General features: G+C 69.7%; 60 protein-coding genes and 1 pseudogene (2 of these 61 running past the window's edge). 33 read left to right on the forward strand and 28 right to left on the reverse strand.

Annotation, left to right across the window (positions count from 1 at the left end):
- The 4 genes from VF584_14540 to VF584_14555 form a co-directional block, all read right to left on the reverse strand.
- On the reverse strand, positions 1-740 hold the beginning of the coding sequence (locus VF584_14540; protein ID HEX8211387.1) for a vitamin B12-dependent ribonucleotide reductase. 1,807 nt of this gene lie to the left of the window's left edge; only the first 740 of its 2,547 coding nucleotides appear in the window; its start codon is at positions 738-740; the stop codon falls past the left edge of the window.
- A gap of 579 nt (positions 741-1,319) precedes the next feature.
- Positions 1,320-1,622, reverse strand: a complete 303-nt coding sequence (locus tag VF584_14545; protein HEX8211388.1) for a hypothetical protein — start codon at positions 1,620-1,622, stop codon at positions 1,320-1,322.
- On the reverse strand, positions 1,619-1,960 hold the full coding sequence (locus VF584_14550; GenBank protein HEX8211389.1) for a hypothetical protein: 342 nt from the start codon (positions 1,958-1,960) through the stop codon (positions 1,619-1,621). The genes VF584_14545 and VF584_14550 overlap by 4 nt, the downstream gene beginning before the upstream one ends.
- A 144-nt stretch (positions 1,961-2,104) precedes the next feature.
- Positions 2,105-2,428 carry an endonuclease domain-containing protein gene (locus VF584_14555; GenBank protein ID HEX8211390.1) on the reverse strand — a complete coding sequence of 108 codons (324 nt, stop codon included), beginning with the start codon at positions 2,426-2,428 and terminating at the stop codon, positions 2,105-2,107.
- Positions 2,429-2,851: 423 nt separating this feature from the next.
- Between VF584_14555 and VF584_14560 the strand changes: the two genes are divergently transcribed.
- Positions 2,852-3,334: an Hsp20/alpha crystallin family protein gene (locus tag VF584_14560; GenBank protein HEX8211391.1), complete on the forward strand. Its 483-nt coding sequence runs from the start codon at positions 2,852-2,854 to the stop codon at positions 3,332-3,334.
- A gap of 108 nt (positions 3,335-3,442) precedes the next feature.
- Here the strand turns inward: VF584_14560 and VF584_14565 are convergent, their stop codons facing one another.
- The 5 genes from VF584_14565 to VF584_14585 all read right to left on the reverse strand — a co-directional run bounded on the left by VF584_14565 (position 3,443) and on the right by VF584_14585 (position 9,302).
- On the reverse strand, positions 3,443-4,303 hold the full coding sequence (locus tag VF584_14565) for a MerR family transcriptional regulator (protein HEX8211392.1): 861 nt from the start codon (positions 4,301-4,303) through the stop codon (positions 3,443-3,445).
- A gap of 39 nt (positions 4,304-4,342) precedes the next feature.
- The gene (locus tag VF584_14570; GenBank protein HEX8211393.1) at positions 4,343-5,263 is read right to left on the reverse strand and encodes a phytoene/squalene synthase family protein; all 921 of its coding nucleotides are present in this window, start codon (positions 5,261-5,263) and stop codon (positions 4,343-4,345) included.
- Entirely contained in the window at positions 5,260-6,780 is a 1,521-nt protein-coding gene (locus tag VF584_14575) for a phytoene desaturase (protein HEX8211394.1), read from the reverse strand. Before VF584_14575 ends, VF584_14570 begins: the two co-directional genes overlap by 4 nt.
- A gap of 193 nt (positions 6,781-6,973) precedes the next feature.
- Entirely contained in the window at positions 6,974-8,026 is a 1,053-nt protein-coding gene (locus tag VF584_14580) for a polyprenyl synthetase family protein (protein ID HEX8211395.1), read from the reverse strand.
- 25 nt (positions 8,027-8,051) lie between these two features.
- A complete protein-coding gene (locus VF584_14585) occupies positions 8,052-9,302 on the reverse strand; it encodes a lycopene cyclase family protein (GenBank protein ID HEX8211396.1) in 1,251 nt (416 codons plus the stop codon).
- Between the two features lie 91 nt (positions 9,303-9,393).
- Between VF584_14585 and VF584_14590 the strand changes: the two genes are divergently transcribed.
- From VF584_14590 to VF584_14620, 7 genes are all read left to right on the forward strand, one after another.
- Positions 9,394-10,500 (forward strand): hypothetical protein, encoded by a 1,107-nt coding sequence (locus VF584_14590; GenBank protein HEX8211397.1) that lies wholly within the window; start codon positions 9,394-9,396, stop codon positions 10,498-10,500.
- Positions 10,497-11,630: a glycosyltransferase family 2 protein gene (locus VF584_14595; GenBank protein ID HEX8211398.1), complete on the forward strand. Its 1,134-nt coding sequence runs from the start codon at positions 10,497-10,499 to the stop codon at positions 11,628-11,630. Before VF584_14590 ends, VF584_14595 begins: the two co-directional genes overlap by 4 nt.
- A 154-nt stretch (positions 11,631-11,784) precedes the next feature.
- Positions 11,785-12,498 carry a lysophospholipid acyltransferase family protein gene (locus VF584_14600; GenBank protein HEX8211399.1) on the forward strand — a complete coding sequence of 238 codons (714 nt, stop codon included), beginning with the start codon at positions 11,785-11,787 and terminating at the stop codon, positions 12,496-12,498.
- Entirely contained in the window at positions 12,491-13,975 is a 1,485-nt protein-coding gene (gene crtI, locus VF584_14605) for a phytoene desaturase family protein (protein ID HEX8211400.1), read from the forward strand. The genes VF584_14600 and crtI overlap by 8 nt, the downstream gene beginning before the upstream one ends.
- Before the next feature lie 10 nt (positions 13,976-13,985).
- A complete protein-coding gene (locus VF584_14610; protein HEX8211401.1) occupies positions 13,986-14,735 on the forward strand; it encodes a hypothetical protein in 750 nt (249 codons plus the stop codon).
- A gap of 20 nt (positions 14,736-14,755) precedes the next feature.
- Entirely contained in the window at positions 14,756-15,520 is a 765-nt protein-coding gene (locus tag VF584_14615) for a creatininase family protein (GenBank protein HEX8211402.1), read from the forward strand.
- A 201-nt stretch (positions 15,521-15,721) separates the two neighbouring features.
- Entirely contained in the window at positions 15,722-15,997 is a 276-nt protein-coding gene (locus tag VF584_14620) for a hypothetical protein (GenBank protein ID HEX8211403.1), read from the forward strand.
- A gap of 566 nt (positions 15,998-16,563) precedes the next feature.
- Here VF584_14620 and ligD read toward each other — a convergent pair.
- Complete coding sequence (ligD, locus tag VF584_14625; GenBank protein ID HEX8211404.1) at positions 16,564-17,535, reverse strand: non-homologous end-joining DNA ligase; 972 nt, start codon at positions 17,533-17,535, stop codon at positions 16,564-16,566.
- 104 nt (positions 17,536-17,639) lie between these two features.
- Between ligD and VF584_14630 the strand changes: the two genes are divergently transcribed.
- On the forward strand, positions 17,640-18,437 hold the full coding sequence (locus VF584_14630; GenBank protein HEX8211405.1) for a Rad52/Rad22 family DNA repair protein: 798 nt from the start codon (positions 17,640-17,642) through the stop codon (positions 18,435-18,437).
- Between the two features lie 175 nt (positions 18,438-18,612).
- Here VF584_14630 and VF584_14635 read toward each other — a convergent pair whose 3' ends face one another.
- Positions 18,613-19,059: an EVE domain-containing protein gene (locus VF584_14635; GenBank protein ID HEX8211406.1), complete on the reverse strand. Its 447-nt coding sequence runs from the start codon at positions 19,057-19,059 to the stop codon at positions 18,613-18,615.
- A gap of 605 nt (positions 19,060-19,664) precedes the next feature.
- Complete coding sequence (locus VF584_14640) at positions 19,665-20,480, reverse strand: hypothetical protein (GenBank protein ID HEX8211407.1); 816 nt, start codon at positions 20,478-20,480, stop codon at positions 19,665-19,667.
- A 190-nt stretch (positions 20,481-20,670) separates the two neighbouring features.
- On the opposite strand from VF584_14640, the gene cysK reads away from it, so the two are divergent.
- Both cysK and VF584_14650 read left to right on the forward strand, forming a co-directional pair.
- Positions 20,671-21,669 (forward strand): cysteine synthase A, encoded by a 999-nt coding sequence (gene cysK / locus VF584_14645; protein HEX8211408.1) that lies wholly within the window; start codon positions 20,671-20,673, stop codon positions 21,667-21,669.
- Between the two features lie 140 nt (positions 21,670-21,809).
- Positions 21,810-22,370 (forward strand): hypothetical protein, encoded by a 561-nt coding sequence (locus VF584_14650; GenBank protein ID HEX8211409.1) that lies wholly within the window; start codon positions 21,810-21,812, stop codon positions 22,368-22,370.
- A 98-nt stretch (positions 22,371-22,468) separates the two neighbouring features.
- Here VF584_14650 and VF584_14655 read toward each other — a convergent pair whose 3' ends face one another.
- Positions 22,469-23,086 carry an NUDIX hydrolase gene (locus VF584_14655; protein HEX8211410.1) on the reverse strand — a complete coding sequence of 206 codons (618 nt, stop codon included), beginning with the start codon at positions 23,084-23,086 and terminating at the stop codon, positions 22,469-22,471.
- A gap of 198 nt (positions 23,087-23,284) precedes the next feature.
- On the opposite strand from VF584_14655, the gene fusA reads away from it, so the two are divergent.
- From fusA to VF584_14705, 10 genes are all read left to right on the forward strand, one after another.
- The gene (fusA, locus tag VF584_14660; GenBank protein ID HEX8211411.1) at positions 23,285-25,393 is read left to right on the forward strand and encodes an elongation factor G; all 2,109 of its coding nucleotides are present in this window, start codon (positions 23,285-23,287) and stop codon (positions 25,391-25,393) included.
- Between the two features lie 306 nt (positions 25,394-25,699).
- Positions 25,700-26,287 (forward strand): hypothetical protein, encoded by a 588-nt coding sequence (locus VF584_14665; protein ID HEX8211412.1) that lies wholly within the window; start codon positions 25,700-25,702, stop codon positions 26,285-26,287.
- Between the two features lie 192 nt (positions 26,288-26,479).
- Entirely contained in the window at positions 26,480-27,292 is an 813-nt protein-coding gene (locus VF584_14670; protein ID HEX8211413.1) for a hypothetical protein, read from the forward strand.
- A gap of 32 nt (positions 27,293-27,324) precedes the next feature.
- Complete coding sequence (locus tag VF584_14675; GenBank protein ID HEX8211414.1) at positions 27,325-27,957, forward strand: hypothetical protein; 633 nt, start codon at positions 27,325-27,327, stop codon at positions 27,955-27,957.
- A 212-nt stretch (positions 27,958-28,169) separates the two neighbouring features.
- Positions 28,170-28,397 carry a hypothetical protein gene (locus tag VF584_14680; GenBank protein HEX8211415.1) on the forward strand — a complete coding sequence of 76 codons (228 nt, stop codon included), beginning with the start codon at positions 28,170-28,172 and terminating at the stop codon, positions 28,395-28,397.
- Between the two features lie 96 nt (positions 28,398-28,493).
- Positions 28,494-29,045, forward strand: coding sequence for a metal-dependent hydrolase (locus VF584_14685; GenBank protein ID HEX8211416.1), 552 nt, complete (start codon positions 28,494-28,496; stop codon positions 29,043-29,045).
- A gap of 47 nt (positions 29,046-29,092) precedes the next feature.
- Positions 29,093-29,425 (forward strand): hypothetical protein, encoded by a 333-nt coding sequence (locus VF584_14690; GenBank protein HEX8211417.1) that lies wholly within the window; start codon positions 29,093-29,095, stop codon positions 29,423-29,425.
- Positions 29,426-29,608: 183 nt separating this feature from the next.
- The gene (locus tag VF584_14695; protein ID HEX8211418.1) at positions 29,609-31,780 is read left to right on the forward strand and encodes a DNA/RNA non-specific endonuclease; all 2,172 of its coding nucleotides are present in this window, start codon (positions 29,609-29,611) and stop codon (positions 31,778-31,780) included.
- Between the two features lie 45 nt (positions 31,781-31,825).
- Positions 31,826-32,359, forward strand: a complete 534-nt coding sequence (locus VF584_14700; protein ID HEX8211419.1) for a GNAT family N-acetyltransferase — start codon at positions 31,826-31,828, stop codon at positions 32,357-32,359.
- A 106-nt stretch (positions 32,360-32,465) separates the two neighbouring features.
- Positions 32,466-33,539: a glycosyltransferase family 2 protein gene (locus VF584_14705; protein ID HEX8211420.1), complete on the forward strand. Its 1,074-nt coding sequence runs from the start codon at positions 32,466-32,468 to the stop codon at positions 33,537-33,539.
- Positions 33,540-33,565: 26 nt separating this feature from the next.
- Here VF584_14705 and VF584_14710 read toward each other — a convergent pair.
- A pseudogene (locus VF584_14710) lies at positions 33,566-34,057 on the reverse strand (urea carboxylase-associated family protein).
- Entirely contained in the window at positions 34,054-34,761 is a 708-nt protein-coding gene (gntA, locus tag VF584_14715) for a guanitoxin biosynthesis heme-dependent pre-guanitoxin N-hydroxylase GntA (GenBank protein ID HEX8211421.1), read from the reverse strand. Before gntA ends, VF584_14710 begins: the two are co-directional and overlap by 4 nt.
- 262 nt (positions 34,762-35,023) lie before the next feature.
- Between gntA and VF584_14720 the strand changes: the two genes are divergently transcribed.
- The 9 genes from VF584_14720 (at position 35,024) to VF584_14760 (ending at position 40,137) form a co-directional block, all read left to right on the forward strand.
- The gene (locus VF584_14720) at positions 35,024-35,599 is read left to right on the forward strand and encodes a hypothetical protein (protein HEX8211422.1); all 576 of its coding nucleotides are present in this window, start codon (positions 35,024-35,026) and stop codon (positions 35,597-35,599) included.
- A 144-nt stretch (positions 35,600-35,743) separates the two neighbouring features.
- A complete protein-coding gene (locus VF584_14725) occupies positions 35,744-36,292 on the forward strand; it encodes a DUF1572 family protein (protein ID HEX8211423.1) in 549 nt (182 codons plus the stop codon).
- A gap of 58 nt (positions 36,293-36,350) precedes the next feature.
- A complete protein-coding gene (locus VF584_14730; GenBank protein ID HEX8211424.1) occupies positions 36,351-36,809 on the forward strand; it encodes a hypothetical protein in 459 nt (152 codons plus the stop codon).
- A gap of 53 nt (positions 36,810-36,862) precedes the next feature.
- On the forward strand, positions 36,863-37,480 hold the full coding sequence (locus tag VF584_14735; protein HEX8211425.1) for a hypothetical protein: 618 nt from the start codon (positions 36,863-36,865) through the stop codon (positions 37,478-37,480).
- 47 nt (positions 37,481-37,527) lie between these two features.
- Positions 37,528-37,764, forward strand: a complete 237-nt coding sequence (locus VF584_14740; protein ID HEX8211426.1) for a hypothetical protein — start codon at positions 37,528-37,530, stop codon at positions 37,762-37,764.
- Positions 37,761-38,105 (forward strand): hypothetical protein, encoded by a 345-nt coding sequence (locus tag VF584_14745; protein ID HEX8211427.1) that lies wholly within the window; start codon positions 37,761-37,763, stop codon positions 38,103-38,105. Before VF584_14740 ends, VF584_14745 begins: the two co-directional genes overlap by 4 nt.
- A 66-nt stretch (positions 38,106-38,171) precedes the next feature.
- Entirely contained in the window at positions 38,172-38,453 is a 282-nt protein-coding gene (locus tag VF584_14750) for a hypothetical protein (GenBank protein ID HEX8211428.1), read from the forward strand.
- A gap of 122 nt (positions 38,454-38,575) precedes the next feature.
- Positions 38,576-39,211: a DUF4142 domain-containing protein gene (locus VF584_14755; GenBank protein HEX8211429.1), complete on the forward strand. Its 636-nt coding sequence runs from the start codon at positions 38,576-38,578 to the stop codon at positions 39,209-39,211.
- Positions 39,212-39,276: 65 nt separating this feature from the next.
- Positions 39,277-40,137, forward strand: a complete 861-nt coding sequence (locus VF584_14760) for an alpha/beta hydrolase (protein ID HEX8211430.1) — start codon at positions 39,277-39,279, stop codon at positions 40,135-40,137.
- 105 nt (positions 40,138-40,242) lie between these two features.
- On the opposite strand, the gene VF584_14765 is transcribed toward VF584_14760, so the two are convergent.
- From VF584_14765 to VF584_14800, 8 genes are all read right to left on the reverse strand, one after another.
- The gene (locus VF584_14765) at positions 40,243-41,454 is read right to left on the reverse strand and encodes an AI-2E family transporter (GenBank protein ID HEX8211431.1); all 1,212 of its coding nucleotides are present in this window, start codon (positions 41,452-41,454) and stop codon (positions 40,243-40,245) included.
- Between the two features lie 93 nt (positions 41,455-41,547).
- The gene (locus VF584_14770; protein ID HEX8211432.1) at positions 41,548-41,940 is read right to left on the reverse strand and encodes a type II toxin-antitoxin system VapC family toxin; all 393 of its coding nucleotides are present in this window, start codon (positions 41,938-41,940) and stop codon (positions 41,548-41,550) included.
- Positions 41,941-42,155: 215 nt separating this feature from the next.
- Positions 42,156-44,387, reverse strand: a complete 2,232-nt coding sequence (locus VF584_14775; protein ID HEX8211433.1) for a M20/M25/M40 family metallo-hydrolase — start codon at positions 44,385-44,387, stop codon at positions 42,156-42,158.
- Positions 44,388-44,710: 323 nt separating this feature from the next.
- Positions 44,711-46,273 (reverse strand): serine/threonine-protein kinase, encoded by a 1,563-nt coding sequence (locus VF584_14780; protein HEX8211434.1) that lies wholly within the window; start codon positions 46,271-46,273, stop codon positions 44,711-44,713.
- An 87-nt stretch (positions 46,274-46,360) separates the two neighbouring features.
- On the reverse strand, positions 46,361-46,921 hold the full coding sequence (locus VF584_14785; protein HEX8211435.1) for a hypothetical protein: 561 nt from the start codon (positions 46,919-46,921) through the stop codon (positions 46,361-46,363).
- Positions 46,922-46,943: 22 nt separating this feature from the next.
- Positions 46,944-47,348 carry a PIN domain-containing protein gene (locus VF584_14790; protein ID HEX8211436.1) on the reverse strand — a complete coding sequence of 135 codons (405 nt, stop codon included), beginning with the start codon at positions 47,346-47,348 and terminating at the stop codon, positions 46,944-46,946.
- Between the two features lie 2 nt (positions 47,349-47,350).
- Complete coding sequence (locus tag VF584_14795; GenBank protein ID HEX8211437.1) at positions 47,351-47,659, reverse strand: type II toxin-antitoxin system Phd/YefM family antitoxin; 309 nt, start codon at positions 47,657-47,659, stop codon at positions 47,351-47,353.
- Between the two features lie 97 nt (positions 47,660-47,756).
- Positions 47,757-49,208, reverse strand: a complete 1,452-nt coding sequence (locus VF584_14800) for a DEAD/DEAH box helicase (GenBank protein ID HEX8211438.1) — start codon at positions 49,206-49,208, stop codon at positions 47,757-47,759.
- A 156-nt stretch (positions 49,209-49,364) separates the two neighbouring features.
- On the opposite strand from VF584_14800, the gene VF584_14805 reads away from it, so the two are divergent.
- Together VF584_14805 and VF584_14810 are read left to right on the forward strand one after the other, a co-directional pair.
- Entirely contained in the window at positions 49,365-49,829 is a 465-nt protein-coding gene (locus tag VF584_14805; GenBank protein ID HEX8211439.1) for a hypothetical protein, read from the forward strand.
- Positions 49,830-50,028: 199 nt separating this feature from the next.
- The gene (locus VF584_14810) at positions 50,029-50,526 is read left to right on the forward strand and encodes a ferritin-like domain-containing protein (GenBank protein HEX8211440.1); all 498 of its coding nucleotides are present in this window, start codon (positions 50,029-50,031) and stop codon (positions 50,524-50,526) included.
- Positions 50,527-50,783: 257 nt separating this feature from the next.
- On the opposite strand, the gene VF584_14815 is transcribed toward VF584_14810, so the two are convergent.
- Positions 50,784-51,245, reverse strand: a complete 462-nt coding sequence (locus VF584_14815) for a hypothetical protein (GenBank protein ID HEX8211441.1) — start codon at positions 51,243-51,245, stop codon at positions 50,784-50,786.
- Positions 51,246-51,407: 162 nt separating this feature from the next.
- Here VF584_14815 and VF584_14820 point away from each other — a divergent pair, with 162 nt between their 5' ends.
- Positions 51,408-51,698, forward strand: a complete 291-nt coding sequence (locus tag VF584_14820; protein HEX8211442.1) for a hypothetical protein — start codon at positions 51,408-51,410, stop codon at positions 51,696-51,698.
- A gap of 74 nt (positions 51,699-51,772) precedes the next feature.
- Here VF584_14820 and VF584_14825 read toward each other — a convergent pair whose 3' ends face one another.
- The 4 genes from VF584_14825 to VF584_14840 form a co-directional block, all read right to left on the reverse strand.
- Complete coding sequence (locus VF584_14825) at positions 51,773-52,558, reverse strand: carboxypeptidase regulatory-like domain-containing protein (protein HEX8211443.1); 786 nt, start codon at positions 52,556-52,558, stop codon at positions 51,773-51,775.
- Positions 52,559-52,644: 86 nt separating this feature from the next.
- Positions 52,645-53,082 carry a hypothetical protein gene (locus VF584_14830; protein ID HEX8211444.1) on the reverse strand — a complete coding sequence of 146 codons (438 nt, stop codon included), beginning with the start codon at positions 53,080-53,082 and terminating at the stop codon, positions 52,645-52,647.
- A gap of 275 nt (positions 53,083-53,357) precedes the next feature.
- Complete coding sequence (locus VF584_14835; GenBank protein HEX8211445.1) at positions 53,358-54,377, reverse strand: MBL fold metallo-hydrolase; 1,020 nt, start codon at positions 54,375-54,377, stop codon at positions 53,358-53,360.
- Positions 54,378-54,550: 173 nt separating this feature from the next.
- On the reverse strand, positions 54,551-55,266 hold the final stretch of the coding sequence (locus tag VF584_14840; protein ID HEX8211446.1) for a zinc-dependent metalloprotease. Its footprint extends 1,945 nt past the window's final position; the window shows 716 of its 2,661 coding nt (coding positions 1,946-2,661); its start codon lies off the right edge, out of view; the stop codon is at positions 54,551-54,553.

Below are 55,266 nucleotides of genomic sequence, written 5' to 3' on the forward strand. Positions count from 1 at the left end.
ACCACCTCTTTGTTGCGCGGATTGATGATGTCGTACTGCTCGCCTCGCTCCACCGCGTTCATGAACGCGTCGGTAACGGCGACGGAGATGTTGAAGTTGGTGATCTTGGTGATGTCCTGCTTGCAGTCGATGAAGTCCAGGATGTCCGGATGGTCGACGCGCAGGATCCCCATGTTGGCGCCGCGGCGCGTGCCGCCCTGCTTCACCACTTCGGTGGAAGAGTCGTAGAGCGACATGAAGCTCACCGGCCCGCTCGCCACGCCCGTCGTGCTGCGCACCAGGTCGCCCGAGGGACGGATGCGGCTGAACGAGAAGCCGGTGCCGCCGCCCGACTGGTGCACCATCGCCATGGAGCGCAGGGTGTCGTAGACCCCGCTCTTGTCGTTGCTGAGCGCGTCGTCCACCGGCAGGACGAAGCAGGCCGAGAGCTGTCCCAGCGGCCGCCCGGCGTTCATGAGCGTGGGCGAGTTGGGCTCGAAGAGGCGCTTGGTCATCAGCGCGTAGAACTCGCGCGCGGCGGTCTCCACCTCCTCGTCCGTGGCGCCGTACTTACGATCCGCCGAGGCGATGGTGTAGGCGACGCGCCAGAACATATCCTCCGGCACTTCCACCGGCTGACCGGCCGCATCCTTTTTCAGGTAGCGCTTGGCGAGGACGATCCGCGCGTTGTCGGAGAGCTCTGCGCGGGGGAGGTCCACCTGCGGGGGGGCGGCGGCTTCGGTCGGCGTGGTGGGGGTCATTCGGCGATCCTCGGGTGCTGGAGTTGAGCGCAAACAGTGGAACGATGGGCGTTTACATTCGCCCGGCGAGCAGACCACACGATGTGCAGGCAAGCACAAGCTGTAGCGGGAAGCAAAGAGTACACGCCCAACAGGTTGTGGTCAAGGGTCGCGCAAGGGGCGCAAACGTTGTGCCTGTTGTACCCCGCGGAACAGTCCCGGTGCGGCCCGCGATGCCCAAATACCCCTCCTGCCGAGCGTTGCGAGAATGTGACTTTTTGCTGACCGACAGTCGCGGTACGTGGTGCGGCCCGGGAGGGGCCGGAAGCGCTCGAAAGAGGCCGTGGCGCGCGGGCCCCCTCCCCCGCTCGTGAACTCGCGGCCCCTCCCCCAATAACTACCTGGGGGAGGGGCGTGGAGGCCGGTTCCGCGAGCCACTCTCCCCGCTGGTTCCTCGCTGCCCCTCTCTCAAACTGCTGGGAGAGGGGCGTATGCACGGGCCTGTGCCGGGGGGGCGGGGATCGGGGCAGGGGTATAAAGGAGCGGAGGCACGGAGAGATGGTCTCCGTGCCTCCGTTTGTTCGCGTGAACGGCAGCTAGTCAGGGCATGTCGGTCGGCTTGCGGTCCTTGTCCTCGCCGGGGCGGCCGCCGTACATGCTCTCGTCGTCCTGGGTGCCGGTGGTGGTGCCGCCGTGGTCGGTGCCGTGCGCGTTGGCGGGGAGCACCGGGACGTCGACGGGAGAGGTGTTGGACTCCTGCGCGGCCGCGTCGGTCGCGTTGACGTCCACGTGCGGCGGGTGGAGCTGCGAGCTCGCGGCGTTCCCCACCTCCTTACGCGGGCCAGGCTGGCTGGCGCGCGAGGGCCCGGCCCCGTCTGCCCCGGCGTTCCCCGTCTCGCTCACGCCCCCACCCCTTCTTCGCGCGGGTCGGTGTTGCCGCGGGCCTCGCGCTCGCGGCCCTCGTCCTGCGCGTTCGAAGTGCCGCCCTCGTTCAGCGGGTTGCCGTCGATGTCCACCGGCGTGCCGGCGCGGGCGTGCACCGAGGGCGCGGGCTTGCCCATGTTCGCGGGCCCCGCCTCCATCTCCACCTGGTGCTCGGACTGGCCCATGCGCTGCTTGTCGAGTTCGATCGTGTCGTCCAGGTCCGAGTTCCCGTGCCCGTTTTGCGGGAGGTTCTTGTAGTCCGTGGCGCCGCCTTCGCGCGGATCGATTCGGTACTGGTCGGGTCGTTTGCCGCCCATGATGTCCCTCCGTGTGTCCGTGTTGCCTGCCGCGGGCACGTGCCCGCGCTGGGACGGGGCGGTACTTCACGATCTGTGCCCGACCAGCCCCCACCCCCCGGCCCCCTCCCCTGCACGCGGGGGAGCGTGGGGGGAGGGGGAGAACTAACGTTCTCCCGTAGCGCCTGCTTCGATCGCGGCGCGGATGCTGGAGAGGACCATGGGTAGGGCGTGCAGTACTTCTTCGTTTCGAAAGCGGAGCACGCGGATTCCGCGCGCCTCCAGGTGCTCCGTCCGCACCGCGTCCTGCTGCTGCTGATGGTCGTGGATCTCCCCGTCTACTTCGATCGCCAGCTTGTGTGCCGTGGAGTAGAAGTCGAGCACGAAACGGTCAATCGCGTGCTGGCGCCGAAAGCGTACTCCGCACAGCTTCCGCTCGCGCAGCACCTCCCACAGCACCGCCTCCGCCCTCGTTGGCGCGCAGCGCATGCGCCGCGTTGCTCCCTGTACGCTGCTCGACGCAGCCCTCATCCGCTTCCACATACCGAAATTCTCCGCGCGCGAGAAGTTCTCCCCCCCCCCCCCACGCTCCCCCGCGTGCGGGGGAGGGGGTCGGGGGGTGGGGGCCCTAGTCTCGCGCCACCGCCGTCCCCGCTCAACCCCCGCCCCCAAACCGGTCCGCCCGCTGTCCCCAACATCCCTCCAGCGCTCCCTCCCGCCTTTCGGAGCGCTCCCCGCCCACGTCCTCCATCCCTCTGCCAGCATTGCAGATGAGTCTGCCGGGAAGTGCCGGAGCCTTGCCATTTTGGTCGTTTCAAATGGGCCCGCGGGTTGCCTAACGCGAGGGCAACCGCGGAGGAGCCGCGGGAGACATCATGTTCAACCGGGAGAAGAACAGAAGAGGAGGCAATCATGGCACTCTACCCGACGCGCTACAGCGACCCCATCGACCAGCTCTTCGGCACCGTGTTTGGCGGCAACGGCAGCCGCAACGGGAACGGGGGCAACCTGATGCGCGCGCCCGACACCGACGTGATCGAGACGGAGCGCGAGATCCGCGTGGTGGCCGAGATGCCCGGGCTGACGAGGGAGAACATCGAGGTGGACGTGGAGAACAACGTCCTCACCATCCGCGGCGAGAAGCGCGAGGAGCGCACCGAGGGTGAGGCTGGCCGCTTCCACCTCGCCGAGCGCCGCTACGGGACCTTCACCCGCTCCTTCGTCCTGCCGCGCGACGTGGACGCGGAGCAGATCCAGGCCGACTTCCAAGACGGCGTCCTCACCGTCGCCATCCCCAAGAGCGAGCGGGTGCGCCGGCGCCGCATCCAGCTGGGCGGGATGCAGAACACCGGCGACCAGCGCGCCGAGCAGCCCGCCGAGGCGATGAACGCCTGACGGAACAACGAGGAGGGGCGGGCACCGCGAGGTGCCCGCCCCTTTTGGACAATCGAAAATCCTCCAGCTGTTCTTGCAGTCCCCTCTGTGTCTCTGTGTGAGGCTGTTTCACGCCGTCGCCAGCAGCTCTCGCAGCTCTGCGACGACGCGCACGCGATCGGGCGGAGGTTCGAAGCTGTCGGGAATGCCGCTGCCGCCGATCACGATCTCGGTGCCGTCCGGAAGCACGCGGCGCAGCTCGGCGGCGAGGACGGCGAACTCTTCGGCGCTCATGGGGCGCATCACGGAGGTGCACACCATGGTGGCGCGGCGCTCCCCGGCCACGCGGCCGATCTCCTCCAGCGGCACGGCGAGCCCCAGGTAGATCACGCGCCACCCCGCGTCCAGCAGGTGCAGCGCGGCGCCCATCAGCCCCAGCTCGTGGTACTCGCCGGGAAGGCCGGCGCACACGGCGAGCGGCCCGCCCGCGATGCCGCCCTCCAGCTCGCCGAAGATGGCGGCCAGCTTCTCGCGCGCGAAGGCGGTGGCGTAGTGCTCGTCCGCCACGCCGATCTCGCCGCACGCCCAGCGCTCGCCCACCAGGCGCAGCACGGGCATCAGCACCTCGTCCACCCGGCGCAGCGAGGGGATGGAGGAGAGGCGCTCCCACGCGGACTGTGCGCGGGGACGGTCCATGGAGAGGAGCGCGGCCGCGATCTCGTCTCGCACCGCGTCCAGCAGGGCGGCGTCGGCGTGCGGGGAGAGGGGGACGGAGGTCTGCCGCACCCGCTCCAGCGCCTCGCCGATGGAGAGGCCTTCGTCGATCAGGCGCTTGATTCGCGCCAGGATGGCGACGTCCTCGTCGGTGTACAGCCGGTACCCCGCGGGGGAGCGGCGGGGGGTGAGGAGCTGATAGCGCCGCTCCCAGGCGCGAAGCGTTGCCGGATTGATCCCGGTGAGGTGCGCCACCCGTTTGATCCGGTACGTCATCGGTGTTGGACCCTCCCGAGCCCGGCGGATACGTTCAGGTCATGCATTTGCTCCCGGCAGCCCCCGCAGGGCCTGGTGGAGAGCACGGTCGTGCGCCCAGCGTGGCGTAATCCCCAGGATCGCGGGCCGCAGCGACGCGGCCACGGCGGTCGCGCTCCAGGCCAGCTTCTCCGGCCAGGGCACCACCGCGCGCCCCGACGTCCCCGGCGGGCGCCCGCGAAGCTTTACGCCGATGGCGCGATAGGTGCGGCTCGCGACCAGAATCGCCGGACGGAAGCGCCAGGGGATGTCGCGCATCCCGCCGTCGGCGCTCCGGTAATAGCGGTCCGCGAGCGCCAGCACACTCCGGACCACAATCGCCATCCGCTCCGGATCCGCCGTCCCGCGCACCACCTCTTCCGGATCGATCCCCGCGGCGCGCAGGCGTGCGGCGGGTAGATACACGCGCCCGCGCTCCGCGTCCTCCGCGACGTCGCGGCAGATGTTGGTGAGTTGCATGGCGATCCCCAGGTCGATGGCGTGGGGGAGCGCCTCGCGGCAATGGACGCCAAGCACCCCGCACATCATGAGCCCGACGGTGGAGGCTACGCGGTAGCAGTAGCGCACCAGCTCCGCGTCATCCACCATCCGCACGACCCCCAGGTCGCTGCGCACCCCCGCGATCAACTCGGCGGCGGCTTCCATGGGCAGGCCCAGGCGCGCGGCGGCGGCGCGGAGCTCTGCTACGATCGGACGTGGGTGTTGGCGTCCTGCAACTTCATTAGACAAAGCCTGCAGCGCAAGCTCCGCGACCGAAGGATCGTCGGCTTCGTCCCCCATGTCGTCCACCATGCGACAGAACGCGTACACGGTGGCCGCGTCGTCGCGCACCGTACGCGGCAGCAGGCGGCTCGCCCACCAGAAGGTGCGCGCCTTTCGCCGGAAGACGTCGTGGCTCTCCGCCAGTAGCTGCGCGTTCACGCGAAGGCGGCGGCGCGCGCGGGCGCCGCGGGGAGGGGAAGGGGATCTGCCGGGGCGGGCATCACCCGCTCCAGCACTTTCGCCGTCGAAAGCACCCCCGGGACGCCCGCGCCGGGGTGCGTGCCCGCGCCCACGAGGTAGAGCCCGCCCACGTGCGGCGACTGGTTGTGGTAGCGGAAGTACGCCGACTGCGTCAGCCGCGGCTCGATGCCGAACCCCGCGCCGTGCGTGGAGCGCAGCGTGTCGCGGAAGTAGGTCGGGGTCAGGTGGAACGACGTCGCCAGCGAGTCGCGCAGCCCCGGCAGAAGGGTGCGCTCCAGGTGCGCCAGGATGCGCTCGAAGTACTCGGGCCCCGCCTCGTCCCAATCGATCCCGCTCTGCAGGTTGGGGACGGGGGAGAGAACGTAGAACGTCTCGCATCCCGGAGGCGCCAGCGAGGGATCGGTGCGCGTGGGGGCGTGCAGGTAGAGCGAGAAGTCCTTTGCGAGCACCTTGCGATCGAAGATGTCGTCGAGCAGTCCCTTGTAGCGCGGCCCCATCAGGATGGTGTGGTGCGCCAGCTCCGGGTACTGCTTCCGTGTGCCGAAGTAGCCCACGAAGAGCCCCATCGAGTACTGCCGCGTCTTCAGCGCCGCGCGCGTGCGCCAGTTGCGCTCCTCAGGCGCCAGCAGCGAGCCGTACACCTGCGTGGGATCGGCATTGGCGACGACCATCGAGGCCGCGATCCTGCGCCCGCCGGCGTGCACCGCCACCGCCCGCCCGCCGCGTGTCTCGATCCGCTCGGCCGGTGTCCCGAAGTGCATCTCCACTCCCATCTCGTCCAGCAGCTTCACCAGCCCGTGCACGATGGAGGTGGTGCCGCCCTTTGCGAACCAGACGCCCCACTTCCGCTCCAGCCAGTGGATCAGCAGGTATATGGAGGTGATGCGGAACGGGTTGCCGCCCACCAGGAGCGGCTCAAAGGTGAAGACCTGCCGCAGCCGCTCGTCCTGGATGTACTTCGCCACCTGCGCGTAGACCGAGCGGTGGTTGCCCAGGCGGAGCATGGCGGGAAGGGCGCGCAGCATGTCTGCCGCGCGCCCGAACGGCACGTCCGAAAGCTGCGTGTAGCCCACGTCAAAGATCTTTTCCGCGTGGGCCGCCAGCCTGCGGTAGCCGTCCACGTCCCGCGGCGACAGGGCGGCGATCTGGGCGATGAGGCGCTCTTCGTCGCCTACGTAGTCGAAGCGGGAGCCGTCCGGAAATTCCACGCGATAGAACGGGTCGACGGGGACCAGCTCGAAGTAGTCGCGCGAGTCGCGCCCCGCCAGCTGGAACAGCTCGTGGAGCAGGTAGGGCGCGGTGATGACGGTGGGGCCGGCGTCGAAGGTGAAGCCGTCGCGGCGGAAGACGGCCGCGCGCCCGCCGGGCTGGTCCATCGCCTCCAGCAGCACCACGCGGTGGCCACGCGCGCGCAGGCGGATGGCCGCCGCGAGTCCCCCGAATCCCGACCCGATGACGACAGCCGGATCGCTCATGCGGGCTTCCCTGAACAGCGGCGGGGAAAAACAGCAAATGCCTCACACAGAGAACACAGAAGGAACAGAAAGCCACAGAGAAAACTTTTTGGCTGTTCTCTCTGTGTCTCTGTGTCTCTGTGTGAGCCACGCGGTTGCGGTTCTCCGCGTCTCCGCGTCTCCGCGTGAGCCCTGTTTTCTTTGAAGCGGCGCATCATCCCGTCGCGTCCAGGTGGGCGATTGGCTCGAGGGCGACGCGCGCGAGCTCCCAGGCGAGGTCGCGGAGCGCGGGCGCTCGCTTGAGGCCGGGCGCGGAGACGACGGCGAGCGCCTCGTGGCGGATTCGGCCCAGCACCGCGCGCAGGGCGCCCGCCGTGCGGAAGCGCTCGGTGGCGCGGCGCACGTCGTCGTCCGGGGTAAGGTCGCGCGGCAGGGCGAGGAGGGTGCGGAGCCAGGAGGCGTCGCCGGGGTGCAGCGCCACGTGCTCCACCACTAGCGCGCTGACCTTTCCCTCGCGCAGGTCGCTGCCGGGGGCGCCGCGGCCCTTTTCTCCGTATAGATCCAGCACGTCGTCCTGGAGCTGGAAGAGCACGCCGAGGCCGCGGAACCCACCGGCGAGCGCGCGCGCCTCGTCCGGCGTGTGGCCGGCCAGGATCGCGGCGCCCTCGACCGGAAGCTGAAAGAGGGCGCCGGTCTTCCCCTCCACGGCGGCTCGGTACGAATCCCAGCCGATGTCGGCGGCGGTGGCGAGGGCGATCTCCGCCGTCTGGCCGCGCGCGGTGACGGTGGCGTGGCGCGCGACGGCGGTGGTCAGCGCCAGGCGTTGCTCGGCCGGGGCGGGGATGCGCTCCACCGCCAGGAAGGGGAGCATCAGGAGGAGGTCGCCCGCGTTCACCGCCTGCGCCGCGCCGAAGCGCTGCCAGGTGGTGGGGCGGCCCCGGCGCGTGGTGTCGCCGTCCTGCAGGTCGTCGTGGATCAGGGTGGCGTTGTGCAGGAGCTCGCACGCGGCGGCCCATCCCGCGCCCCGGCCGCGCTCGCCGCCCAGCACCTCCAGCGCCGCAAGCGCCAGCCGTGCGCGCAGGCGTTTCCCCCCTGTCGCCAGGTGCTCGCTCACCATGAGCGCCGCGAGGTCCGTGCGCGGATCGCCGGCCAGGTCGAGCATCATCTGCTCCACCTCCCTCAGCCCCTCCTCCGAGCTGAGCGCGCGGCTCAGCGGGAGCGGGCGGGGTCGGCGCGCGGGGCGCTCCAGTATGGCGCGGGCGCTCATGCGGCTCCTCTGGTTTTCCGGTGCATCATCCCGCCCTCACCGCCGTCTGCAGGAGCGACGCGGCCAGCTCTCGCCCGCCAGGACCCAGCGTTCCGAGCGCCAGGCGGCGGCGCGTGCCGCCGGTGGCGTGCGTGAACAGGCGCGCCATCACCCCGCTCACCTCGCGCGCCGTCAGCGTGTCGCCCAGGTAGCCGCGCCAGTCCGCGGCGGGGAGGGCGAAGAAGGTGTCAAAGAACTCGCGCGCCGCGGTGCCGTTCATCCTCACGAGCTGCTCCATTCCGAAGCGGAAAAGGGCGAAGCGCCGCCGCCGGTCCGCGGGCCAGATCGCGTCCCACGCCGCCGCCGTCGCGGATTCCGGGGTGGAGCCAGGCACGTCCAGCGCGGCTGCGACCGCGTCCGCCAGCACAGGCGCGGCGGCAAGAGAGCGCGCGAGCGAGTAGCCGGTCGCGGGGTGCACGAAGCCGCCCGCCGCGCCGAAGCCCACCACCCGCGCGTGCCGGCTCGGTGGGGCGCCGCCCATCGGGATCCACACCTCCTCGCGATCCACCACGCGCCGCACGCGCACGCCCAGCCCTTCCAGCCGCCGCCAGAGGCGCGCTTCCAGCAGCGCCAGCGGGAGCGCGGGGCGGGCCGCCAGCGCCGTCTCCTCCACGAAGATGCGTCCGTCGCCGAGCGGGAAGGCGTACAGGAAGGTGGGGAAGCCGCCCTGCTCCTCGCCGGGCAGATGGCCGTCGCGCCAGTCCATCAGCACCGCTTCGTCCGATGCAAAGGGGTGCACGTCGGCCTCGACCGTGAACCCCACGGCCGTCTGGTACGCCGGCGCGGGGCGCTCCTGGCGCGGAAGGAGCGCGGGCCGGTGGCCGGTGGCATCCACGACGATCCGCGCCTCCACCGTCCCTCCCTCGCGGAGCCGGACCGCCGTCGCCGAGCTCCGCGCGCCGATCCCCGCCGCCGAGCCGTCGATCGTCCGCACGCCCGCGCGCTCGCAGCGCCCGGCCAGCCAGGCGGCCATGCGCGCGTTGTCCACCCGCGCGTAGCTGCGCTCCAGCCGGTGCGGGCGCCCGGCGTGCACCACCGCGCGCGCCCAGACGTGGTCGAAGAGCGACGGGATTCCGGCGTCCTCCATCTCGTCCGCCCAGACGCCGTACTTCGCGGGCCAGTGCACCTCGCCCGCGGGACCCAGCAGCCCCGTGGATACTCCACGCTCCGCCAGGGCGGCCGCGCATGCCAGCGCGGCCGGGCCCTTTCCAACGACGAGCGCATCCAGCATCGTCATGTCTGGCGGGGTAGAAGGTTGCACAAAGCTTATACGTGCTGTACAACGTATCAGGACGAGCGTCACACGCCAAGAGGAGCGGAGCGAGCCGTTGATCGACATCGGGAGTACGAACGCCGTGGTATCACCGGATCTACTGAGCGCGCCCGGAGGGTTCGCCTGGTGGTACGCGGACCTCGTGGCGCCCGGCGGCGACGGCGCCGTGCTGATCTGGTCGTACGGCCTCCCCTTCCTCCCCGGCTACGGGGACGCGGCCCGGCGCGGCGTTCCGCAGCTTCCGTTTCAGCGCCCGTCGCTGAACCTCGTTGTGTATCGCCGGGGCGCGCCCGTCTTCTACCTCCTCCAGGAGTACCGGGCGGAGGCACCGCCTGCGCGCGCACTTACGGACCAGCAGCGCATCGGCCGCAGCACCTTTTGGCGCAGTGCGGACGGTGGCCGTTGCACACTGGGTGCCGCGCTCGACTGCGACCTTCCTGGGACGGGTGCGCGCGTGACCGGCACGCTTCACGTCGAAGGCACGGCCCGCCTCCCGGGTTCGGCGCCCGATTCGGCCGCGCCGCACCTGTGGACGCCGCTGACCGGCCCCGCCACCGGCACCCTGCGCCTGGAGCTGGACGGCCGCCCCTTTGCGCAGGTCGAAGGGCGCGCGTACCACGACCGCAACGTCGGCCGCGTTCCGCTCCATGACCTGGGAATCGACCGCTGGATGTGGGGGCGCGTCCCCCTCGCGGACCGTGAGCTGGTCTACTATCTCACCTGGCCGAAGGGCGGCGGCCGCCCGATCCACTTCGGCGTCGAGATCGGCGCGGATGGATGGATGACGCGCACCGACCTGGGGGTGGAGCTGGGGCGCGAGCGGCGCGCCTTTGGGGGCCTGTCGCGACCCGAGCGCCTCGTCCTGCGCGCCGCGGATCGTCCCTGGATGGAAGTGGTGCACACACGCGTGGTCGACGCTGGCCCCTTCTACCTGCGCATGCTCTCCGAAGCGCGCACTGCATCCGGCGAGACGGCGACGGGGTGGAGCGAGCTGTGCCGCCCGGACCGGGTGGACCTGGCGCCGCACCGCCCCTTCGTCCGCATGCGCGTGCACCGGGTGGATGGGCCGAACTCCATCTGGCTCCCCCTCTTCACCGGTCCGCGCTCCGGGCGCGTGGCTCGACTCCTTCGCTCCATGCTGGCCGGCCGGAGGGCGGTGTGATTCTCGCCTGGCTCCTTCTGGCCGCGGCGCCGCTGTTCGTGCTCGCGCTCGTACTCTTCAACCTCGCCGTCTGGCCGCGTGGACGTGCGGATGGACGCATCGCCGGCCGCGTCTCCGTCCTCATCCCCGCGCGCGACGAGGCGGAGACGATCGAGCGCTGCGCCCGCGCCGTCCTCGCCTGCACGCAACCCCCCGACGAGATCATCGTGTACGACGACGATTCCTCCGACGGCACGGCCGGCATCGTCGCGCGCCTGGCGGCGGAGGATGCGCGCGTGCGGCTGGTGCGCGGCATTCCGCTGCCGCCCGGATGGGTGGGGAAGCCGCACGCCTGCCACCGCCTGGCGGAAGCCGCGTCGGGCGAGGTGCTCGTCTTCCTCGACGCCGACACCGAGCCTTCGCCCGAGTGCCTGGCGCGGATCGGCTCCATCTTCGGCGACTTCCGCGCCGACGTGGTGACCGCCGCCACGCGCCAGGTGACGGGATCGTGGGCGGAGCGCTGGATCATCCCGCTCCTCCACCTCACCTACGTCGCGTGGCTCCCGCTCCCGCTCATCTGGCGCTCGCGCGATCCGCGCTTCCTGGTGGCGAACGGCCAGCTTCTCGCCATCCGCCGCGCCGCCCTCGATGCCGCCGGCGGCTGGCGCTCCGTGCGCGCCGAAGTGGTCGACGACATGGCGCTCTGCCGGCGCGTCAAGGCGACGGGCGGCCGCGTCGTCTTCGGGGACGGCCACCTCATGGCACGATGCCGAATGTATCGCGGCGCGGGGGAGGTTTGGCGCGGATTCTCCAAGAACCTGGCGGAGGGGGTGGGCGGCACGGCGGCCGGCGTGCTGGGCGTGATCGCGTTGTACGGGATGGTGTTCGTGGCGCCGTACGTCGGATTGGCGGCGGCGCTGCTGGGGGGGCGCTCGCTCCTGGCACCGTCGCTCGCCGGCATCGCGGGGAACGCGCTGATTCGCCTCACCCTCGCGTTACGTCTACGGCAGCCGATCGAAGGCATAGTGCTGCATCCGCTGGCGGTGCTGGGGGCGATGGGGATCGCGGTGAACTCCTTCCGCTGGCGCCGCCGCGGCGACATCCGTTGGCGCGGGCGGCGGTACGCGTCCCGCGAGGCGAGGCTGGGGTGATGCGACCACGCGCGGCACGGAGCCGGGGAGAGCACGGGCAGCCACGCGGGGCTGCCCCTACGAGGCATCGGCGCAACATGCGGCGTTCTCCCCCTCCTCCGCCCTGCGCCCCCGCAGGCGGGGGAGGGGGCCGGGGGGAGGGGGCCCTCCGCGCATGAGCCGCTCCCCCTGGTTCCTCGCCCTCACGCGCCCGTACGTGCGGCGGCGCCTCGCGCGCGGCCTCGACGGGTTCTACGTGGATGGTCTCGATCAAGCACGTGACGCCGCGCGCCAGGGCCCCGTCATCCTGGCCGCGAACCACGTGGGATGGTGGGACTCGTTCCTGGTCGTGGCGCTCGATGAGGAGCTCGGTACCGAAGGGTACGCGCTGATGGACGCGGAAAGCGTACGCCGCCTCCCCTTCTTTGCACGGTTGGGAGCGCTCCCTCTGGACCGCGGGGGTGCGGCCACGTCGCGCGCGGGGCTCAGGGATGCGGCGGCGAAGCTGAATCGGCCGGGGCGCGCGCTCTGGATCTTCCCGCAGGGCCACCATCGGCCGGCGCACCTCCGCCCGCTCGGCTTCCAGGGAGGCGTCGCGCTCCTCGCGCGGATGGTGCCGGAGGCATCCATCATCCCCATCGCCATCCAGTACGCCTGGGGCGAAAGGCCCGCCCCCGCCGCATGGGCCCACCTCGGCGCGCCTATCCCGGCCGCTGGAGCGGACGTGGCGCACGTGGAGCGCGCCGTCGAGGACGGCCTGGCGCGCATCGATGCGGCGCTCGCCGGAAACGCGCGCCCCTTTCCCGCGCTGGTGGCGCCGCGGGTGAAGTCGCCGGAGCAGGGGATCGGAGCGCGATTGCTGGGCGGGCGCGGGGGTGGCGATGGCTGACGTCGTGGTGATCGGCGCCGGCGTCGGCGGCCTGGCGGCGGCGACGCGGCTGGCGGCGCGCGGGCTCTCGGTCGACGTGCTGGAGGCCGGCCCGGGCGTCGGCGGGAAGCTGAACGTGCGCGTGGTGGAGGGCGTCGAGGTGGACACGGGGCCCAGCGTCCTCACCCTGCCGCGCGCGCTGGACGCCGTATTTCGGGTTGCCGGAAGCTCGCTCCGGGAGGAGATCTCGCTGCGCGAGCCCGATCCCGCCTTCCGCTACCTGTACCCGGACGGCGTGGAGCTGGACGTGTTCGTGCGGCCGGAGGAGACGGTCGAGTCGGTGCGCTCCACGCTCGGCACGCAGGCGGCGGACGACTTCGCGGAATTCCTGCGCTACGCCGCGCGCATCTGGGACGCGGCGGCGCCGCACTTCGTCTACGGGCCTGCGCCCACGCCCGCGACGCTGGCCCGTGGCGGGCTGGCGTCGCTCGCGCTGCTTCCGCGCATCGATCCGCTGCGCAGGATGTGGGGCGCGATCCGCGCGCGCGTCCGCTCGCCGCACCTGCGCTGGCTGCTGGCGCGCTACGCGACGTACAACGGCTCGGACCCGCGCCGCGCGCCGGCCACCCTCAACTGCATCGCCCACGTGGAGCTGGCGATGGGCGGCTACGGCGTGGAGGGCGGGATGTACGAGGTCGCGCGCGCCCTGGCCCGCGCGGCCGAGCGCACCGGAGCCCGCATCCACACGGGCGCGCGCGTGGAGCACATACGCATGAGCGGCGGGCGCGTGCAGGGGGTGGATACGGCGGACGGGCGGCACTGGCCCGCCGGCGCCATCGTCGGGAATGCGGACGCCGCCCACGTGCTGGACGACCTTCTCCCCCGCGGTACCATCCGGCGCGCTCCGGCGGAGCCATCGATGTCCGGCTGGGTCGGCATCGTGCGTGCCCGCCGGCGCTTGGGAGCGGAGGCGCGGGTCGCGCACACCGTGCTCTTCCCAGGCACCTACATGGACGAGTTCGCGGACGTCTTCGACCGCGGCATCCCTCCCGCCGAGCCGACGGTCTACCTGTGCGCGCAGGAGGCGTGTCACGGCCGCACCGGATGGGCCGATGACGAACCGCTCTTCGTCATGGCCAACGCCCCCGCCGAGCCCGCCGCCGGCCCCCGCGCCGCCGAAGCGTGGCTCCGCCTGCGCGAAACGGTGATGCAGCGGCTGCGCCCCGCCGGCCTCGTGGCAGAGCACGACGTTCTGGCGTGGGAGCGCACACCGACCGACCTCGCGACGGAGTTCCCGGGGAGCCGGGGAAGCATCTACGGCGCGGCATCCAACTCGCCGCTGGCCGCCTTTCGCAGGCCGCCCAACCGGGTCGCGGGGGTGCGCGGGCTCTACCTTGCATCCGGGAGCGCGCACCCGGGCGGCGGGGTGCCGCTGTGCGTCCTATCGGGCGAAGCGGCCGCGCGCGCGCTCCTCGCCGACCGCGGGATGGAACCGTAGCACCTGGAAGATGATGGAACCACTGCGAAAACTCCGCGCGCTCGGCGTGCTGGCCGCGCTCCCCCTCTGTGCCTCCGCCCGCGGCGCGGACGTGTGGGAGGGACGCTACGCCATGGAGCTGCGCGTGGGGAGCATCGCGCGCGTGCCGGTGATCGGCGCCCAGAGGAGCGTCACCCGCTCCCTTCTGCTGGTCGAGGTGGAGCGCCGCGCGGGCCGTCTGGTGCAGCGCCAGCGCGTCTGCGACGTCGACATCAACAGCCCGCGCCTGAGGATGACGGTACCGACGGCCTTCGTGCGCGCCCTCGCCCCACGCGAGTATCCGGCCGACGTACGCGGCGACGCGCCGGACCGCAGCTACACGGCGGACTCCGGAGTGGACCACGTGGGCTACGACCCGCGTCTCACCGGCGGCGCGCTCCCGCGGGATGCGCGCTCCCCCGGCGTGGTGGACAGCGACGGCGACGGCGCGCCCGGCGCCACGGTCATCGCCCACTTTCCGGTAGTCGGCCGCGTGCGCTTCTTCGTCGCCCAGCGCGCGCACGTGGTCTTGCACGGCCGCCGCACGTCGGACGACCGCGTGGAGGGGGACGTGGAAGTGCGCCTGCTGGAGCAGCGCACGCTGGGCGCATCGAACCGGATGTTCGCCCGCACCCTCCCGTTGCGCCCCGATCCGGGCACCAGCGGCTTCACCATGGTGCGGACCGACGCCGCCGGCTGCGACGCGCTGATCAAGGATGCGCGCACGATCTTCGCGCGCTGAACCCCCGCATACAACGACGCATGCCCGGCCGCCCCTACGTCCTCGCCGAAGCCACCTGGAAGACGGTGGAGCACACGCCGTACACGGTGGCGGTGCTCCCCTGGGGCGCCACCGAGCCCCACAACTATCACCTCCCGTACGCCACCGACATCATCCAGTGCGACCACGTCGCCGCCGAGGCCGCGCGCCGCGCCTGGGAGCGGGGGACGCGCGCGGTGGTGCTCCCCACCGTGCCCTTTGGCGTGCAGACGGGGCAGCTCGACCTCAAGCTCGCGCTCAACCTGAACCCCAGCACCCAGGCCGCCGTCCTGGCCGACCTGGTGAATGCGCTGGCCGGGCAGGGAATCCACCGTCTGGTGCTGCTGAACGGCCACGGCGGCAACGACTTCCGGCAGATGATCCGCGAGCTGCAGCCGCGCAGCCGCGTCTTCATCTGCACCGTCAACTGGTGGAACTGCGTGGACCCGAAGCCCTTCTTCGCCGACCCCGGCGACCACGCGGGCGAGCTGGAGACGAGCGTGATGATGCACGTCGCGCCCAACCTCGTCCTCCCGCTGGACGAGGCGGGGAGCGGCGCAGCGCGGCAGTTTCGCGTCGCGGGCCTGCGCGAGGGTTGGGCGTGGGCCCCGCGCCACTGGCGCCAGGTAACGGACGACACCGGCACCGGCAACCCCTCCGCCTCCACCCCCGAAAAGGGCGCCGCCTTCTTCGACGCCGTCGCCGAGCGCATCTCCACCCTCCTCGCCGACCTCGCCGCCGCGGACCTCGACGCGCTCTACGAATAGCCGCACCCGTGCAAACCTCGGCGCGCCCGCCTCCACGATCGGGGAGCGGGCGCGTTTCTGCGCGCGCCGAACCGGCCATCCGCGTGCACCGTGCACACGCCTGCTGTCACCCGCCGAGCGCCCCGAAATGTCGCTTGAGTGGCACGGCGGAAACGGTTACCATTGCTGAGCTTAACGAACGCTCCCAGGCTCCAGGACGACATGAACACCCCATTCACGAACCAGCCTCCACCCGAACCGTCAGACGGCAAGCCGGATCAACCGGAGTACGCACAGGACTTGATCGAGCTGCGCGACCGCATGGCTGCGGACGGTGTCCACATTCAGATTCCTCGGATCGGCGCCAAGGTGAAGCTACCCGAACCGATCGAGGTCGAGGGTGAGACGGCGAGCCAGATCCTTATTCGCTGGCGCCACGCTCCCCATGAGACACTACTTCCTCGACTCGTCTGCGTTTCTAAAGCTGTTCGTCGTTGAGGAGGGTGCCGAGCGTGTTCGGGAGATTGTACGAGGTACAGAGGCCAACGCGGAAAGCATACGTGTAGCTGTATGCGATCTCGTCCACCCCGAGTCCGTCTCGGCACTGCGTCAGATGCTCGAGAGAGGAGTTGGCGGGCGGCGTGGCATCAGCCCCGCGACTCTAAAACGCACGCTTCCCGAGCTGCGAACGTATTTCGAGAAAGGCTCCAGCTTTACAGTCATTCGGACAAGTGAGGTCATCACTTCGGCTGCGGATCTCGCTGCGCGCCTTCAAATCAGAGGCGCCGACTCTGTACACGTCGCGGCTGCTCAGAGGCTTTATCGCGGGGTAGCGGAGGGGGAGGAATTCTGGTTTGTCTCGGCTGATCTGCGGCAGTCTGCCGCAGCGCGCCACGAGGGAATGCCGGTTCTCGATCCGACTACATAGAGTCAGCCGCACGTTGGGAAGCCGGCGCCATGCTTGGTCCAGCCAACTGAGCAGGTGCGAGATCTCTGCGTTTTCTCTGCGCCTACGCGTTTAGACAATCGCGATCCCTGCGCCGCACCCGCAGCCGCGGTCTACCTCAGGCGGGCGGCTGCACCTTGCGCAACGCGGCGCGGGTGATGGTCTGGCGGGCGGCTTCGGCGTAGCCCTGCCAGGGGTCTTCGCGCAGTGCGGCAATGCGCTCGGGAACGGTGCGGACGGTAAAGTCCATCGGCTCGGCGCCGGAGCGGAGCTCATCCCAGGTGAGCGGGGTGGAGACGGGAGCGCCGGGGCGGGAGCGGGTGGAGAACGGGGTGATGATGGAGGCGCCCCACGCGTTGCGCAGGTAGTCCACGAAGATGCGCCCCTTCCGGTCCGCCTTGGATGCGTGCTCCAGGTAGTGCTGCGGGGCGCGCCGGGCCGCTTCCGTTGCCAGGGCGCGGCTGAACTCGCGCACCTGTTCCCAGCTGTGGCGGCGCGCGAGCGGGACCACGACGTGCACCCCCTTGCCGCCGGTCGTCTTCACGAAGGAGCGCAGCCCCAGCTCCTCCAGCCGGTCGCGAAAGGAGAACGCGGCGCCCACCACGCCAGACCACGGCACCCCCGGCCCCGGATCCAGGTCCAGGACCATGCGGTCCGGGCGGTCCAGCCGGTCGCGCCGCGCGTTCCAGGTGTGCAGCTCCAGCACGCGCATCTGCACCATCGACAGAATCGCCTTCAGCGACTCCGTCGCGAGGTGCATGGAGACGCCGCCGTCCGGCTTCTCCACCTCCACCTGGCGCAGCTCGGGGGAGACGTGGCCGGAGGCGTGGCGCTGGTAGAAGCAGGCGCCCCCCTCGCCGTCGGGGCAGCGGACCAGCGTCAGCGGCCGTCCGCGCAGGAAGGGGAGAATGCTGCCGGCCACCGCCACGTAGTACTCGGCCAGCTCGCGCTTGGTGATCCCCTGCTCCGCGTACATCACGTCGTCCGGGCTCGAGATCCGCACGCCGGAGATCCGCACCTCGTCCACTTTCGCCATCTCGTCCCTCGCTTCGGTGGTGGAGCCGCTCCCCTGCCGCCACCTGCTCTGCATCCGGGGTGCCGGGGCATCAAAACTCTTGACGCGAGGGGAACAAAACCGAAGATTAACCGTATAAGGTTCTGCACCGCGGGACCCAATCACGGAGGGATGAAACGATGGCGGAGATCAACTTCAGGTCGCTCCAGGACCGCTTCCCGGCGGAAGAGATCGAGTGGCGCCTGCAGCAGGCGGGCGAGAAGAACGGCCGCGTTTGGGCCATCTGCGTTCCGTACGTCACCAACCGCGCCATCCAGAGCCGCCTGGACGAGGTGGTGGGGCCCGGCAATTGGAAGAACGAGTTCCGCCCCGGGCCTGACGGGGGCGTGATGTGCGGGCTTTCGGTGCGGGTGGGCGAGGAGTGGGTGACCAAGTGGGACGGCGCCGAGAACACCGACATCGAAGGGGTGAAGGGTGGCCTCTCCGGCGCCATGAAGCGCTCGGCAGTGCAGTGGGGGATCGGGCGCTATCTGTACGGGCTGGACGAGACCTTTGCGCAGGTGAGCGACACCGGGAGCCTGCGCGGGAAAACCAAGGACGGGAAGCCGTTTCGCTGGGACCCGCCGAAGCTCCCCAAATGGGCGCTCCCGGAGCCGCAGCCGAAGCGCCCCGCCGCGGAAGCGCCCACGGAACCCGCTGCCGCCGCGGTGGTGGCCGCCATTGAGCCGGAACCCGCGGGCGACGGTACGCGCCACGACGCGATGCTCCAGTACGTGCGCCGCGTAGGTCCCCAGGTGCCCGACGACGCGGAGATCCGCATCAACCGCCGCGTACGGAACCTCAAGGAGTTCGTCCGGGAGAACTGGGCGGCGATCAAGGAAGAGCCGCGGATCGCGAAGGCCGTCGTCGACGCCATCCAGAGCGCCACCGGCACGACGTACGACGCGGAGCCGGAGGCGCTGGCGAACGCGGCGTGAACGGAAGTGCATGAGTGCGTCAGTGCGGAAGTCCCAATTGTGAGCGGAACGGCACTTTCGGCACCCCTAAAGTCACTCCGCTAGCAGGTATGCTGCAGCAGCCGGCTTCCCGTAGTTCCAGCCGGGGGATTCATCCCCGGGCGAGGCCGCCGCGCCGATGCCTGCCCTTCCGCACTCACGCACTCCCCCGCCCGAGCCTCACGACGATCTCGAACTCCTCCTCCGTGACCGGCTGGACGGAGAGGCGGCTGCGGTTGATGACGAGCATCTTTTCGAGACCCGGCGTCTGGCGGAGCGTGTCCAGGGAAACGAGGGCGGGGAAGTGCTCCTCGAACGCCACGTCCACCATGAACCAGCGGGGATCCTCGTCGCTGGCGCGGGGGTCGAAGTAGTCGCTCTTCGGGGCGCGGGCGGCGGGATCGGGGTAGGCGGGGCGGGCGATGCGCGCGAGCCCCGCCACGCCGGCCGGGCTCGCGTTGCTGTGGTAGAACAGTACGCGGTCGCCCACCCGCATGTCGTCGCGGATGAAGTTGCGCGCCTGGAAGTTCCTCACACCCTCCCAGGATGTCTGCCCGTCGCGCTCCAGGTGGTCGATCGAATAGACCGACGGCTCGCTCTTCATCAACCAGCACCGTGCCATGGCTTCACCGCTTCCGCGCGTTAGGGGGTCGGCTCCGGCTGGAATGATGGCGCTCCCGGTCCATGCGATCAAGCAGTGCTCCAGTAGGCGCAAGAGGGGCGTTCTTTTAAGGTACTGTCCGAAAAAGGCGGATACAGTTAGGTTGTGGAGGACGGCGATCCAGAGTGGAACGTCCCTTCAACCTCAGCGCGAGAGTTGGCTTTGTGAGCTACTTCAGCGTATCCGCGCCCCAGAATCCTGGCAGCCTGGCTATGTGCAGCGGCTACCTCGGCTCGGGTAATTAAGCGGAGGCGCGGGGTTTCTCGCCCCGCTGTCTCCGCGCGAGAGCCGGTCGGTTCCACCATCGTCGCGTTCGGTGCGGTGCCGACACATCACGGAGGACGTGCGGGATCTACCAGCCCGTTCCGGCCAGCGCTGAGTGTCCAACACGTGCCAACTGGCGCCAATGGTTAGGGCCGCGACACTGAAGTCGCGGCCCTTTATCTCATATTCGAACTCTCCGCGAACCTCACATGACCGTGCGAGACTCTGATCCGCCTCCGCGTCTCCGCGCCTCCGCGTGAGATGCAGTTGCCAGCCAGAGCGGATCAGGTGCCGCGGACGGTCACCGGCCCGTTGGTGGTGACGACGCGGATCGGGGCGCCGCCGCGGCCGAGCTCCGTCTGTATGCGGCGCGTGATGCGGCCCTGGACGCGCACGGGGATGTCGAAGTTCATGGGCCCGTTCACCGTGCCCGTCTCCAGGCTGGCGGAGTAGCCGTCGGGCACCTCCAGCGTGACGGGGCCGTTGCGCGTCTCGGCATCCAGCCCCTGGCCGGCCCAGCGGTCCCCTTCCAGCACCACGCGCAGGGGTCCGTTCGCGGTGCGGGCGTGCACGTTGCCGCCCACGCCGCGCAGCGAAACGGGGCCGTTGCGCGCCTGGAGCCGCATCTCGCCCGAGACGCGCTCCACGCCGATCCCGCCGTTGGTGGTCTCCAGGTCGAGCCCCGTGCGACGCGGGACAAAGACCTCGTAGCTGACCGACCAGGAGCGCCCCTCGCGCCTTTCGGGCCCGGTGGCGCGCACCTCGCCGCCTTCGGTCGTCACGCGCACCTGCTGCGCGATCTCGCGCGCCTCCTCGCGCGAGCGGGCGTTGGCCTGCACGCGGGCGCGCACCAGGATGCCGCCTTCGTTCCACCCCGTCACCGTCACCCCGCCGTTGTCGCCTCCGTCTACGGAGAGACGGGGGCGGGCGGTGAGTCGCGACTCGCGCAGCGCGCAGTGGCGCTCGCTGCCGTGCGGGCCCCAGTTGCGGTCTTCGCGGCAGCGCCGCAGCCAGTCGCTGGACGAATCCTGCGCCGCGGCGCCGGTGGAGAGCAAGAGGGCGAGGACGGGTGCGGCGGCGAAAAGGGTACGGGGGCACATGGCGGTTCTCCAGTAGGGCGGCGCGGCGCGGGTTCCTTCCCGCTGCCTGTCGAACGTTCGACACCCTGAGCGGCCCAATGGTTTGAATCCGCCGCCCCTTGCGTATGTCGAAGTGCGGCGGAATCTTCGAAATCGGCACTGAGCTGGGAGGCACCTTCCGCCTCCCCCGACCCGAGCAGAGGAGCCGCCGATGGCGCGCGGACGCATCTATACGAACGTGACGGAGACGGTGGGCGATACGCCGTTGATCCAGCTCAACCGGCTGGGGCAGGGCCTCCCCGGCCGCGTGGTGGTGAAGCACGAGGGGTTCAACCCCTTCAACTCGGTCAAGGACCGGATCGGCTACGCGATGGTGCGCGACGCCATCGACGCCGGCCGGCTGCGGCCCGGGATGGTGCTGGTGGAGCCGACCAGCGGCAACACGGGGATCGGACTGGCGTACGTGGCCGCCGCGCTCGGCTACCGCTGCATCTTCGTGATGCCGGAGACGATGACGGTGGAGCGGCGCAACATGCTGCGCGCCCTCGGCGCGCGGGTGGTGCTCACGGAAGGGCCCAAGGGGATCAAGGGCGCCATCGCGCGCGCGGAGGAGATCGCCGCGCGGCTGGGTGAGAGCGCGTGGATGCCGCGGCAGTTCGACAACCCCGCCAATCCGGCGATCCACTACCGCACCACCGGCCCGGAGATCTGGGAGGACACGGCGGGCGAGGTGGACGTCTTCGTCAGCGGGATCGGCACGGGCGGTACGATCACGGGCGCGGGGCGGTACCTGCGCGAGCGCAAGCCGGAGATCCGCATCGTGGCGGTGGAGCCGGCGGAGAGCCCGGTACTATCCGGCGGGGAGCCGTCGCCGCACAAGCAGCAGGGGATCGGGCCGGGCTTCATTCCCGGGAACCTGGACACCTCCATCTACGACGAGGTGGTGCGCGTCACCAACGACGACGCCATCGCCACGGCCCGCCGGCTGGCGCGGGAGGAGGCGATCTTCGCGGGGATCTCGTCCGGCTCCATCACGTGGGCGGCGCTCCAGATCGCGGCGCGGCCGGAGAACGAGGGGAAGCTGATCGTATCCATCGTGTGCGACTTCGGCGAGCGCTACCTGTCGAATCCCGTGTTCACGGAGCTTGCCGATCCGGATTATCCGGATCTGGACGAGGCGATCCAGAGCACGGCGCCGGTGCAGGGCTGACGAACGGCAACAGCGAGGCTCACACAGAGACACAGAGGCATACGGCAAGAACAGAGAGAGGAGTTCTCTGTGCCTTTGTGTCAGTAGACTCGCGGGGCGGCGGGTGGTAGCTTCGGGCCGATCGAGCGTCCCGAACCTCCATGGAGTCTGCCGTGAACCTGAGCCTGCTCTACCTTCGCTCCCGCGTCCCGACCCTTCCCGAGAGCGCCGACGAGGTGGCCGCGCGCCTCCGCGAACTTGGATTCGAGGTCGAGCGCATCGTACCGCTGGCGGAGCTGCTGCGCCCGATCGTGGTGGCGCACGTCGAGTCCGTGACGCAGCATCCCAACGCGGACCGCCTCAAGGTGTGCTCGGTGAACGATGGCACCGAGCAGCGGCTCCAGATCGTGACCGGCGCCGCGAACGTGCAGGCGGGGGCGTACTACCCCCTCGTGCGCAGCGGCGTCACCCTTCCGAACGGCACCAAGATCAAGCGCGGCAAGCTGCGCGGCGAAGTGTCCGAGGGGATGCTCGGCTCCGCGGACGAGCTGGAGCTGGGCACCGACCACGACGGGCTCCTCACCCTCAGCGGCGAGCTCGTCCCCGGCACCCGGCTCCCCGACGCGATCCCGGTGGAGGGCGTCGCTTTCGCCATCGCGGGCAACCCGGGGCCGGATGAGGTGGTGGAAGCGCTCACCACAGGCAAGCGCCGCGAAGGATAAACAGCCTCACACAGAGAACACAGAGAGAACTGAAAGCCACAGAGAAAACCTCCTGCAGTTCTCTCTGTGGCTCTGTGCCTCTGTGTGAGGCCAGCAGTTCAGTCGAACTCGGTCGGGATCGTGGGGTCGCGCATGTGCTGGAAGCAGAGCGCGATCTGCGGCTCGTTGATGCGTCCCAACGAGAGCGGCGGGAGGGCGTCTTCGGGGAAGAAGGCGACCTCGTCCGTTTCGATGCTGGTGGTGGCCACGCCGCCCACCAGCTCGCACAGGAAGAGCAGTTTGTAGACGTGGTAGGGCCGCGGCGGGTGCCCGTTGCGGCTGCCGTCGTGCAGCGCCACCAGGTGCGTGGCGCGCACGGTGAGCCCCGCCTCTTCCAGCACCTCGCGCTCCACGCACTGCGCCGGCTTGTCCCCCACGTCCGCCCACCCCCCGGGGAGCGCCCAGCGGCCGTCCGAGCGCTCCCTCACCAGCAGGATCTCGCCGCCGCGGAAGACGGCGGCGCGCACGTCCACCTTGGGCGTCGCGTATCCTTCCTCCATCGCCCACAAACCCAGCACGTGCTCCGGCGTCGTGTCGCCGTACGCGGCCATCATCGCGGCGGCGATCGTCTTCAGCTCGGCGTAGCGCTCGCGGTCGAAGACGCCCTCGGTGTACGCGGAGCCGTTCTGCGCCAGCGCGTGGATGCGGCGCGCCCATCGAAGCCAGTCGGGGTCCATAACCACACCGATCGGGGAGCGGTAAGGTGAGCGGCACAAGCTAGCATGGCCGTACACTTCTTGCATCGCGAAATTTCGGTTGCCGGAAGCGCGTACGTGCGGAATCGACGTGCCGTGCCCATCCACCCGCGCCACACGCACTTCCCCTCCGCCCGGCGTCCCGCGCCGGGTTCCCTCCACCCCTGCCCGGAGGTGCGTATGGCGTCAGCCCCCTCATTCACAACGGACCGCATCCGCAACGTGGTGGTGGTCGGCCACGGCGGGGCGGGGAAGACGACGCTGATCGATGCCTGCTGCCACGCATCCGGCGCCACCCGCCGCCACGGCTCCGCCGCCGACGGCACGGCGCTCACCATGTTCACCCCCGAAGAGATCGCCCACGGCTGCTCCATGAACACGTCGGTGGCCCACGCCACCTGGCTGGACGCCAAGGTCAACTTCATCGACACCCCGGGCTACCTGGATTTCCTTGGCGAGGCGCGCGCCGGCGTGCGCGTGGCCGATGGCGCCCTCGTCGTCCTCTCCGCCCCCGGCGGCGTGGAGGTGGGCACCGAGCGCGCGTGGGAGATGATCGCCGAGCGCGAGCTCCCCGCCATCCTCTTCGTGTCGATGATGGACCGCGCCAATGCGGACTTCGAGCGGGTGTACCAGGACGTGCGCGAGCACCTCACGCCCAAGGCGATCCCCGTGGAGGTGCCCATCGGCAGCGGCGAGAGCTTCCGCGGCATCGTCAACCTCTTCTCGGACCGTGCGCACTTCTACACGCCGGGCACGCAGACCGGCGAGTACGAGGAGGGCGACATCCCCGCCGAGCTGCAGGCCACGGTCGACCGCTACTACGCCGAGCTGATCGAGACCATCGCGGCCACCGACGACACGCTGCTGGAGCACTACCTGGAAGGCGACACCATCACCCGCGACGAGGCGATCCACGCCCTCAAGCAGGCGATGCTGCGCGGCGAGCTGTACCCGCTCTTCTGCGGCGCGCCCACGCTCACGTACGGCATCCGCGCGCTCCTCACCAAGGTGGTGGAGCTCCTCCCCTCGCCGCAGGAGCGCCCGGCCGAGATCGCCGAGGGGCGCGGCGGGACGACGGTGGAGCTGCGCGGCCTGAACTCGGACCCCTTCTGCGCCCTGGTCTTCAAAACGACCAGCGAGCCGCACGTGGGCGAGCTCTCCTTCTTCCGCGTCTTCGGCGGTTCGGTGAGGAACGGCGACGAGGTGGGGAACGCGACGCGCGACAAGCTGGAGAAGCTGTCGCACCTTTCCGTGCCGCAGGGGCGCGACCGCTTGGAGGTGGACGAGCTGCGCGCCGGCGACATCGGCGTCGTCGCCAAGCTGCGCGACACGCACACCAACGACACCCTCTCCGCCCCCGCGCATCCCCTGATCCTGGAAGGGGTTCGCTTCCCCGAGCCGGACATCGCCATCGCCGTGGAGAGCGCCACCCGGGGCGACGAGGACAAGCTCTCCGTCGGCCTGCACAAGCTGCACGAGGAAGATCCCTGCTTCTCCGCCGAGTACAACCCTGAGCTGGGGCAGACCATCGCCCGCGGCCTGGGCGAGCTCCACCTTGAGGTGCAGCTGGAGCGGCTGAAGCGGAAGACGGGAGTCAGCGTCATCGTCCGCGCCCCCCGCATCCCCTACCGCGAAACGATACGAGCGGTCTCGGAGGGCCACGGGCGGCACAAGAAGCAGACGGGAGGGCGCGGCCAGTTCGGCGACGCGCACGTGCGCATCAAGCCGCTCAGCCGCGGCGACGGCTACCGCTTCACCGACGCGGTGGTGGGCGGCGTCATCCCCGGCAAGTACATCCCCGCGGTGGACAAGGGTGTGCAGGAGGCAGCCGTACGCGGCGTCCTCGCCGGCTTCCCTGTGGTCGACTTCGAGGCCGAGGTCTTCTTCGGCAGCTACCACACGGTCGATTCGTCGGAGGCGGCGTTCAAGGTGGCCGGCTCCCTCGCCTTCCAGGAGGCCGCATCGCGCGCGGAGCCCGTGATCCTGGAGCCGGTGATGGCCGTCGAGGTCATCACCCCCGACGAGTTCCTGGGCGACGTCATCGGCGACCTGAACCAGCGCCGCGGCCACATCCTGGGGATCGAGCCGGCGGGCCGCGCCCAGCGCCTTCGCGCGATCGTCCCCCAGGCCGAGCTGTACAAGTACTCCACCGCCCTGCGCTCCCTCACCCAGGGCCGCGCCACCCACACCCGCGCCTTCCACGCCTACGAGGAAGTCCCCGCGCACGAGGTGCCCAAGCTGGTGGAGGCCACCAAGAAGGAGCGCGAGGAGCTGCTGGCGGCGCGGTAGGCCACAGGCTCGAACCGCGGTCTCACGCGGAGGTGTCGACACGCGGGGGAGGCGTTTTGAGCAAGGACACGAGTTACGGAGCTGGGTCTCCGTGCCTCGTGTCCCGTTTCGCTGGCCGCCTGTGTCTCCGCGCCATGATTCAGCGAACTCGCCAACATTCTGTTTGGAGCAAGGTGGCGTCGGGCGTTATCTGGAAGGGGACGTTTATTGGATCGCGAACCGTATCCAGGGTATCCGCTCGATGATTGGCTCGTACGCCGGAGCAGCACTACCCCAACTCCAACCCACCTCGCGGGGAGGCCGTTCATGCCGAGCATCCATACCACCGCAGCATACCGGGAAGCATACGACGGCGGGATCGAGCCGCTTATTTATGAGCCGGAAGATCTCCAGTCGCTCGACGACAATCCGCGTCAAATGGACGACGCCGTCGCCGCCGCTCGGGCCGAGCGAAGACAGGGAATCAACGACATCTGGATGGTGGTGGGGTACGACGGCGTGCACGTGGCTACGCTCTGGTCCCAGCCGCGCGGACCGGGGCAGGTCGCGAACTACAATCACGCGGAGCACATCTTCTTTGAGAAGGGCGTGATGGAAGAGTTGTGGGTGATCTTCCTCGAAAGCTTCGGGCGCTTGCCCCAGCGAATGCACCTGGTGCTGAAGCACAGCCCCTGTCACCACCCAAACCTCGATTCGTGCTCGAGCCTTGTCATGCGCGAACGTCAGCTGATGCCGCACATCCCCATACATGTGGAATACGACGTGGTGCATGGGAGGCCCGGGATGCAGCGCCAGAATTCGCTGTTGGGGATTTTTCAGATGCTGGAACCGAATCTTGTAACCGGGGGGCGGCAGGACAGCCCATTTGCCGCGGATGATTGGCTGATGCGCTGAGGGTCACGCTCCTTGGCCGAAGGGGTGATGATATCAACGCAGTCCACGCATAAAGCTGCCGCCTGCGCGGATGCTCACCGCGCCGACCTTTGCGCCGCCAAGGAAGTCCGCTCCCCCTTGCCCTTACCATTGGTTGACATGCAACGATCCACCGCCGAAATGTCGTTTGCGTACAGATTCTGCCGATACTTCGTGGCGTTCTGGATGTTCGGCTACGGCTTCGCAAAGGTGTTCCGGTCGCAGTTCGTCAGCCTTCTCCACGAGCTGGACACGCCGTTCGGCGATCTGTCGGGGATCGCGCTGGTCTGGGGTTTCTTCGGCTACTCGGATACATACCGGCTCTTCATCGCCGCGGCGGAGATCGCTGGTGCCGCGCTCCTACTCTACCGGCGCACCACACCGCTGGGGGCGCTGCTGCTGTTCGGGATGCTCGGCAACATCGTCCTGATCGACATCTTCTACTCGATCGGCGAAGCGCTGCTGATGGCGCTCATCCTCTTTGGCATGGTGGGCTACATACTATCGGTGCACTGGGGGCCACTCATGGCAGCGCTCGTTCTGCCTGCCGAGACATCTCAGCTGAGCGTGGAACGTCGCTCCCGTGTCTGGATGCGATACGGCGCGCGGACGATGGTTCTCGGTGCCGCGGTCCTGCTCGCGTACTGGGCCAAGTTCTACGGAAAGACTCGCCCGACGCCGATTGACGGAAGGTGGCGCGTCGAGTCCGTTGTGGCGAAGGGCCGTCCGGCGTCAGCCACGGTGCTGGACTCGGCTGCTACGATCTACTTCGAGCCGGAGTTCGCGTACAGAGCGGTGCTGCGGACCCCGAACGGTTTTCGGGAAGCGAGGTTCGACGTCGATGCGAAGAAGGGGCACCTGCGCATCCGTAAGTCGTACTGGAATCCGGGGCGCGTGCTGTTCGACGGCCGCTACTACCTGGAGGGAACCCGGATGCGTCTGGAGGACGCCAGGTCGGTTCTCTTGCTGTCGCGCGCACCCCGCTAGCCCGGCTCATCCCCGCGCACCACGGAGGCTCCGTGAAGTCCAATCACATCGTGCTGCTGACGCTCCTCTTTGTAGCGGCAACTCTTGGCGCATGGCTGGTCGGCAACCGTGGCGCATCATGGGAAGAGTTGGATACGGTGTCCGGTGTGTTCGTGAACGTAGCCGTTCTGGCGGGGGCTGTTGCGGCGATGGTGAAGTTCCACCTGTTCAACCTGTTCGGCCATCGGTGGAGATCCGATCTCGAATGCAAGCACTTCGAGCTTCCTGATGGCGATGTGGTGTTCACGGCGGATTACACGATCACCAACACCGGGCAACGCCCACTGTTTCTCTCCAAGGTAACCATCAGGCTGCTGCCGGCGGTCCGCGACGGGGTACAGGTGAAGGCCGACCTAGAGAACTGCCTGGCCGAGAGGGTGATGAATCCAACGCAGTCGACGCTGAAGGGGCTTTTTCAGGTCGAGCCGGGTGAGAGAGCGATATTCCCGCTGCGCTGCATCCTGCCGTCGCTCGACTCGGTCGTGTTCGTCCAGTGCGGCTTCGAGCTTCCGCACAGGCGCGTCCCCGCCGCGTTCCTCGGCTTCTACGTCAAAGTCCCGCCGGTGCAGGCGAACAAACCGCCGAGTGTTGGAGGGCCGGCCAGCCTCCCGCAACCGGGCGGGTAGCGAGGCGGCTGTCGCTGCGGTGGAATCGCAGGTTCTTAACTGACCCACTTTCGATCACCCTGCTCGATCCAGATACCTCGCGAGCTGAGTAACGGCTCCTGCTCCTGGCCAGTCGAGGTATGGCCGCCTCATCCTTGCATCACTCACCGAGCGCGGCGATTCCGTGCGGCTGATCAGCCCACGGCCGATGACCACAAGCGAGCGGAGGACGTATGAACGCGAAATCGGACGCTGACGAGCTGCGCGAAGAGTACGAGTTCACCCCTGAGCAACTGAGCCAGGGGGTGCGTGGAAAGTACGCTGAACGTTGCGCGCAGGGCACCAACCTCGTTCCTTTGGACCCTGATGTAGCCGAGATCTTCCCTGACGCCGCGGCTGTCAACCAAGCCCTCAGGGCTCTGGCCGGCATCATCAAGGAACGGTCTCGTTCCGCTGCGTAGAATCGCGTAACACGCGGGATCGATTCTTCTGCTGACGCGTGCACTGCGATTGCCGGCGGCCAGCACGACCACGTTGCACGCCATCAACATCCCCGAATGGCCTCCGCATTCTCGCACGCCGCCGCCGCGCTCGCGCTGGGAACCGCATTCTGGCGCCCGGCCGTGCCCGCCCGCTTCTGGATCCTGGGGGCGGCGTGCGCCGTACTGCCAGACCTGGACGTGATCGCCTTTCGGTTCGGCATTCCGTACGAGCACGTGCTCGGGCACCGCGGCCTGTCGCACTCGTTGTTCTTTGCGGCGCTGCTTGCGGCCGTCGTCGTGGCGCTGTTCTTCCCGCGCGAGCGCCAGCGAGGGAGGCTGTGGCTCTTCTTCTTCCTCGCGACTGCCTCTCATGCCTTTCTCGATGCGCTGACCACGGGCGGGTTGGGGGTGGCCTTCTTCGCGCCCCTGGAGAACAGCCGCTACTTCTTTCCGTGGCGCCCCATTGAGGTCTCGCCGCTTAGCATCAGCCGCTTCTTTACCGTACGCGGGCTGGCGGTGCTGCGGAGCGAGTTCGTCTGGGTCTGGTTGCCTTCGCTCGTATTCGCGGGGGTCGTTCTGGCGTGGCGCCGAGCGAAGCACCCATCGTCGTTCGGCCGCCCTGCCTGAAGCAGCAGAGTGCGAGGCGCTCTCGCGCTCACCCAGCAGAGAGATCAATGACAAAAGCCGAGTTTGTCGCCCGGTTCAGCAAATTGCTCACGGATCTGCATGCGGTTCGTGGCTCCCTGCACCTGGAGGATGCGAAGCGTAGGGGGAGCGACTGGGACCAGGCCGGCACAAAGCAGGGTGCGCAGCTCGCCGCCTACTTCTGGGACCGATTCGACCGGGAGACGAGTGAGTATCTGCTCGTGCGAATCCGCGAGTACGTCAACGATGCGATCTTCTGCCGCGAGGCACAGGAGCTGAAGCCCGATCCCGAGCACGCGAACTGCCGCCCTATCGTCACCATCGACGAACACGGCTCACCCATGTGTGAGATGAAGCAGTGACGTGCGTCGAGTCGTCACGCGCCGAATCTGCTGGCGCAAAGGGGACCTGCGTGCGAATGCGACTCGAGGCTTGGTGTGCAGCGCGAATCGCCGGATCTCTGACCATCCATAAAGTGTGCGTTCCGTCCGTTGGGCGGCGATAAATGTCAGTCACGCGTGTCCATCCTTCCACCGGTGCATCCCATGGCGAGCGAATATCCAGGCGGCCGCAAGTTCGACGTGCAGCAGGCCCACAGCGCCGGCATCCGCTACAAGGAGCATGCGCTCCCGGAAGGCGTCCTGCAGGACGATATCGTGGTGGAGACCGACAACCGGAAGAAGTACCTCAAGGCGTCGCTCACCCACGAGCGGGCGCGGGCGACCGTCACCGAGGCGGAGTCGAACGGTGCGGTACGCAGCGCCGAAGAGACGCTCGCGAGTCTGGCCCAGGAGCGCATCCTCGGCTCCAACGACATGCGCGACATCAACTACCTGGAGCTCGCGATCGCGGTCGCGCGCGCCATCTGCCGCATCCGGATCGGGTCCGCCGCGGGTACGGGGGTGCTGGTGGGGCCGCGTCTGCTGATGACCAACAACCACGTGCTGCGCTCAGCCGAGGACGCGCTGGCCGCCGAGGCCCAGTTCGACTACCAGGAGAACGGTTCGGGAGACCTGCTTCCGGTGCAGCCGTTCCGCCTGGACCCCGCCGCTTTCTTCGTGACCGACAAGGCGCTCGATTTCACGATCGTCGCGGTCGCCGAAGCGTCGACCAAGGGCCAGCCGATCTCGCGCTATCCGTGGATTCAGCTCATCCCTACTCTTGGCAAGGCTGAAAAGGGCGATCCGCTCAACATCATCCAGCATCCGCGGGGCGGCCTGAAGCAGATCGCCCTTCGCAACAACGACGTGATCGACATCCCCACGGGCAAGCCGGACTTCCTGTACTACACGACGGATACCGAGCCAGGCTCGTCGGGATCGCCCTGCTTCAACGACCAGTGGGAGCTGATCGCCCTTCACCACTCCGGCGTTCCCAGCATCGAGGGCGGGGTGATCCGCCGGACGGACGGGAACCCCTGGGACGAGGACCGGGACGATCCGGCGCTCATCAAGTGGATCGCGAACGAGGGAGCACGCGTCTCAGCCATCGTCAGCGCGCTCAAGTCGGCCAGTATTCGGCCTGAGTCTCGCGGCCTGCTGGATCTTGCGTTGAACACGGCGCCGCCCAACCCCATCGAGCTTGCGCGCACGACGGGCTCCCCTTCACCGTCACAGCACAACGTCCAGGAAGGTGCCGCCGTGAGCAACACAGGCAACGTTTCGTTCACCGTTCCGCTGAACATCACCGTTTCCCTCGGTGCGCCACAGGCTCCGGTCGTGGCCGCCACCGCCGCTCCGGCGCCCGCCGAGCCAGCACGAGCCGTCACCCAACCCGCGGCTCCCTTTGCCGAAGCGCTGGTGGTGGATCCCGACTGGTCGACGCGAAAGGGCTACGACCGCGCTTTCCTGGGGATCGAAGTGCCGCTTCCGGCGCTGTCGGCGGAGATGAAGAAGAAGTCGGTGGAGGTTCCGGCCGAGTACCGGGTGGACGGCGATGAGCACGTCCTGGCCTACCATCACTTTTCGCTGGCGATGAACGCCGATCGCCGTTTCGCCTGGTACAGCGCGGCGAACATCGACGGCGAGCGCAGGCCCGCGCTGCCGAAGCGCAAGGACGATCGGTGGCGTATCGATTCGCGAATCGACAATCCCAGGGCCCCGCGCTTCCAGTGCGGCGAAGACCTGTACGCGGCCAAGAACACCGATCGGGGCCATCTCACGCGCTACCTGGACGTGGCGTGGGGGACCGAAGCGGAAGCATTGCACGCGCTGGCCGATACCTTTCACTTCAGCAACTGCTGCCTGCAGCTCGCTGGCTTCAACCAGACGACGGCCCGGTGGCAGGGGATCGAGCAGTTCCTGCTGGAACGGAACGCCGCAAAGCACAAAAGGCGGATGACCGTAATCACCGGTCCGATCTTCAAGCGTTCCGACCCCAAGTACCAGAACGAGGAGATGACGGCTCCGGTCCGCATTCCGATGGAGTTCTGGAAGGTGTGTGCGCTGATTCGTGAAAATGGCTCGCTGTCCGCCACCGCGTTCATCCTCAACCAGGAAGACATCACGGAGCTCCCCGGATTCGAGGCGTTCCTCAACGTCAAGGAAGTGCAGACGACGATTGCTGAGGTCGAAAAGCGTACCGGGCTCACGTTCCCCGTCCTTCGCGCCCACGACCATCTGAAAGCCGGCGGCGCTGCCGGTACGCTCGAGATCGACGGCCAGGCGACCATTCCGCTCAGATCGTTCGACGATATCCAGTTTGACGATGACGATTGAGCCGGGTGACTCAGCGTCTCGCGCAGTGCTCTCAAGGAGGCGGTCATGCTGCTGCCAGATCAGGTAGTCCTGGAGCTCGTGGTGCGGGACGTCGACGTCAACGAGTTCGCACCGCTATTCTCGCGGCTCCATGCGGACGGTGTGACGTTCACCACCCTCGCCACCGCCCAAGCACGGTGCGCGGACTGGCTGGAGCGCTTCACGGAGCTCGATAACGCCACGCGGAGCGAGACCGGAGATCCGGCCGTGCCGCGCACCCCCGAGGTCATGCGGCACCGGCTGGTCTCGTTCGAACTCGACCCGGAGGCGTGCTTCCTCGCCCTCGACGGTGAGCGCTGGATTGGGTACACGCTGCTGGACCCGAAACTCAGCCGTGACGGCCGGCTGGAACAGGGGTGGACGGGCGTCTGCAAGGAGCACCGGCAACGGGGGATCGGAACGGCGCTCAAGCTGCTCGGTGTCGAGTACGCGCGTGCGCACGGCTACCGAGCGATCGTGACGGCGCCGCGCCGGCAGAACGTGGCGAGCTTCACCATGAGCACTCACCTCGGCTTCCGCCCTGACAATACAGCCGAGTGACGATGTGGCTCGCGGCGCTTCTGCCACGGGCGCGCCATATTCTGCAAGCGTCGTCGCGCGCTGAACCCGCGCTTCGCTGGCACACGCGTTGCCGCCGCTCCCGGTCATGCTGATCTCGTACGTCCTTCCACTGCGCTCCGGTACGGCGCTGCACGGCGGCGGGCTCACCGCGTACCTGCGGTGGCTCTCGGCGCATGCGGAGGTGCTGGTGGTCGATGGGTCGGACGCGGAAGTTTTTGCCGCGCACGCCGCGCAGTGGGGATTGTTCGTCCGGCACCTTCCGGTGGATGCGGACAAGGCCACGCCGATGGGGAAGGTGGGCGGGGTGCTGACGGGCGTGCACCATGCCACGCACGAGAGGATCGTCGTGGCCGACGACGACGTGCGCTACGATCTGGAGGGGCTGACAGCCGTGGCACGGCTGCTGGACGACGCCCACGTCGTCCGCCCGCAGAACTACTTCCATCCGCTTCCCTGGCACGCCCGGTGGGACACGGGGCGCATCCTGCTCAACCGGGTCATGGACGGCGACTGGCCCGGGACGCTCGCGGTGCGCCGCTCCGGGCTGCTGGCCACCGGCGGCTACGACGGCGCGGTGATGTTCGAGAACTTGGAGCTGGTGCGCACCGTGCTCGCCGCGGGAGGGCGCGAGCACGTCGCGAGGGACGTCTTCGTCCTCCGCCAGCCGCCGGAAGCCCGCCACTTCATCAACCAGCGGGTCCGCCAGGCCTACGACGAATGGGCGCGGCCCGCGCGCCTTGCCGTGCAGCTCGCCGCGCTCCCCGTGCTGGGCGCGCTCGCGTGGCGCGGAGGCTGGAAGGCCGCCGCCGGCGCGGTGCTGGGCGTTGCCGCTGTGGCCGAGTGGGGGCGCAGGCGGGAGGGCGGTGCGGACTACTTCCCGGCCAGCTCGTCGCTACTCGCGCCGGGTTGGCTCTTCGTGGAGCGGGGCGTGTGCAGCTGGCTGGCGGTCGGCGAGCGCGTGCTGCACGGGGGCGTCCGCTATCGCGGCTCCGTCCTGCGCCGGGCCGCCACGCCCATGGCCGAGCTGCGCCGCCGTCACGCCGGTGCGCTGGGCAGCACCTCCACGTCGATCGGCTTGAAGGAGCCGTTGTTGGAGAGCTCGGCCGAGCACGCGGTCACCCCTACCACCATCTCCATCTCCGCCCTCAGCAGCAGGTAGTCCCCCGCCCGCGAGCGGGGCGGAAGAATCGCCAGCTCGCCGTCTTCACCCACCGCCACGTTCATGAACACGTTGAAGGTGGTGGGGATCGCGTCCGGCGCGATTCCGAACGGGGCCAGGTTCTCCACCAGGTTGCCGAAGCAGCTGGGGTGCGGGTCCGTGTTGCCGTAGATGATGCGAAAGGTGTCTGGCGAGCAGGGGGTCAGCAGGAAGTCGTGCCGGCCGACCGTGTCCTCCACGATGGTCCACATGGGGCGGCTGCGGTTGGAGTACAGCGTGTGCCCCGTGGTGAGGTAGATGTTGTTTGCGTGGTCGATGGTGCGCCCCGACGACAGCCACTCGCTCGTGTCGTCGCGGGCGAACGACACCAGGTCGGATACCTGCTCGCCGGTGGGATCGATGATGCGGAGAAGCTCTCCCCGGCGGATCTCGAAGCCGGCGCCGGTCTGCGGGGGGAGGTGCAAGGTACGGATGGTCTGCATGATGGGGTGCCGGAGGTCGGGTGTGGGCTCGGTCATGGGTGCCGGTGGAAGGGGCAGCGCCACTCGGGTCCGGCGGCGCGCCCGGAGTACTGCCTCGCCTCGGACGCCTCGCCGAACTCGGCCAGGTTGGGGTTGAGGTCGCCCTGGAGCGCAACCTCGCGGGCGCGGATCTGGTCGCGCAGCCCGCCGTAGCGGCCGTCCTCGCGGAGCCGCTCGAACTGCGCGCGGGGGTTGAAGACCAGCGTCGGCCACCCGAAGCGCCGCGCCAGCCGCGAGCTCGCGGGATGCAGCCCCACCACAAAGAACGCCATCCCGGCGAACGAGAAGGAGAAACGAGGGTCCTCCGGCCGGTCGCTGACGGACGGCGCCCAACCGCGCGTGGCGTCCGCGTCGTGCAGCGCCTGGAGCTGCTGCCACAAAAGCGCCTCGAACTCGGTCTCGTCCTCGGGTGCCGCCCCCATGAAGGCTGCCACAAAGGTCGAGAACTCCGCTTCCGCCGCCGCGGGGGCGAACTCCGCCAGGGCGCGCGCGAGCTGTTCCGTCGCCTCCGGCGTGCCCATCGGTCCGAACGCGCCGATGCGGTGGCCGCCGTGACGGAGCGCCGCGCGGGCGCCCAGACACGAGAAGCCGGGGTCGAAGACGAAGGCGCGGAACTCTTCTCGCACCCGCTCCGCTAGCCGCCCGAGGCGCTCTTCCGATGGATACGTACGGCCCGACGCCGCTGGGGAGATCTTTTCCATGGCAAGCTTCCCGCTGCAAAACTGCGAATATAAAGTACTTGCGAGCCTGAGCCGCCGTGGTCCCACCCTGACGCATGCGCGATGCCGGGGTGCGTGCTTCCGGGCGCGCCCGCGGCTCCGCACCGGGTGCCCGCGGGCAGCGATGCATGCCGCGGCGGAGGTGGCGGATCGACTGCTTTCGCCTACATTGGAGGCAGCCCCGCCACGGTGTGCCCGCCATCATTCCGTACCTCGTCCACCCCAGCTCCGCAGTCCCATGCACATGCCCCGCATCCACGTGCTCGCCGCACTCGCCGCGCTGCTGTCCGGCCTGGCCCCGGCCGCCGCGGCGCAGCCTCTCGTCACCTTCCAGGGAACCCCCATCGCGTACCGGGTGGACGTGCCGGTGCAGGGCTGGAACAGGTCCGTTGACAACGACGTGCTCACGGTCGGCCGCGACGACGTGATCATGATGGTGTCGGTCACCGACCTGGTGTCCCTGCAGCAGAACCCCGGCACCGTCTCCGAAGCGGACCAGCGGCGGATCTATACGCAGAGGTTCATGGGCTCCGACTCGATCATGATGGCGCTCATGACCCGCGTGGTCTCGAGTCTCAACTCTCTGGAGCCGGACGGGCGGGTGCTGGAGGTCAGCACGCTGGGCGGCCAGCGCGGCGCATACGTGCGGGGCCGCCTGCAGGGCCCCACGCCGGGGGTCGGTGAGGCATACCTTACGGTCAAGGACGGGATCATGTACTTGCTCGTGTTCTTTGCGCGGGACAGCAGCCCGGAGAAGCACCAGGACCTCTTTGACCGCGTCCATCGGTCATTCGTGCTGGCGGAGGCGCCGCCGCGGTGATCCACGTACGGTCGGAAGAGGCGGGATAGCCATGATGGCGCACGTCATCCGGCACTGCTCGCCCCGCCGATGCTCCTGGCCCTACAGTTGGCCGCGCATTCGAGTGCTCCACCTGCTTTTGGTTCTTCCGCCTGGAGGTGATCGTTGGAGGACGCGATCCGAACGGAGTACCTTCGCGATTCCGCGGAGACCCTGCGCAAGTACGAGTCGCTCGCGGACCGGTCGCTCGCCCGTGTGACTGACGCGCAGTTCTTTGCGACAATCGACACGGAGTCGAACAGCCTGGCCGTGGTGGTCAAGCACATGGCGGGCAACCTGCTCTCGCGCTGGACAGACCTGCTGACCGCGGATGGCGAGAAGCCGGGGCGCGACCGGGACTCGGAGTTCGTGATCGCCCCCACCGAGACCCGCGAGTCGCTGATGGCGCGCTGGGGAGCGGGGTGGGCGACCGCGTTCCTCTCGCTGGGGTCCCTCACCCCGGCCGACCTGGACCGCACCATCCAGATCCGCGGCGAACCGCACTCGCTCGTGCAGGCGATCAACCGCCAGCTCACGCATGCCGCCTATCACGTGGGGCAGATCGTCTTCCTCGCGAAGCACTTCCAGGCAGACCGCTGGGAATCGCTCAGCATCCCGCGAGGGCAGTCCGAACAGTTCAACGCCGCCATGCCCGCGCCGCCCGCACGAGGCTGACGAACCAACCGCGGCCGGCGCGTCCCCGTCATCGGACGAATGCCATGGAGGATTTCGCATGATCCCTAACTCGCACCCAAAGCTCCGCTGGCTGCTGCCCGTTCTCGCCGCGCTTCTCGTGGCCGGGTGCGGCGATGCGCGAAGCGAAGCGGCGGAGGAGCTGGTCCGGCTCAACGACGCCATGCAGCGGCACTCGTCCCGGTACGGCCGCTTTCCGGATACGCTGGACGCCGGCCGCCCGCTCAGCGCCGCGAACCTGCCGTACAGGCCCGAGCGCGACGTCACTCTGAGCCTGCAGTCGACCGGGACCGGCTACCGGGCCGCGGCGCGCCGCAAGTCGTGGTACTGCTGGACGAGCGTTGGGCCCGATCAGCAGTCGCCGCCCGACTGCTACCCGATGAGCGCCGGCTCGTCCGGGGATCCCCGCAAGCCCGCGGAGGCGCCGAAGACGCTCGAGCCCGTGCTGCGCCCGCCGGGTGCCGCTACGCATTCCTCATCAGCCCCAGACCGTCCGTGAGGACGTGAGCCGCAGTTCGATCGGCGCTTTCCACCATCTCAACCCGAATCCTGATGCTTCGCCTTTCTCTCGCCGGACTCCTCGCAGTAGCTCTCACCGCATCCGCGGCGCCCTGCCAGCAGCGTATCCAGGTGGCGCCCGGCACGCGCGTGCGCGTGACGGTGCCCATAGTCGTTGATGGAGTCGCGATCAATCGCGGCGGGGGAACGGCAGTGGGCACCATCGTCGGCATCGACAGCGAATCCATTACGACCCGGAGGGAGAGCGACGGAGCGGTGCAAACGACCCCCTTCAGCGCTCTCACTCATCTGGAAATCAGCCGTGGAATCTTGTCCACCGGTGAAGCAAGGCGCCGTGGAACGGTCCGGGGCGCGCTCATTGGCGGCGGAATCGCAGTAAGTACGTATGCCCTTTACCGCGTCCTGCAGGTCGTTGCCAGGGAGGCGGGGAAAGACGCAGACTGCAACGGCCCGGACGAGCCTTTCTGCGAGGACACGGACGAGATGCCCTACGTTCTCGAGTTGATCGGGGGCGGCATCCTCGGGGGCGCCCTGATCGGGTTCACCGTCGGCTCGTTGAAACGTGAACACTGGGTGCGGGTGAGCCCCCGGTCGCTCGAGCCGGTCGAAATGCCGCGCGAGGTGAGCCTGATCGTCTCCGTGAAGCTGTAGGGCAGGGTCCCGTCCCTCCCTTCGAGACCCTCAGACCTGGTGCCCCAATGAAAGTAGCGATTCGGCTGTTGATGCTCGCGGTGGGGGTGGTGCTCGCTATGGACGTGCTCTACCTCGTGAACGGCTCGTTGGAGATGTTTCCGACGGAGGAGCAACAGGAGAAGATCCGGGTGGTGACGGGCGCCATCGCCGTGCTCCTGCTGTGCGCGGAGGCGGGGCTTTGGACGCTGCTGCGGAGAACGCCGCCGCGCGCAGCTCCTCTGATCGAGAGGTCCGTCCCATGATGAGCTCCCGGCTTCTCCCCGGCCTCGGCATCGCCCTGCTCCTGCAGGGCTGCGCGGTCGACCAGATCGCCGGTCCAGCCCCACAGCCGCGGCCCGGAGTCACCATCCGGCTGAACTGCCCGGGGCCGCCCCCGCCGGGCACACCTCCGCCGCTGTTCATCGTGAATGGTGAGCGGCTGTCTGGGGAGGAGCTCGCAGCGCGCGGCATCCGCCCGGAACACATCGACGTTCTCACCGTCGTGAAGCCCGCTCAAGCAATCGTCGAGTATGGGCGGGCCGGAGAGCACGGCGTCGTCCTGATCGTCACGAAGCAAGCGGCAGCCGGTATTCGCCGGCCCTGATGCAGCGGCGGACCGCCGGGTGCCCGTGAGCGTAGTTGCGCATACCGTTTGCGAGCGGAGGCGTGCATGCCGATGAGGAACCTGCTCCAGGACGATCGCGAGTGGACGGTCTGGGACGTATTCCCGACCTTCGACGCGCGCATGCGCATGGCCGGCGAGGCCGCGGACCAGCTGGTGCAGGGATGGCTGGTCTTTGAGTGCGACGTCGAAAAGCGCCGTCTTGGGCCGGTTCCCGATGGCTGGGACGTGCTGCCGGACCACGAGCTCGCGCTGCTCCTGGCGAGCGCCGAGCCGGTCCCGCGGCGCGCGGGCGAGGCGGAGGGGCCGCTCCCCCAGCCTGCGGTATGAAGGCCACTCCGCGGCTCGCGCTTGAGGCACGGCGAGCATCGAAGTTGCCAACGATCGCGGGCACACAGGCCGCGGGGCGCATCATCCGCTCCGCGGCGTCCTTTTTTCCGACCGGAGGCCGTATGACCGCGTACCGCAGCATCGCCATGCTCGCCTGCATCGCCGCGCTTGGCGCATGCAGCGGCGGCTCGTCCGACAATCGGGGGGGCGCGGGCGACACCGCCACCGCCGCCGTGTCGCCCCCCAGCGCCGAGGTGCCGCAGGGTGCGCCGCCCCCGGGCACCGGCTCGCAGGCGCCGGTCGCGGGGGCGATGAGCGACGCCAACATCGCCGCCGTCGCGTCCGCGTCCAACCAGGGCGAGATCCAGAGCAGCCGCGTCGCGCTCCAAAAGGGGGAGAACGCGCAGGTGAAGCAGTTCGCGCAGCGGATGGTGGACGACCACACGCGCATGGAGCAGGAGATGTCGCAGCTCCTGCAGGGGAAGGGCGTGACGCCGCAGGACAACGCGCAGAGCACGCAGATGAAGCAGGCCGCCCAGTCCGCCATCCAGCAGATGGAGGCCATGACGGGACGGCAGCTCGACTCGGCGTACGTGGCGCACCAGGTACAGGCGCACCAGGCCACCCTCCAGGCGCTGGAGACGATGCTGATCCCCAACGCCCGGGATCCGCAGGTGAAGGCGCTGTTGGAGAAGGCCCGCCCGGCCGTCGCCCAGCACCTGGCGGACGCGCAGAAGCTGCAGGGCTCCATCCGCTAGACGTGCCTTGCCCCGGCCGCCGGTGTTCCGGCGGCGGGGCGCACCACGCATACGGGAGACGAGCGATGCCGGGAAGCGGTGCCGGATGGACGGACGGCGACGCGCAGGTGGGCGACGTCCGGCTGCACTGGATCGAGGCCGGAACCGGCGCGCCCGTCGTGCTGCTGCACGGCTTCCCGGAGTTCGGCTACGCGTGGCGGCACCAGCTTCCGGCGCTGGCGGCGGCGGGGTTCCGCGCCGTCGCGCCGGACATGCGCGGCTACAACCTTTCCGACAAGCCCGCCGGCTACCGCAGCTACGCCGTGCAGCAATTGGCCGCGGACGTGGTGGGCCTGGTACGGGCGCTGGGGGCGGAGCGCGTGCACCTGGTGGGGCACGACTGGGGCGGCATCGTCGCGTGGCACGTGGCGATGCATCACCCGGAGGTGGTCGACCGGCTGGTGGTGATCAACGCGCCGCACCCGGGCGTCTTCCGCCGCGAGATCCGCAAGCCGGACCAGTTCCTCCGCTCGTGGTACGTGGCGTTCTTCCAGCTCCCCCAGGTGCCGGAGTGGACGATCCGGCGCAGAGACTTCGCGCTGCTGGAGCGCATCTTCCGCTACGACCCCGTGCGTCCCGGCGCCTTCACCGACGCGGACATCCGCCGCTACAAGGAAGCCGCCGCGCGGCCGGGCGCCCTCACGGCGATGCTGAGCTACTACCGCGCCCTGCGCATCCCGCGGCCGGAGCCGGTGCCGGTGCGCGCCCCCACGCTGCTGATCTGGGGGATGCGCGACCAGGCGCTCTCGGAGCGCAACACGCACGGGCTGGAGGAGTGGGTCCCCGACCTGCGCATCGAGCGCATCCCCGATTCCAGCCACTGGGTGATGTCCGACGTGCCGGAGCGCACCAACGAGCTCCTCGCCGGCTTTCTGCGCTCCACCTGAGCTTCAACTGACCTCACACAGAGACACAGAGGGACACCGAAAGAACAGCAGGAGGGTTTCTCTGTTTCTTGCGGTTCCCTCTGTGCCCTCTGTGTGATGCTGTTTTCAGCGGAGCAGCGCGCGCCGCTCCCCTTCGTCGCGCCCGCCGAGGAACTCGCCGAAGGCAGCCAGCGACTCCACGTGGTCGCAGAGGATCTTGAGCGCCGCCAGGATGGGGACGGCCAGGAACGCGCCGGGGATACCCCACACCGAGTACCAGAACGCCAGCCCCACGAATATCGCCACCGGGTTCAGCGCCAGCCGGTGGCCGAGCAGCGTGGGGCTCACCAGGTTCCCCTGGATCAGGTTGATGACGAGGAAGGCGGCGGGTACCAGCAGCGCCTGCCCGGTGCTCTCGAATGTGGTGATGGCGGCGATGGTCAGGATCACCGTCATCGCCGCGGCGCCCAGGTAGGGGATGAACTCGAAGATCGCCACCAGCGCCCCCCACAGCGCCGGGTTGGGCATCCCCAGCAGGTACAGCGCGATTCCCACCGCGATCCCCTCGGTGATGTTGACCACCGCCGTGGTTAGCAGGTAGGTGGAGATCGACGATTCGGTGGCGCGCGCGATCTCCACCGCCTTGCGCTTGTCTCCCTGCGAGGGGAGCACCTTGACCAGCTTCTGCAGGAAGAGGTCGCCCGACGCCAGGAGGAAGTAGAGGAGGATGATCACCTCCAGCGCGCCGGTCAGGAAGCGTTGCGTGGTGCCGAAGAGGCGCGAGATGAGGCTCGGCCCGCGCACCACCACCTCGCGCGGCGCGGTCGAAGCCGCTCCCGCGTCTACCCCGCTGGTCGCGCTCTCCATCTGCTGGGCGGTGCGGCTGAAGCGCTCCATCGGCTTGAGCAGCTTGCTCATCTTGCCGCGCGCGGAGGCCAGCGTCTGCGGCGCGGAGGTGGCCCAGCTCTGCACGGGCCCTGAGAGGTGGTACGCCCCCAGTGTCAGCATGCCCAGCAGCGTCAGGATGACGATGCCCGCACCGAGCGGCGGGCGCACGTGCAGCCTCGCCAGCGCCCGCACCACGGGGCTGAAGAGGAAGCTGAGGAGGAGCGCAAAGGTGATGGGAAGGAGCAGCCCGTGCGCCAGGTGGAGCGTGTACACCACCGCCAGCACCGCCAGGATGGTGATCCCGAACGGCGTGGTGCGCCCGCTGGCCATTGCCTCGCCGGTGCGCGTGAGATCCGGCTGCGCGGCACCTATCTCAGCGGGCTGTGCCTGCGCGCGCGGATCAACGTCGGGCGTGAGGATCGAGTCCCCATCGGACGCTCTCTTGTTCATCGCCATCCTGGTGCGAAGTAGGTAAAACAGCCTCACACAGAGACACAGAGGAAACAGCAAGAAGAACGGGAGAGCTCATTACATCTTACTGTCTTACCACCTACCAGACGCGGCGCACGCCGTACGCATCCAGGACAGGATCGGCGCTGACGAGAACTGCTTCCTCCACGAACGCCTGCGCCACGAGCATCCGATCGAACGGATCGCGATGGTGGAAAGGAAGCGCGAGGACTCCCGTGAGGTGTTCTGGAAGGAGAGGCAGGAGCGCGACCCGTTGGCGAGCAGTTGGCCGGGTACGAGTTGCTCGTAGGGAACGTGCAGCTCCAGCTTCCCGAGACTCACCTTTATCGCGATCTCCCACGCTCCGGCGGCGCTGAAGCGCCGTTCGTTCGCGAGGTCCTCGATCAGATCGCGCGCGGTCCGGCTGAGCCGCGGGTTGCCCTCCAGGAACCAGAGGATCGTGTGAGTGTCGAGCAGCAGTCTCACTGTTCGCGTCCTCCATCCTGACCTTGTTCATGCGGCCTCGCTTTTGATGCCGTTCGCGCCGATCCGCCGCCGTGCGCTGCAAGGAGCTAACCAGAACAGCGGGGCGTCCGGCGAGTGCCGGGGCGCCCCGCTCACGAATCAGCCGATAGACCGCCAGCGTCCAGGTCTCTCTGTGCCCTCGTTGTCCCCTCTGCGGCTCTGTGTGAAACGGCAGTTCAGCGACGGTCGTCGCCGGTCAGGATGTCGCGTGCGTTCAGGAGCGCGTCGGTGGCGCCCAGGAATCGGGTGGCCAGATCCGCGAGCTCCTGCTCGGCCAGGCGGCGGTCGTCGGCGCGCACGGCCTCCTGCACGGAGGGGAAGACCATGTTCGCGTAGCCGTTGTTCTCGTCCGCCGCGTAGATCAGCGAGCGGAACCACGGGCGCGACCTCAGGCCCCGGCTGCGTGTGAGCGCCCGCTCCACCCGCCGAATCGACGAGTTGGCGCGCGTCAGGGTGCGGCGGTCCGGCACGCGCGAGGCCAGCACCTCGTCGCGGGCGCGCGCCAGCCCCACCGCGGCGCGCTCCATCCGGTCGATGGCGCCGCGCAGGGCGTCCGTGTTCAACGCCGAGTAGCCGCGCGCGCGGAAGGAGCTGTCCAGCGCCGGGAGGTAGCGGCGCATTGTGCGGGCGAACTCCACGTAGTCGAAGGGGAGGACGTCCGCGTTCGCCATCCGCATCACCATCGCGGCGCCGACCTGCGCGGCGGCGGTGTGGCGGCGGAAGTCCGGGTCGCCATAGCGCGACATCCAGTTGAACGAGTCGTACTGCGAGTGGTAGACGCCGTACCGGCCGCTGAACCCCCAGTCCGCGTGCGGAATGCCCAGGTGGTTGTAGAAGCCGGCGAAGTCCGAGCCGCCGCCGGGGTCACCCATTGCGGGCTCCAGCGAGTCCGCCGCCAGCCCGGCCGTGCGCCGCCACGCCTGGTAGATGCTCCCGTTGCCGGACGGGTCGGGCACCGTCCGCGCCACGTCGCGCACCAGCTCGCGCAGCGATGGCGACGCGCTCCCGCCGAAGTTGGGCCCGGTCGCGGAGACGTCGATGTTGAAGTACGCCGCGGCGCCCCGCACCAGACGCGCCGAGTCCTGCTCCACGAACTCGGTGGAGCCGATCAGCCCCCACTCCTCCGCGTCCCAGGTGGCGAAGACGATGGTGCGGCGCGGGCGGTTGCCGGCGCGCACCTGCTCGGCCACGGCGCGCGCGGCCTCCAGCACGGATACGGTGCCGCTCACGTTGTCCGCCGCGCCGGGGCCCCAGCCGTCGCGGTGGGCGCCCACCAGCACCAGCTCGTCCGGGAACTCGCTTCCGCGGATCGTCCCCAGGGTGTTCCAGATCTCCTTGTACGCGGCGGGGGTGCGCGCGTCCGTTTCCACCGCCACGCGCGCCACCACCGGCCCGGCGCCGATGCGGTAGCGGAAGGGAAGCCCGCCCTGCCACCCCGCCGGCACCTCGCGCCCGCCGAGGCCGCGCAGCAGCTCCGCCGCGTTGTCGTAGCCGATCGCCACCACCGGGATGTTGGGGATGGACATCACCATTGGCGCCGCGCGCGCGGTGTCGCGATCATCGGGGCGCATGCGGCCGTCGCGCCCGCGTACCATGCGGCCGGTACGCGCGGTGTCGCGCCGCGGAATGCCCATGACGGGCGGCGAGCGCCGCACTCCGCGCACCGAGGGGCGGTTGGGAGTGGTGGGGTCGCCGTTGCCGTTGAAGACGCTCCCGCGCTGGATGCCCGCGCCCGGGCGCATGGGGCCGTTGGGGTACGGCTGGCCGGTGCCGGGCCCGTCCTGCTCCGGGTCGCTGTACAGGATCAGGGCGATGGCGCCGTTCCGCTCCGCCTCGCGCGCCTTGATCCCGCGGAAGGAGCGCCCGTAGCGCGCCACCGCGATCTTGCCGCGCACCGAGATGCCGAGCGAGTCCAGCCGCGCGTAGTCCTCGATCAGCCCGAAGTTGACGTAGACGAGCTCGCCCTGCACGTCGCCCGCGGCGCTGTAGCCGTTGGCGGCGGGGTACTGCCAAGCCGTGGAGGTGGAGTCGCCCGGCACCGGCGGCTCGGCCGTGGGCAGCTCTCGCGGCTGCGGCGACACGCGCCACACCCGCGCCGAGGTGGCGTGGGGAAGAAAGACGCTGTACGTCCTCACCTCCGTCTCCAGCCCCATGGCGCGCATCTGCTGGATGACGTAGTCGCGGGTGCGCGCCTGCGCCGGCGTCCCCGCCACGTGCGGCTCCGCGGAGAGGATGCGCGAGTGGGCGCGCGCCCTGTCCGGCTGGGGGACGCGTAGGGCGGCGGCCTCGGCCGCGCGCTGGCGCTGCGCGGCGGCGGTCGAGTACCCCGTGAGGGCGGGCTGCTGCGCTTGCAGCAGCGTCGCGGACGCGAGCACCGCGACGGGAACGAAGCGGACGAGCACGGGCATCCTGGGTGGAGTGGGCGCGGAACGGCTTGACGGGCTACTGGACAGCATAGCGCGGGGCGCGTGTTCGTGCTATCCCGCGGCGCGTTCGGCAACAACAGCACAAAGCCCGCCTGCGCGGACTCGCGCCGACGGACCTGTCCTGAGGCATCGTTCCAGGATGCGTGTCCAGGAGCGGATGAATCCACCGCTGGAACCACACAAAGTCCGCCTCCGCAAGCTCCGGGTCCAATTCCGCGTTTCACGAGCCCACTTCAGTGGGCTTCCCGTGGTTCCAGCCGGGGGATTCATCCCCCGGCGATCCGGCGCCGGTGCTTATCCCACCCCTACACCGCCACCGCCTCACGCACGCTCCGCCGCGTCAGCCACGACAGCGCGAAGCACGTCACCACCTGGAGCCCAAAGGTGGCGGCGAGGAGGATCGCGGGGTCGGCGTCGAGGCCGATGTAGCGGACCGTGGCGCCCGTGGCGGCGGCCGAGCCGAGCACGCCCAGCCCCGCTCGCCCGCGCCGCCCCGTCAGCCGGTGCACGGCCCAGGGGGTGAAGAGCACGGTAGCCACCGCACCGCCGAGGAACTGGGCGCGGTTCTCCTCCACCACGCCGGAGGCGGCGAGCGCCCAGGAGCCCACAAAGAGCCCCAGCACGATGGAGGTGACCGAGAACTCCCACAGCGCGCGCAGGAAACGCCGCATCATCCCTGGCTGGCGCCGATCCTCCAGCATCGGAGCGCCGGGTGCGGCAGGCCCGGCTACGGGTGCAGTCGGACGCACCGGGTGGGCGGGCGCCGGGCGGACCGGCGGCGGAGCGGGCGGCTCCACCGACACCGCCGTCGCGCGCAGCGGCGCGGGACGGACGGGAACCGGCGGCGGCACGCGCGGCGCGGGGGCCGTGGTGGAGGCCGGGCGCGGCGCCTCGTTCTGCAGGCGCGTGAAGTCCTCCTCGTCCGCTACGAACATCAGCGTCGGCTCGGAGGGGGCGGAGACCGGCGTCGCGGGGCGTGGCGCCGAGGCGACGGTCGGCGCCACCCCCAGCGCCTGGGCGAAGGCAGCGGCGTCGCGAAAGCGCTCGCGCGGCGACAGCGACAGCGCGCGCACCAGCGCCTCGTGCAGGTCGCCGGGGAGCTGCGGAGCGCGCTGGGGGAGGGCGCGCACGGCGGCGGTCACCTCCTCCGCGGCGCGGGCGGGGTCGGATGAGGTGAAGGGGCGCATCCCCGTCGCCAGGTGGTAGCCGACGGCGGCGAGGCTGAACACGTCCGACGCCGGGCCCACGTCGCCCTCGCCCGACATCTGCTCGGGCGATGCGTAGGCGGGGGAGAAGGGGGCGCGGCCGAACTCGGTGAGCGCCGTCATGGAGCCGTCGTCGGCATCCAGCTTGGCGATGCCGAAGTCCAGGACGCGCACGTGCGGCTCGTCCGGGCTGTCGCCGTCCTCCAGGAAGAGGTTGCCCGGCTTGATGTCGCGGTGCACCAGGCCCACGCGGTGCCCCGCGGCCAGCCCGCGCGCCGCCTGGCGCAGGATCGACACGGCCACCCCCAGCGGCGGCGCACCGGTGCGGGTGAGGCGCGCGGCCAGGTCCTCGCCGCGCAGCAGCTCCATCACCAGGAAGTCGAGGTCCACCTCGGCGTCCGTGCCGAAGTCGTACACGGCCACCACGTTGGGGTGGCGCAGCGAGGCCACCGCGCGCGCCTCGCGGTGGAAGCGCGCGCGCAGGCGGGCGTGGTCGCCGGGGTCGGCGCCGCCCGTGCCGATCACCTTCACGGCGACCTCGCGCCCCAGCCGCTCGTCGGTGGCGCGGTACACGGCGCCCATGCCGCCGCGACCGACCACCGCGTCGATGCGGTAGCGGCCGGCGAGTGTGCGCCCCGTCAGCAGTCCGGCGATCCCATACATCTCGTTCTTCGGCTCGCGGTGCGGGCGTGTTCGCGCCCAGATGATTGCGTGGGAAGGGTATACGCGCGGGCGGCGTGCTGAGTTTCCTCAGCGCGCGGGGCGGCGCAGGTCGAACTCCACCCGGAAGCGCCGGTCCGTCCCCTCGCGGCGGAGCGCGTAGCCAAACGCGCGCCCCGGCATCACCTCCATCGTCCACACGTTGCGCGCTGCCGCGGGAAGCATGCGCGCGGTGGCGCTGTCGGCATGGAACTCCTGGCGGATCGCCGTTCCCGGCCCCTGCGTGTCGCCGCCGTAGTTGGTGGGGGACCCCTCGGTGCCGTCCTCGTGCAGGTGGCGGTGCCGCAGGTTCAGGCCATCTTCCGTGCGGCGCACGAACCAGGTGCGCGAGTGGTCGGCGCCCACGTGGAAGCGGATACCCATCTCCCCCACGCGGCAGTCGTCCACCCGCATCACTAGACGGTTGCGCACGAAGGCGCTGTCCGTGGCGTTCCCCTCCACGAGGCGCCCCTCGAAGGCGCCGCCGCAGAGCGCGCGCATCCGCGTCCACCACACCTCCTGCTGCACCGCCAGCATCCCCTCGCGCGGGATGGGCGTGAACGAGACGCAGGCGCCCAGCACGAGCGTGAGGAGCAGTGAAGAGCGGATCATGCCAGAACGCGGAAAGAGGGTGTCACCAGATGACCTCCACGCCGGAAGCGGCGGCGATGGCGGGGTCGCGGGTGATGAGGGGGTGCCCCAGCTGTGCGGCCGTAGCGGCGATCAGGCGGTCGCCGCGCTCGGGGATGGCGCGGAGGCGCTCGGCCCGGCGGATGATCTCCCACGTGAGGTCCACCGCGAAACAGCGCCCGGAGGAAAGCAGGCGGCCGGTCCATTCCTCGAATCCGAAAGGGAGCGCCAGCCGCCCCGCGGCGGTCGCCTCGCCGACCTCCACCAGCACGAGAGCGGGAACGTAGATCAGCGCCGATCCTTCTTCCATCGCCTCGAACATGCGCCGCGCGGCGCCGCCCAGCTTCCTGGGCCGGTCCTGCGCGTACCAGATCAGCGCGTGCGCATCCGTGACCGCGAGCGAGGTCATGGCTACAGGTCGCCGAACTTCGCGTCCGCGGCTGCCGAGGAGCGCCGGCGGTTCTCCTCGAACCACTCGTCGAACTCATCCGGCGGCACCGTCAGCTGCATGCTCCCCTTCAGCTTGAAAGGGCGCTCCCGGATCTGCCTGAGCCCGGCGGCGGCCGCCTTGAGGTACTCGTAATGGCCCGCGTCAACCAGCACCGCACGCCCCTTCTGGCTGCGGTGCTCGATCACGACCTCTTCCTGCGGATCGGCAGTGACCTGCTCTACCAGGTCGAAGAGGTTGGCCCGCGCTTCGGACACGCTCACCTTCTTCACGATGCACCTCCGGGTGCAGGATGTACGTTTCAATCGTACAACTTGCACCCGGAGAGCCCCGCGATCAAGTCTTCTGTCGCTCACCGCTCGAAAGCGGTCAGGCGGCACCCTCGGTGGGGCGCCCGCCGGAGCGGCTGCGGCCACCGCTGCGCCCGCCCCCCTGCCCACGACCATCCGCGGAGCGGGGATGCTGGCCGCCGCGGTCGTTGCGGGGCCGGCCGCCGTCGGAGGGGCGGCCCTCGGCGCGGGGACGGTCTCGCGACGGCTCGGCGGGACGGCGCGGGCCGCGGCTGGAACCGCCCGCGGCCTCGTTCTGCGCCTTGCGCTCGGCCTTGGCCTTGGCGCGGGCACGCTCCTCGGACTTGCGCGCGCGGATCTCGGCGATGCGCTCTGCGAGCGGCACCTCGAAGCGCTCCGTGGGCTTGCGGTTGTAGTCGAAGTCCGCCACCGTCACGCGCGGCAGCTTCTTGCCGACTGCCCGCTCGATGGCGCGCAGGTCCGCCTCTTCCTCGGGCGACACAAAGGTGTACGCGTCGCCCGTGGCCTCGGCGCGCGCCGTGCGGCCCACGCGGTGGATGTAGTCTTCCGGCACGTGCGGAACGTCGAAGTTCACCACGTGCTCCAGCGCTTCCACGTCGATGCCGCGGGCCACGATGTCGGTGGCCACCAGCACGCGGAACTTCCCGCTCTTGAAGCCGGCCAGCGCCTCGGTGCGCTGCGGCTGGCTGCGGTTGCCGTGGATCTTGGCGTTGGGGATGCGGTTCTTCTCCAGGAAGTCCGCAAGCCGGTTGGCCCGGTGCTTGGTACGGGTGAAGACGATCACGTTGCCGATCTCGTCGCGCTTCAGCAGCTCCAGAAAGAGCTCGGCCTTGAGCGATTCCTGCACGGGGTAGATGGCCTGCGTGATCCCCACCGCCGGCGCCGCCTTGCGCTCCTGGTTGATGAGCGCGGGCTGCTTCAGCATCTCGCCGGAGAGCTTCGCGATCGCGTCCGGCATGGTGGCGCTGAAGAAGAGCGTCTGCCGGCTGGTGGGCAGGTGCTTCAGCACGCGCCGGATGTCGGGGAGGAAGCCCATGTCCAGCATGCGGTCCGCCTCGTCCAGCACCAGCACTTCCAGGCCGCTCAGCTTGGCGTACGGCTGTCTGAAGTGGTCCAGCAGCCGACCGGGGGTGGCGATGATGATGTCGACGCCGCTGCGGAAAGCGTGCTCCTGCGGCCCCATCCCCACGCCGCCGAAGACGGCCGCGCCGGTGACGGGCGTGTGCACCGCCAGCTCCTCGAGGTGCTGGTGGATCTGCGCGGCCAGCTCGCGCGTAGGGGTAAGGATCAGCGCCCGCGTGGTGCCGCGGGGCTTGTCCATCAGTCGCTGGATGATGGGGAGAAGGAAGGCGGCCGTCTTGCCGCTCCCGGTCATCGCGCACGCCAGAACGTCGCGCCCTTCCATGGCGGGCGGAACGGCCTGCTCCTGGATGGGCGTGGGGCGCGTGAACCCGAGCTCCTTGATCCCCTTCAGGAGCGTCGGGTGAAGTTGCAGCTTGTTGAAAGGCATGAACCCATCGGAATACGGGAAGCGGAGCGGCGCAACGGCGCCACTCCGCGCAGAGTCGCCCCCGCGGTGCGTTCCGCGTGCGGCGACGGCCGGCCCGATCGGCCGGACGCATCTAACTTAACACCATTCACGTGTTTACGGCACCCTGGAGCCGATATGTCGCCTGTGAGGCAGGACTTCCTGCTGCGGATGATCGAGGAAGCGTTCGACGTGATCCGCCGCATCCGCCTTCGCAGGCAGGACGGCGACCCCGCCGCGGCCGTCCGCGACGCCGACGCCGCGGTCGATGCGCTGCTGGGCCCGGCGGCCGGGGTCGCCACGCGGCTGGACCCCTCCACCGCCGCGCAGCTCATCCGCAATCCCGAGCAGGTGGCGCTCTGGGCGCGCATCCTTGCCGACAAGGCGGAGGCGTTGCGCGAGGCCGGCAACGAGCCCGGCGCCCGCCTCGTGGGCCGCCGCGCGCTGGAGACGGCGCTGGAGGCCTGGCTCCTGGAAGACGAGCAGCGCCGCCTCACCCCCGCCCTCCACGCCGTGCTCGACGAGGCGCTGGCGATGGCGCGCGGGTGGGTGGAGCCGGGGGAGCTGTCGGCGCGGCACCGGGCGGTGCTGGAGCGGGTGTAGGCGGGCCCTCACCCCCGCTCGTTCCTCGCTGCCCCCTCTCTCGTAGGGGCCGCGATTTATCGCGCCCGTGTCCGGCGCTGCTCCGCCGCCCGCCTTTCCTTGCGGGCGACGGCTATGGGCACGGGGCGTGCGTAGCCGGGCCGCCCCGCCGCTTGCGCACGATGCCAAGGACGGAGGCTCAAGACCAAGGAGAAAGATCATGGCGCTCAATACTTTGCGGGACCTGTACGTGGAGCAGCTTCGCGACCTGTACAGCGCGGAAAACCAGATCCTGAAGGCGCTCCCCAAGATGGCGGAGGCGGCCAAGCACCCCGAGCTGCGCCAGGCGTTCGAGGCTCACGTGACGCTGACGGAGGAGCACGTGCGCCGGCTGGATTCGATCTTCGCCGACCTGGACGAGAAGGGGTCCGGCCATCACTGCAAGGGGATGGAGGGGCTCCTCAAGGAAGCCAACGACACCGTCAAGGAGAAGGGCGACTCCGACGTGCTGGACGCCGCCATGATCGCCAACGCGCAGCGCGTAGAGCACTACGAGATCGCCGGCTACGGCTGCGTGCGCACGTACGCCCGCATGCTGGGCCGCGAGCAGGACGCCACCCTAATCCAGCAGACGCTGGACGAGGAGGGCGCCACCGACGAGCAGCTCACGACGCTCGCCGAGCGCGTCATCAACATCGACGCCCTGCGCGACATGTAAGCTCCGCGGGCTGGCGGTACGCGAACGGGGCGGGCCTGATCTCCAGGCCCGCCCCCGTCTAACTGCACGTCGGAGCAGGGCGTCTCGTAGTTACCCCTTTGACGCACCGAGAAATTCGGTTGGACGATCACCTGTCGAGAATCACAACAGACAATCTTCACCGCGAGATCGACACCGGGCCGGCGCTGGGAGTCGAAAGCTGGTGAGTGCCGGTTCCGGGTACATCCTCTAGCTGACCCCCAACCTCTGTGCCCTTATCAGTTCCCTCTGTGGCTCTGTGTGAGGCTGCCGTTGCCTGAGGTGGGCGAGGGCACGGGGTGGAGGTGCTCGGACTGGGAGCGGAGCTCGATGAAGCGGCGGGCCTGTTGGGCGAGGCCCCGCTGCTCCAGGAAGGCGTCCAGGTGCCGGAGCACGGAGCGCATGGAATCGATCTGCTCCTCGAAGCCGCGGAGGCGGCGCACCTCGCCCAGCAGGCGCAGGGTGGCGTCCGGATGCAGCGCGGCGATGTAGCGCTGGTTGGCGGGCGACACCTCGGCCTCGCGCTCCACTACGAAGACCAGGTCGTCGGAATCGCGCGGGGAGTGGGTGACGGCCAGGGTGGCGTCGCCGGTCTGGAAGTCCAGCACGGTCTGAGCTTCCCAGGGGCCGGGGGTGGCCTCGCAGGCGAGCGCTTCGAGCGCGGCGAGCTCGCGCTCGGAGAGCGGCGAATCGTTGGGCATGGGGACGGGGATGCGGTCGGGGAGTGCGGCGGGGAAGGGTGCAATCTTCGCCCGCGGCGGGTCACGCGCAAGCTTTCGGTGCGGCTTCGGCGGCGCGGTGGTACGGTGGATGCTGAACCGGCGGGCGACCCAGGTCCGCCCAAACCCGTTCGCAGAGGCGACATGCCCCGCACCCGTATCCTCGCCGCGCTCCCCCTGGCGGCTTTGCTCGCCCTCGCCGCCTGCGACAACGCCGGCGAGCACAACCCCGAGAACAACGACGCCGACGCCGCCACGGGCGCCGACCCGGTGACGCGCCAGGACTCCGCCACCGTCGGCCAGCAGGTACCCAACGCGTACCCGCCGGTCGGCACCACCAGCACCACCCCGGCGGACAGCAACCCGTCGCCCACCACGCCCGGCGGGGTGCCGCCGGCAGGGCGCGACACCGGGCGCGCGACGACGGCGCACTGACGGAGGGGTGCGAGCGACAGGTGCCCGGCGAGCTGCGCCGGGCACCTGTCTTCGCGCGCGCCGTCGCGAGGGCGCTACGGCTCTTTACGCGTCCAGAGCAGGATCACGCCGCACGCCGAGTCGCTTCCGCTGTACTGGGGCGGGATCTGCGACGAGCCGCTGAACACCTCCACCGCCTCCAGGTGCTCGGGCAGCGCCATCCCGGCCAGGCCGCTGCGGTCGTACGCCATCCGGTTCCCGTCCAGGTACACCTGGGGCAAGCACTGGGAGGCACCGCCAGCGCCTTTCTGGCTCCGGTAGATCGCACCAGCCATCGAGGAGCGGTCCAGGGCGATGTTGTAGCCGATCCGCGTGGTGCCGGGTAGGCGGTCCAGCACCTGGGTGATGTCCGCGTTGGAGTGCCGCTCGATCTCCTCCCGCCGCAGGAATCGCCCGAGCCCCCGGGCCTCGCGGTCGTAGAAGCCGGAGAGCTCGAGCGATGCACGCCGCTTCGGCTGGATGCGGCCGACGACGGTGAGCGGCTCCACCGACAGCGCCTGCACCGCCATGCGCACGTCCACCTGCAGCGTTTCCAGGATCCCCACCTGCACCGGCTGCGTGAGGGTGGGGCTGTAGCCCGTTCGCTCCGCGCGCAGGCGCACCGGGTCGGTCACGCGGATCTGCATCGAAAAGGTGCCGTTCTCCGCGGAGGTGGTGCGTGCGACCGTGCGCCCCTCCGCGTTGACGGCGCTGATGCGCGCCTGCGGCACGGGCTGCCCGTCGGCGGCGTCCAGCACGCGGCCGCTGAGCACCTGTGCCGCGGCGGGGGTGGCGAGCATAAGGAGGAGGGCGGGGAAGGCCAGGAGCCGGCGGAGGATCATACGATTCCCGAGGTGGGAGAGGAGGGCGGCGGGGTGTCGCATAGATGCGCACCCCGCCGGGGCAGAGCAACCTTCTTTCGCCGGCGTTAGAGCGCGGCGGCGGGCGAGTGCGGTGCGGGGTCGCCGCACTCCCGGATCACCTGCGAAATCTCGCTCTTCAGCAGGTCGTCCGCTTCCATGCGGTGGCTGTAGCTCTCCGGCGCTTGACTCGCGGGAGCGATGCCGGACTTGGTGTACACCCGCTCCCCGCGCACGTGAAGCATGGTGGTTCCGTTCGACCGGGTGCTCACGTTTACCAGGTGTTCGATCCGGTGCACCCACGCGCGGTCCGCCGTGCGCCGGGCGTAGAAGCTGTTGCCGTCCTTTGCCATCTCCACCGACGAGAACCCCAGCCGCTGCAGCGACTGCTGCGCACAGGTGAGGGCGTTCTCCGGCGCCGGGCCGCTCTGCTGCACGGCCGCGGGCACGCACGCGGCCAGGAGCGCGAGTGAGGGGATGACCAGCCGGGACATCGCGATTCTCATGAGCCCGCTCCGTCTTGGGGGTGAGGTGCCCAGCGCGGCGCGGGGAATCGCCGCGGCGTGTGGAGGGACCGCGTACACCGTGCCACCGCGCAAGCACATCCTATGTCCTGGGCCGGCAACACGTTGTCAGGATGGTCCGTACGGCGCTGAATCTCGCGCGGCCCATCCGCGGGACAAGCCTGTCCATTGAAAGGGACACCGGCTCGGCCGGCGCTGCGTGCGGCGCTCCGCGGATTATACGCGAATCCACCGCTCGTGGACAGCGCCGGCGCGGCTCATGGCGAGCCACGGCCGAGGCGGATCGTCTCGCCGTGCCGCGGCAGGTGCAGATCCGGCTGCGGCAGCCCGGCGGCCGTCCAGGCGGCGCGGGTGCGGATGGGCGGCTCGAGCGGGTCCTCGTCGGTGAGGCGAAAGGTGCCCCAGTGCATCCCCACGAACGCGCCGCGCCCCCCGAGGTCCTGGTAGGCACGCACCGCCTCTTCGGGGTTCATGTGCGCCGGCTTCATGAACCAGCGCGGGTCGTAGGCACCCACCGGCATCAGCACAACGTCGAAGGGCCCCGCGCGGCGCGCGATCTCGCCGTACCCGCCGAAGTAGCCGCTGTCTCCCGCGAAGTAGATCCCGCGGCCGTCCGGCAGGCGCAGGGCGAAGGAGGCCCAGAGGCGGTCGTTCATCTCGCGCATGGTGCGCCGCGTCCAGTGCTGCGCGGGGGCGCAGGTCACGCGCACGCCTCCGGGCAGCTCCGCCTCGTCCCACCAGTCCAGCTCCGTGATCCCGCGGATGCCCAGCCGCGCGAACCACTCCGCGTACTTCAGCGGCGTCGCCCAGCGCAGCGCCGCCCCGAACCGCTCGTGGAGGCGCCGCACCGTGTCCTCGTCCAGGTGGTCGTAGTGGTCGTGCGACAGGAGGACGGCGTCGATGGGCGGCAGCGCCTCCCACGCGATCGCGGGCGGTACGAAGCGCGCCGGCCCGATCCGCTGCGATGGCGACGCACGCAGGCTCCAGTGCGGATCGGTGAGGATGTTGATCGAGCCCGCCTGGATCAGGAACGTCGAGTGGCCCACCCACGTGATTCGTATCTCGTCCCCGTCCGCGCGCGGCGATGCGATCTCCGGGCGCGCCATCGGAAGGTCGCCGGGCTTGGGGTTCGGCGGGCGGCCTCGCAGGAAGCGCTCGCCCATCCACTGCAGCAGATGGAGCTGCGTGCGCCTCTCGCCGCCCTCCACCAACCACGGAATCCTGAACTTGCCATTCGCCGTGTGATGTGACGGACGGCGATCGGGCGCGTTACTCAAATGGACCTCACACAGAGACACAGAGGGTAAAGAAAGAACAGCAGAAGGGGTTCTTTGCGTCTTGTAGTTCCCTCTGTGCTCTGCGTGTGATGCTTTTTCTGTTCCGACGTGAAAAAGGAGTGGCACTCGTCCTGACGCGCCACTCCCTTTCTGGCCCAGCTAGAGGCGGGTGGTTACTTCTCCGCCTCCAGGCCCGCGCCGAGCGCCTTGTCGATGCGGGCGCGGGCCTCGGTGAGGTGCGCGGTGGTGTAGGCGTCCTGGCCGCCCGCCGCGATCGAGCGGGTGATGCGGCCGCGCAGCTCCGTCAGCCGCAGCCGCGCGACCGCGCGCGCGTCGGCGGGCATACGCTCCGGCGGCGTCACGACGATGGTGGTCATGCGGTCCAGGTAGGCGCGCTGCAGGTCGCGGCGCATGGAGGAGACGTTGCGGCCCGGCACGTACGCCTCCGCCCACACCGCGCGCGTCAGCTCGTCCATCAGCTCGGGGATGGGGAGCGTGGCCGCGCTGCCGAACTTGCGCTCCGCGTCGCGGATGCGGGCAAAGGTCATCGGCGAGGTGATGCCGTTCAGCAGCGCCGTCTGAATCCCGAGCACCTGCTCGTGGAACGGGTAGTCGATGCGCCCGTTGACGGTGGTCTGCTCGCCCCAGTGGCTCCAGCGGTTCGCGCCGAGCTTGGAGAGCACGTCCTGCGGAACCGCGAACGCCCCCGGCCCGAAGCCGTACTCGGTGAGAAAGGTGAGCGCCTCACGCTGCCGCGCGCGCGGCACCGCCACGAACGGGGCGCGCCCCTGCGGGTCCGCCACGTGGTCTCGGTGGCTGTACTGCCCGCCGATGTACTTCACCCCCGTCGACAGCGCGCGGCCGTACTGCCAGAGCAGCGTGTTGAACG

The sequence above is a fragment of the Longimicrobium sp. genome (genome assembly GCA_036389135.1).
GTDB lineage: Bacteria > Gemmatimonadota > Gemmatimonadetes > Longimicrobiales > Longimicrobiaceae > Longimicrobium.

Coding starts and splice junctions, on each gene's coding strand:
- VF584_14735 (HEX8211425.1), top strand. CDS start 36,863: ATGCTTCGCCTTTCTCTCGCCGGACTCCTCGCAGTAGCTCTCACCGCA.
- VF584_14665 (HEX8211412.1), top strand. CDS start 25,700: ATGCCGAGCATCCATACCACCGCAGCATACCGGGAAGCATACGACGGC.
- VF584_14550 (HEX8211389.1), bottom strand. CDS start 1,960: ATGGGCGGCAAACGACCCGACCAGTACCGAATCGATCCGCGCGAAGGC.
- VF584_14695 (HEX8211418.1), top strand. CDS start 29,609: ATGGCGAGCGAATATCCAGGCGGCCGCAAGTTCGACGTGCAGCAGGCC.
- VF584_14820 (HEX8211442.1), top strand. CDS start 51,408: ATGCCCCGCACCCGTATCCTCGCCGCGCTCCCCCTGGCGGCTTTGCTC.
- VF584_14830 (HEX8211444.1), bottom strand. CDS start 53,082: ATGAGAATCGCGATGTCCCGGCTGGTCATCCCCTCACTCGCGCTCCTG.
- VF584_14575 (HEX8211394.1), bottom strand. CDS start 6,780: ATGAGCGATCCGGCTGTCGTCATCGGGTCGGGATTCGGGGGACTCGCG.
- fusA (HEX8211411.1), top strand. CDS start 23,285: ATGGCGTCAGCCCCCTCATTCACAACGGACCGCATCCGCAACGTGGTG.
- VF584_14560 (HEX8211391.1), top strand. CDS start 2,852: ATGGCACTCTACCCGACGCGCTACAGCGACCCCATCGACCAGCTCTTC.
- ligD (HEX8211404.1), bottom strand. CDS start 17,535: ATGCAGAGCAGGTGGCGGCAGGGGAGCGGCTCCACCACCGAAGCGAGG.
- VF584_14815 (HEX8211441.1), bottom strand. CDS start 51,245: ATGCCCAACGATTCGCCGCTCTCCGAGCGCGAGCTCGCCGCGCTCGAA.
- VF584_14565 (HEX8211392.1), bottom strand. CDS start 4,303: ATGACGTACCGGATCAAACGGGTGGCGCACCTCACCGGGATCAATCCG.
- VF584_14740 (HEX8211426.1), top strand. CDS start 37,528: ATGAAAGTAGCGATTCGGCTGTTGATGCTCGCGGTGGGGGTGGTGCTC.
- VF584_14585 (HEX8211396.1), bottom strand. CDS start 9,302: ATGACGATGCTGGATGCGCTCGTCGTTGGAAAGGGCCCGGCCGCGCTG.
- VF584_14630 (HEX8211405.1), top strand. CDS start 17,640: ATGGCGGAGATCAACTTCAGGTCGCTCCAGGACCGCTTCCCGGCGGAA.
- VF584_14790 (HEX8211436.1), bottom strand. CDS start 47,348: ATGACCTCGCTCGCGGTCACGGATGCGCACGCGCTGATCTGGTACGCG.
- VF584_14615 (HEX8211402.1), top strand. CDS start 14,756: ATGCCCGGCCGCCCCTACGTCCTCGCCGAAGCCACCTGGAAGACGGTG.
- VF584_14810 (HEX8211440.1), top strand. CDS start 50,029: ATGGCGCTCAATACTTTGCGGGACCTGTACGTGGAGCAGCTTCGCGAC.
- VF584_14655 (HEX8211410.1), bottom strand. CDS start 23,086: ATGGACCCCGACTGGCTTCGATGGGCGCGCCGCATCCACGCGCTGGCG.
- gntA (HEX8211421.1), bottom strand. CDS start 34,761: ATGGAAAAGATCTCCCCAGCGGCGTCGGGCCGTACGTATCCATCGGAA.
- VF584_14635 (HEX8211406.1), bottom strand. CDS start 19,059: ATGAAGAGCGAGCCGTCGGTCTATTCGATCGACCACCTGGAGCGCGAC.
- VF584_14700 (HEX8211419.1), top strand. CDS start 31,826: ATGCTGCTGCCAGATCAGGTAGTCCTGGAGCTCGTGGTGCGGGACGTC.
- VF584_14720 (HEX8211422.1), top strand. CDS start 35,024: ATGCCCCGCATCCACGTGCTCGCCGCACTCGCCGCGCTGCTGTCCGGC.
- VF584_14555 (HEX8211390.1), bottom strand. CDS start 2,428: ATGCGCTGCGCGCCAACGAGGGCGGAGGCGGTGCTGTGGGAGGTGCTG.
- VF584_14650 (HEX8211409.1), top strand. CDS start 21,810: ATGGAGTCTGCCGTGAACCTGAGCCTGCTCTACCTTCGCTCCCGCGTC.
- VF584_14805 (HEX8211439.1), top strand. CDS start 49,365: ATGTCGCCTGTGAGGCAGGACTTCCTGCTGCGGATGATCGAGGAAGCG.
- VF584_14750 (HEX8211428.1), top strand. CDS start 38,172: ATGCCGATGAGGAACCTGCTCCAGGACGATCGCGAGTGGACGGTCTGG.
- VF584_14680 (HEX8211415.1), top strand. CDS start 28,170: ATGAACGCGAAATCGGACGCTGACGAGCTGCGCGAAGAGTACGAGTTC.
- VF584_14755 (HEX8211429.1), top strand. CDS start 38,576: ATGACCGCGTACCGCAGCATCGCCATGCTCGCCTGCATCGCCGCGCTT.
- VF584_14620 (HEX8211403.1), top strand. CDS start 15,722: ATGAACACCCCATTCACGAACCAGCCTCCACCCGAACCGTCAGACGGC.
- VF584_14730 (HEX8211424.1), top strand. CDS start 36,351: ATGATCCCTAACTCGCACCCAAAGCTCCGCTGGCTGCTGCCCGTTCTC.
- VF584_14610 (HEX8211401.1), top strand. CDS start 13,986: ATGATGGAACCACTGCGAAAACTCCGCGCGCTCGGCGTGCTGGCCGCG.
- VF584_14685 (HEX8211416.1), top strand. CDS start 28,494: ATGGCCTCCGCATTCTCGCACGCCGCCGCCGCGCTCGCGCTGGGAACC.
- VF584_14760 (HEX8211430.1), top strand. CDS start 39,277: ATGCCGGGAAGCGGTGCCGGATGGACGGACGGCGACGCGCAGGTGGGC.
- cysK (HEX8211408.1), top strand. CDS start 20,671: ATGGCGCGCGGACGCATCTATACGAACGTGACGGAGACGGTGGGCGAT.
- VF584_14640 (HEX8211407.1), bottom strand. CDS start 20,480: ATGTGCCCCCGTACCCTTTTCGCCGCCGCACCCGTCCTCGCCCTCTTG.
- VF584_14785 (HEX8211435.1), bottom strand. CDS start 46,921: ATGATCCGCTCTTCACTGCTCCTCACGCTCGTGCTGGGCGCCTGCGTC.
- VF584_14800 (HEX8211438.1), bottom strand. CDS start 49,208: ATGCCTTTCAACAAGCTGCAACTTCACCCGACGCTCCTGAAGGGGATC.
- VF584_14600 (HEX8211399.1), top strand. CDS start 11,785: ATGAGCCGCTCCCCCTGGTTCCTCGCCCTCACGCGCCCGTACGTGCGG.
- VF584_14705 (HEX8211420.1), top strand. CDS start 32,466: ATGCTGATCTCGTACGTCCTTCCACTGCGCTCCGGTACGGCGCTGCAC.
- VF584_14775 (HEX8211433.1), bottom strand. CDS start 44,387: ATGCCCGTGCTCGTCCGCTTCGTTCCCGTCGCGGTGCTCGCGTCCGCG.
- crtI (HEX8211400.1), top strand. CDS start 12,491: ATGGCTGACGTCGTGGTGATCGGCGCCGGCGTCGGCGGCCTGGCGGCG.
- VF584_14690 (HEX8211417.1), top strand. CDS start 29,093: ATGACAAAAGCCGAGTTTGTCGCCCGGTTCAGCAAATTGCTCACGGAT.
- VF584_14765 (HEX8211431.1), bottom strand. CDS start 41,454: ATGAACAAGAGAGCGTCCGATGGGGACTCGATCCTCACGCCCGACGTT.
- VF584_14580 (HEX8211395.1), bottom strand. CDS start 8,026: ATGAGCGCCCGCGCCATACTGGAGCGCCCCGCGCGCCGACCCCGCCCG.
- VF584_14780 (HEX8211434.1), bottom strand. CDS start 46,273: ATGTATGGGATCGCCGGACTGCTGACGGGGCGCACACTCGCCGGCCGC.
- VF584_14745 (HEX8211427.1), top strand. CDS start 37,761: ATGATGAGCTCCCGGCTTCTCCCCGGCCTCGGCATCGCCCTGCTCCTG.
- VF584_14825 (HEX8211443.1), bottom strand. CDS start 52,558: ATGATCCTCCGCCGGCTCCTGGCCTTCCCCGCCCTCCTCCTTATGCTC.